At 62.2% G+C, this 56798-nt stretch carries 54 protein-coding genes, 4 tRNA genes, 1 pseudogene and 1 riboswitch (1 of these 60 cut by a window edge); of the genes and pseudogenes, 36 read left to right on the top strand and 23 right to left on the bottom strand.

Annotated elements, in window-relative coordinates; all coding sequences use genetic code 11:
* The 12 genes from mshD to ACYP01_RS02895 all read left to right on the top strand — a co-directional run.
* Positions 1-74 carry the final stretch of a mycothiol synthase gene (gene mshD, locus ACYP01_RS02950; RefSeq protein ID WP_459678620.1) on the top strand. Its footprint begins 826 nt before the window's first position, so 74 of the gene's 900 nt are visible here — the last part of the coding sequence; its start codon lies off the left edge, out of view; its stop codon occupies positions 72-74.
* A gap of 193 nt (positions 75-267) precedes the next feature.
* Positions 268-1386: a phosphate ABC transporter substrate-binding protein PstS gene (pstS, locus tag ACYP01_RS02945; RefSeq protein ID WP_003940482.1), complete on the top strand. Its 1119-nt coding sequence runs from the start codon at positions 268-270 to the stop codon at positions 1384-1386.
* A 62-nt stretch (positions 1387-1448) separates the two neighbouring features.
* Entirely contained in the window at positions 1449-2540 is a 1092-nt protein-coding gene (gene pstC, locus ACYP01_RS02940; RefSeq protein ID WP_007733846.1) for a phosphate ABC transporter permease subunit PstC, read from the top strand.
* A 3-nt stretch (positions 2541-2543) separates the two neighbouring features.
* Positions 2544-3452, top strand: coding sequence for a phosphate ABC transporter permease PstA (gene pstA / locus ACYP01_RS02935; RefSeq protein WP_003940100.1), 909 nt, complete (start codon positions 2544-2546; stop codon positions 3450-3452).
* Positions 3453-3510: 58 nt separating this feature from the next.
* Entirely contained in the window at positions 3511-4287 is a 777-nt protein-coding gene (gene pstB, locus ACYP01_RS02930; RefSeq protein ID WP_003939968.1) for a phosphate ABC transporter ATP-binding protein PstB, read from the top strand.
* 280 nt (positions 4288-4567) lie between these two features.
* Complete coding sequence (ureA, locus tag ACYP01_RS02925) at positions 4568-4870, top strand: urease subunit gamma (protein WP_003939800.1); 303 nt, start codon at positions 4568-4570, stop codon at positions 4868-4870.
* Positions 4867-5337, top strand: a complete 471-nt coding sequence (gene ureB / locus ACYP01_RS02920; protein ID WP_007733849.1) for an urease subunit beta — start codon at positions 4867-4869, stop codon at positions 5335-5337. The genes ureA and ureB overlap by 4 nt, the downstream gene beginning before the upstream one ends.
* Positions 5334-7043 carry an urease subunit alpha gene (locus ACYP01_RS02915; protein WP_030535249.1) on the top strand — a complete coding sequence of 570 codons (1710 nt, stop codon included), beginning with the start codon at positions 5334-5336 and terminating at the stop codon, positions 7041-7043. The genes ureB and ACYP01_RS02915 overlap by 4 nt, the downstream gene beginning before the upstream one ends.
* 4 nt (positions 7044-7047) lie before the next feature.
* A complete protein-coding gene (locus ACYP01_RS02910; protein ID WP_007733855.1) occupies positions 7048-7737 on the top strand; it encodes an urease accessory protein UreF in 690 nt (229 codons plus the stop codon).
* The gene (ureG, locus tag ACYP01_RS02905) at positions 7730-8473 is read left to right on the top strand and encodes an urease accessory protein UreG (RefSeq protein WP_459678618.1); all 744 of its coding nucleotides are present in this window, start codon (positions 7730-7732) and stop codon (positions 8471-8473) included. Before ACYP01_RS02910 ends, ureG begins: the two co-directional genes overlap by 8 nt.
* Positions 8473-9210: an urease accessory protein UreD gene (locus ACYP01_RS02900; protein WP_459678617.1), complete on the top strand. Its 738-nt coding sequence runs from the start codon at positions 8473-8475 to the stop codon at positions 9208-9210. The genes ureG and ACYP01_RS02900 overlap by 1 nt, the downstream gene beginning before the upstream one ends.
* A gap of 90 nt (positions 9211-9300) precedes the next feature.
* Entirely contained in the window at positions 9301-10047 is a 747-nt protein-coding gene (locus ACYP01_RS02895) for an SDR family oxidoreductase (protein ID WP_459678616.1), read from the top strand.
* Between the two features lie 58 nt (positions 10048-10105).
* On the opposite strand, the gene phoU is transcribed toward ACYP01_RS02895, so the two are convergent.
* From phoU to ACYP01_RS02870, 5 genes are all read right to left on the bottom strand, one after another.
* Complete coding sequence (phoU, locus tag ACYP01_RS02890; RefSeq protein ID WP_003940130.1) at positions 10106-10801, bottom strand: phosphate signaling complex protein PhoU; 696 nt, start codon at positions 10799-10801, stop codon at positions 10106-10108.
* A 72-nt stretch (positions 10802-10873) separates the two neighbouring features.
* On the bottom strand, positions 10874-12904 hold the full coding sequence (locus ACYP01_RS02885) for an LCP family protein (protein WP_459678615.1): 2031 nt from the start codon (positions 12902-12904) through the stop codon (positions 10874-10876).
* A 150-nt stretch (positions 12905-13054) separates the two neighbouring features.
* Positions 13055-14197 (bottom strand): tRNA dihydrouridine synthase DusB, encoded by a 1143-nt coding sequence (dusB, locus tag ACYP01_RS02880; RefSeq protein WP_003939756.1) that lies wholly within the window; start codon positions 14195-14197, stop codon positions 13055-13057.
* Positions 14198-14278: 81 nt separating this feature from the next.
* Positions 14279-15238 carry an acyl-ACP desaturase gene (locus ACYP01_RS02875; RefSeq protein ID WP_003940492.1) on the bottom strand — a complete coding sequence of 320 codons (960 nt, stop codon included), beginning with the start codon at positions 15236-15238 and terminating at the stop codon, positions 14279-14281.
* A 131-nt stretch (positions 15239-15369) separates the two neighbouring features.
* Positions 15370-16245 (bottom strand): LysR family transcriptional regulator, encoded by an 876-nt coding sequence (locus tag ACYP01_RS02870; RefSeq protein WP_081377546.1) that lies wholly within the window; start codon positions 16243-16245, stop codon positions 15370-15372.
* A 147-nt stretch (positions 16246-16392) separates the two neighbouring features.
* Between ACYP01_RS02870 and ACYP01_RS02865 the strand changes: the two genes are divergently transcribed.
* Positions 16393-17577: an MFS transporter gene (locus tag ACYP01_RS02865; RefSeq protein ID WP_459678790.1), complete on the top strand. Its 1185-nt coding sequence runs from the start codon at positions 16393-16395 to the stop codon at positions 17575-17577.
* Between the two features lie 57 nt (positions 17578-17634).
* Here the strand turns inward: ACYP01_RS02865 and ACYP01_RS02860 are convergent, their stop codons facing one another.
* Positions 17635-18225: a DUF937 domain-containing protein gene (locus ACYP01_RS02860; RefSeq protein WP_003940105.1), complete on the bottom strand. Its 591-nt coding sequence runs from the start codon at positions 18223-18225 to the stop codon at positions 17635-17637.
* Between the two features lie 99 nt (positions 18226-18324).
* Entirely contained in the window at positions 18325-18771 is a 447-nt protein-coding gene (locus ACYP01_RS02855) for a hypothetical protein (RefSeq protein WP_459678613.1), read from the bottom strand.
* A gap of 99 nt (positions 18772-18870) precedes the next feature.
* On the opposite strand from ACYP01_RS02855, the gene ACYP01_RS02850 reads away from it, so the two are divergent.
* The gene (locus ACYP01_RS02850) at positions 18871-19248 is read left to right on the top strand and encodes an MmcQ/YjbR family DNA-binding protein (protein WP_020908916.1); all 378 of its coding nucleotides are present in this window, start codon (positions 18871-18873) and stop codon (positions 19246-19248) included.
* A gap of 45 nt (positions 19249-19293) precedes the next feature.
* Entirely contained in the window at positions 19294-19878 is a 585-nt protein-coding gene (locus ACYP01_RS02845) for a hypothetical protein (protein WP_003940111.1), read from the top strand.
* A gap of 1 nt (position 19879) precedes the next feature.
* Here ACYP01_RS02845 and ACYP01_RS02840 read toward each other — a convergent pair whose 3' ends face one another.
* The 3 genes from ACYP01_RS02840 to ACYP01_RS02830 all read right to left on the bottom strand — a co-directional run bounded on the left by ACYP01_RS02840 (position 19880) and on the right by ACYP01_RS02830 (position 22755).
* Positions 19880-21079: a low temperature requirement protein A gene (locus ACYP01_RS02840; protein WP_459678611.1), complete on the bottom strand. Its 1200-nt coding sequence runs from the start codon at positions 21077-21079 to the stop codon at positions 19880-19882.
* Positions 21080-21163: 84 nt separating this feature from the next.
* The gene (locus ACYP01_RS02835; RefSeq protein ID WP_003940364.1) at positions 21164-22252 is read right to left on the bottom strand and encodes an NAD(P)-dependent alcohol dehydrogenase; all 1089 of its coding nucleotides are present in this window, start codon (positions 22250-22252) and stop codon (positions 21164-21166) included.
* A 29-nt stretch (positions 22253-22281) separates the two neighbouring features.
* Complete coding sequence (locus ACYP01_RS02830) at positions 22282-22755, bottom strand: DUF4334 domain-containing protein (RefSeq protein WP_378504492.1); 474 nt, start codon at positions 22753-22755, stop codon at positions 22282-22284.
* A gap of 121 nt (positions 22756-22876) precedes the next feature.
* Here ACYP01_RS02830 and ACYP01_RS02825 point away from each other — a divergent pair, with 121 nt between their 5' ends.
* Both ACYP01_RS02825 and ACYP01_RS02820 read left to right on the top strand, forming a co-directional pair.
* Complete coding sequence (locus ACYP01_RS02825; RefSeq protein WP_030535258.1) at positions 22877-23419, top strand: TetR/AcrR family transcriptional regulator; 543 nt, start codon at positions 22877-22879, stop codon at positions 23417-23419.
* 590 nt (positions 23420-24009) lie between these two features.
* Positions 24010-24861 carry an alpha/beta fold hydrolase gene (locus ACYP01_RS02820; RefSeq protein ID WP_459678610.1) on the top strand — a complete coding sequence of 284 codons (852 nt, stop codon included), beginning with the start codon at positions 24010-24012 and terminating at the stop codon, positions 24859-24861.
* Between the two features lie 303 nt (positions 24862-25164).
* Here ACYP01_RS02820 and ACYP01_RS02815 read toward each other — a convergent pair whose 3' ends face one another.
* From ACYP01_RS02815 to ACYP01_RS02790, 6 genes are all read right to left on the bottom strand, one after another.
* A complete protein-coding gene (locus ACYP01_RS02815; RefSeq protein WP_459678609.1) occupies positions 25165-25587 on the bottom strand; it encodes a hypothetical protein in 423 nt (140 codons plus the stop codon).
* Positions 25584-26015 carry a hypothetical protein gene (locus tag ACYP01_RS02810; protein WP_459678607.1) on the bottom strand — a complete coding sequence of 144 codons (432 nt, stop codon included), beginning with the start codon at positions 26013-26015 and terminating at the stop codon, positions 25584-25586. Before ACYP01_RS02810 ends, ACYP01_RS02815 begins: the two co-directional genes overlap by 4 nt.
* A 909-nt stretch (positions 26016-26924) precedes the next feature.
* Positions 26925-27314 (bottom strand): hypothetical protein, encoded by a 390-nt coding sequence (locus ACYP01_RS02805; RefSeq protein ID WP_459678606.1) that lies wholly within the window; start codon positions 27312-27314, stop codon positions 26925-26927.
* A gap of 105 nt (positions 27315-27419) precedes the next feature.
* A tRNA-Lys gene (locus tag ACYP01_RS02800) sits at positions 27420-27495 on the bottom strand.
* 12 nt (positions 27496-27507) lie between these two features.
* Positions 27508-28899: an MFS transporter gene (locus ACYP01_RS02795; RefSeq protein ID WP_459678604.1), complete on the bottom strand. Its 1392-nt coding sequence runs from the start codon at positions 28897-28899 to the stop codon at positions 27508-27510.
* The gene (locus ACYP01_RS02790) at positions 28896-29387 is read right to left on the bottom strand and encodes a MarR family winged helix-turn-helix transcriptional regulator (RefSeq protein ID WP_387387884.1); all 492 of its coding nucleotides are present in this window, start codon (positions 29385-29387) and stop codon (positions 28896-28898) included. The genes ACYP01_RS02795 and ACYP01_RS02790 overlap by 4 nt, the downstream gene beginning before the upstream one ends.
* Before the next feature lie 405 nt (positions 29388-29792).
* Between ACYP01_RS02790 and ACYP01_RS02785 the strand changes: the two genes are divergently transcribed.
* The 10 genes and pseudogenes from ACYP01_RS02785 (at position 29793) to ACYP01_RS02740 (ending at position 39420) form a co-directional block, all read left to right on the top strand.
* Positions 29793-30446, top strand: a complete 654-nt coding sequence (locus ACYP01_RS02785) for a TetR/AcrR family transcriptional regulator (protein ID WP_003940323.1) — start codon at positions 29793-29795, stop codon at positions 30444-30446.
* Between the two features lie 112 nt (positions 30447-30558).
* A tRNA-Glu gene (locus tag ACYP01_RS02780) sits at positions 30559-30631 on the top strand.
* A gap of 135 nt (positions 30632-30766) precedes the next feature.
* A tRNA-Asp gene (locus ACYP01_RS02775) sits at positions 30767-30840 on the top strand.
* 70 nt (positions 30841-30910) lie between these two features.
* Positions 30911-30987, top strand: a tRNA-Phe gene (locus tag ACYP01_RS02770).
* A 241-nt stretch (positions 30988-31228) separates the two neighbouring features.
* Positions 31229-32857 carry an ABC transporter substrate-binding protein gene (locus ACYP01_RS02765; RefSeq protein ID WP_459678603.1) on the top strand — a complete coding sequence of 543 codons (1629 nt, stop codon included), beginning with the start codon at positions 31229-31231 and terminating at the stop codon, positions 32855-32857.
* Positions 32858-33036: 179 nt separating this feature from the next.
* Positions 33037-33132: riboswitch (SAM riboswitch) on the top strand.
* A 4-nt stretch (positions 33133-33136) separates the two neighbouring features.
* Positions 33137-34216: an LLM class flavin-dependent oxidoreductase gene (locus ACYP01_RS02760; RefSeq protein ID WP_073512769.1), complete on the top strand. Its 1080-nt coding sequence runs from the start codon at positions 33137-33139 to the stop codon at positions 34214-34216.
* Positions 34217-34245: 29 nt separating this feature from the next.
* The gene (locus tag ACYP01_RS02755; protein ID WP_003939710.1) at positions 34246-35640 is read left to right on the top strand and encodes an NtaA/DmoA family FMN-dependent monooxygenase; all 1395 of its coding nucleotides are present in this window, start codon (positions 34246-34248) and stop codon (positions 35638-35640) included.
* A 117-nt stretch (positions 35641-35757) separates the two neighbouring features.
* Positions 35758-37072: pseudogene (locus ACYP01_RS02750) on the top strand (MFS transporter).
* Between the two features lie 224 nt (positions 37073-37296).
* Complete coding sequence (ftsW, locus tag ACYP01_RS02745) at positions 37297-38673, top strand: putative lipid II flippase FtsW (protein ID WP_064687643.1); 1377 nt, start codon at positions 37297-37299, stop codon at positions 38671-38673.
* Between the two features lie 114 nt (positions 38674-38787).
* On the top strand, positions 38788-39420 hold the full coding sequence (locus ACYP01_RS02740; protein ID WP_007733896.1) for a TetR family transcriptional regulator: 633 nt from the start codon (positions 38788-38790) through the stop codon (positions 39418-39420).
* A 3-nt stretch (positions 39421-39423) separates the two neighbouring features.
* On the opposite strand, the gene ACYP01_RS02735 is transcribed toward ACYP01_RS02740, so the two are convergent.
* Positions 39424-40182, bottom strand: a complete 759-nt coding sequence (locus tag ACYP01_RS02735) for an SDR family NAD(P)-dependent oxidoreductase (protein ID WP_042451355.1) — start codon at positions 40180-40182, stop codon at positions 39424-39426.
* A gap of 131 nt (positions 40183-40313) precedes the next feature.
* Between ACYP01_RS02735 and ACYP01_RS02730 the strand changes: the two genes are divergently transcribed.
* Positions 40314-41054 carry a VIT1/CCC1 transporter family protein gene (locus ACYP01_RS02730; RefSeq protein ID WP_007733901.1) on the top strand — a complete coding sequence of 247 codons (741 nt, stop codon included), beginning with the start codon at positions 40314-40316 and terminating at the stop codon, positions 41052-41054.
* Positions 41055-41108: 54 nt separating this feature from the next.
* Here ACYP01_RS02730 and ACYP01_RS02725 read toward each other — a convergent pair whose 3' ends face one another.
* From ACYP01_RS02725 to ACYP01_RS02715, 3 genes are all read right to left on the bottom strand, one after another.
* Positions 41109-41999, bottom strand: coding sequence for a universal stress protein (locus ACYP01_RS02725; protein ID WP_459678599.1), 891 nt, complete (start codon positions 41997-41999; stop codon positions 41109-41111).
* 49 nt (positions 42000-42048) lie between these two features.
* Positions 42049-43584: a CYTH and CHAD domain-containing protein gene (locus ACYP01_RS02720; RefSeq protein ID WP_030535267.1), complete on the bottom strand. Its 1536-nt coding sequence runs from the start codon at positions 43582-43584 to the stop codon at positions 42049-42051.
* Between the two features lie 75 nt (positions 43585-43659).
* A complete protein-coding gene (locus ACYP01_RS02715; RefSeq protein WP_080961213.1) occupies positions 43660-44583 on the bottom strand; it encodes a pseudouridine synthase in 924 nt (307 codons plus the stop codon).
* A gap of 140 nt (positions 44584-44723) precedes the next feature.
* Here ACYP01_RS02715 and ACYP01_RS02710 point away from each other — a divergent pair, with 140 nt between their 5' ends.
* The 8 genes from ACYP01_RS02710 (at position 44724) to ACYP01_RS02675 (ending at position 54309) form a co-directional block, all read left to right on the top strand.
* A complete protein-coding gene (locus ACYP01_RS02710; protein ID WP_459678595.1) occupies positions 44724-46751 on the top strand; it encodes a CocE/NonD family hydrolase in 2028 nt (675 codons plus the stop codon).
* Positions 46752-46813: 62 nt separating this feature from the next.
* Entirely contained in the window at positions 46814-48058 is a 1245-nt protein-coding gene (locus ACYP01_RS02705; RefSeq protein ID WP_459678592.1) for a DUF6986 family protein, read from the top strand.
* A gap of 3 nt (positions 48059-48061) precedes the next feature.
* On the top strand, positions 48062-49048 hold the full coding sequence (gene alc / locus ACYP01_RS02700) for an allantoicase (RefSeq protein ID WP_209447916.1): 987 nt from the start codon (positions 48062-48064) through the stop codon (positions 49046-49048).
* A gap of 16 nt (positions 49049-49064) precedes the next feature.
* A complete protein-coding gene (gene puuE, locus ACYP01_RS02695) occupies positions 49065-49994 on the top strand; it encodes an allantoinase PuuE (protein WP_003940421.1) in 930 nt (309 codons plus the stop codon).
* Between the two features lie 169 nt (positions 49995-50163).
* A complete protein-coding gene (locus ACYP01_RS02690) occupies positions 50164-51075 on the top strand; it encodes an SDR family NAD(P)-dependent oxidoreductase (protein ID WP_459678588.1) in 912 nt (303 codons plus the stop codon).
* A 1-nt stretch (position 51076) separates the two neighbouring features.
* Positions 51077-51997, top strand: coding sequence for a ferritin-like domain-containing protein (locus ACYP01_RS02685; RefSeq protein ID WP_459678585.1), 921 nt, complete (start codon positions 51077-51079; stop codon positions 51995-51997).
* On the top strand, positions 51994-53481 hold the full coding sequence (locus ACYP01_RS02680) for a flavin-containing monooxygenase (protein WP_007733920.1): 1488 nt from the start codon (positions 51994-51996) through the stop codon (positions 53479-53481). The genes ACYP01_RS02685 and ACYP01_RS02680 overlap by 4 nt, the downstream gene beginning before the upstream one ends.
* Positions 53482-53556: 75 nt before the next feature.
* Positions 53557-54309: a MerR family transcriptional regulator gene (locus tag ACYP01_RS02675; RefSeq protein ID WP_030535276.1), complete on the top strand. Its 753-nt coding sequence runs from the start codon at positions 53557-53559 to the stop codon at positions 54307-54309.
* A gap of 43 nt (positions 54310-54352) precedes the next feature.
* Here the strand turns inward: ACYP01_RS02675 and ACYP01_RS02670 are convergent, their stop codons facing one another.
* The 3 genes from ACYP01_RS02670 to ACYP01_RS02660 all read right to left on the bottom strand — a co-directional run.
* Positions 54353-55108 (bottom strand): class I SAM-dependent methyltransferase, encoded by a 756-nt coding sequence (locus ACYP01_RS02670; RefSeq protein WP_058037902.1) that lies wholly within the window; start codon positions 55106-55108, stop codon positions 54353-54355.
* An 82-nt stretch (positions 55109-55190) separates the two neighbouring features.
* Positions 55191-56441 carry an MCE family protein gene (locus tag ACYP01_RS02665; protein ID WP_459678582.1) on the bottom strand — a complete coding sequence of 417 codons (1251 nt, stop codon included), beginning with the start codon at positions 56439-56441 and terminating at the stop codon, positions 55191-55193.
* A gap of 88 nt (positions 56442-56529) precedes the next feature.
* The coding region (locus tag ACYP01_RS02660) for a hypothetical protein (protein WP_459678579.1) at positions 56530-56798 on the bottom strand (269 nt) is incomplete at its 5' end.

The following is a 56798-nucleotide window of genomic DNA, read 5'->3' as shown; positions in this document are numbered from 1 at the left end:
CCGCCCTCCACACGTACGAACGACTCGGCTTCGATCGCTTCCACGTGGACATGGCTTACGCCCGCGCGCTCTGACGTCACAGTCGGACACGCAGAAATGTCCAGTCTGTTCATTCTCCGTTAACCATGTGTGGTCCAGCCGGACACCGCGCCCGCCTACTTTTCTCTGTGGGCAGCGCCGTGTTGCCTGATGCAGATTTCAATCATTCTGCGTCTCATGTCGCCGCCCGATCGTGGGCGTGGCGGTAGCGATTTCCGGAGGATCTTGGTGAATCTCAAGCGCAGTGGTGCCCTGCTCGGTGTAGTGGCCGTGGGCGCCATGACCTTGGCCGCATGTGGCAGCGACAACAACTCGTCGTCGACGGGTGTGGACGCGTCCGCATCGAACGCAACGTGCGAAGGCAAGAGCAACCTCTCTGCCGCTGGTTCCTCGGCACAGAAGAACGCCATGGACCAGTTCGTCGCCACTTACATCTCCGTGTGCCAGGAAAAGGGCAAGACGGTCAACGTCGCGTACAACCCCAGCGGTTCGGGCGACGGTCGTACACAGTTCATCGCCGGCCAGATCGACTTCGCCGGCTCCGACTCGGCCATCAAGGACGAGCAGGCCGACAAGGCCAAGGAGCGTTGCGTCGGCGGCGAAGCCTGGAACCTTCCCCTCGTCTTCGGCCCGATCGCAGTTGCATACAACCTCGACGGCGTCGACAAGCTCGTTCTCAACGCAGAGGTTCTCGCGAAGATCTTCAACGGCGGCATCACCAAGTGGAACGATCCGGCAATCGCCGCGCTCAACTCCGGTGCATCGCTTCCCGACGAGAAGATCACCACCGTGATCCGCTCCGATTCCTCGGGTACCACCGACAACTTCCAGAAGTACCTCGACGCGGCATCGAACGGTGCTTGGACGTCGGGCGCAGGGTCCGACTTCACCGGTGGCGTCGGTGAGGGCGCCAAGGGTTCGGCGGGCGTTGCACAGGCAGTTGCCACGGCACCGGGTTCGATCACCTACGTCGAGAAGTCGTTCGCCGATCAGAACAAGCTCTCGGTTGCCGAAATCAACACCGGCTCCGAGGCAGTCGCACTGACCAACGACACGGCCGCGAAGTCGATCGCAGGCGCGAAGTTCAAGTCCGACGCAACCGGCGACCTGACGCTCGACCTCGCGTCGATCTTCAAGACCAACGAAGCCGGCGCCTACCCGCTGGTTCTCGCCACGTACTCGATCGTCTGCTCCAAGGGCTACGACGCGGACACCTCCGCAGCAGTGAAGTCGTTCCTGACGAGCGCGGCCAACGAGGGTCAGGCCAACCTGGCCGAGCAGGGTTACGTCCCGCTGCCGTCCAACGTCCAGGATCGCCTCAACGCGTCCATCACGGCAATCAGCTGACCTAGAGACTCGTGCGGACAAGCTCATGGATCTACATTCAGACGTGAAGGAAGTGAGCGCGCATGAGTGACGCGCCCATCACCTCGACATCTCGTTCTCCCGGCCCCGCAACCAGCGGGGCCGGGGTGGGCGGTCCGAACGGCACCACGGAGGACACGATTACTTCCACCAAGGCTCCAGAAACCGAGCATCCTCCGAAGGGTGACGGTCCGGGTAGCGGCAACAGCAAGACGGTGACCCGTCCGGGTGACCGCATCTTCAGCTCGCTCGCATCCGGTTCGGCAATCTTCATCACGGTTGTCATCGCGGCGATCGGCGCGTTCCTGATCTGGCGTGCTGTTCCTGCTTTGAGCCGGAACCAGGTCAACTTCCTGACCAGCCGTGAATGGGTCACGCAGAACATCAACGCGATGGCGTTCGGTGTCCTCGATCTTTTCCAGGTCACGGTGTTGGTCTCGCTGTTCGCCCTGGTGCTCGCGATGCCGATCGCACTGGGCATCGCGATCTTCCTGACTTCGTACTCACCCAAGTGGCTCACGCGGCCACTGTCGTACACGATCGACCTTCTGGCAGCTGTGCCGTCCATCGTCTACGGCCTGTGGGGACTTCTCGTCTTTGCTCCGGCGATCACCCCGGTCGCGGTGTGGCTCAACGACACTCTCGGCTGGTTCCCGCTCTTCGCCGACGGCAGCGGATCGATCACCGGCGGCGGCACCATCTTCACCGCAGGCATCGTCCTCGCCGTGATGATCCTTCCGGTCATCACCGCAGTGACCCGCGAGGTGTTCATCCAGACCCCGCGATCACAGATCGAAGCCGCACTCGCCCTCGGCGCCACGCGCTGGGAAGTTGTGCGCACCACGGTCATCCCGTTCGGTAAGTCCGGCTACATCAGCGGCTCGATGCTCGGTCTCGGACGCGCACTCGGTGAGACGATGGCGCTCTACCTGATCCTGCGCACCACCTCTCAGGCCTTCGGCTGGTCGCTGTTCGACGGCGGCTCGACCATCGCCTCCAAGATCGCCCTCGGCTACGCGGAGTTCAACAACGACATCCAGGCAGGCGCGTACATCGCGGCCGGACTGGTGCTGTTCGTACTGACCTTCGTCGTCAACGCGGCTGCCCGCGCAGTGATCGCCGGAAAGAAGGACTGACCCATGACCTCCACTCTGGACCGGCCGGTCAAGGCCCCCACTTTCCAAGGCGTCGGCGCCCGTCGTCGTGCCAAGGACGTCATCGCGACCATCCTGGTGAGCCTGGCAGTCGTCATCGCGCTCATCCCGTTGGTCTGGGTGCTCTTCACGGTCATCGCCAAGGGCCTGCCCGCTCTGACGTCGCCTACCTGGTTCACCAACTCGCTGAGCGGATTGACGGCGTCGGCCGACGGCGGCGGTATCTATCACGCATTGATCGGCACCCTGCTGCAAGGCATCGTGTGCGCGGTCTTCTCCATCCCGCTCGGTATCTTCGTCGCGATCTACCTGGTGGAGTACGCCGACCGGAAGTCGAAGCTGGGCAAGCTGACCACGTTCATGGTCGACATCCTCAGCGGTGTTCCGTCGATCGTGGCTGCGCTGTTCATCTACGCCCTGTGGATCGCGACCTTCGGCTTCCCCAAGTCCGCGTTTGCGGTGTCACTGGCTCTGGTCCTTCTGATGGTCCCGGTCGTCATCCGCTCCACCGAGGAAATGCTGCGCATCGTCCCGATGGATCTGCGAGAGGCGTCGTACGCGCTCGGTGTGCCGAAGTGGAAGACCATCTCGAAAATCGTTCTGCCGACGGCACTTCCCGGCATCATCACCGGCGTCATGCTGGCCCTGGCCCGCGTGCTCGGTGAGACCGCACCGCTGCTGATCCTCGTCGGCTACGCACCGTTCATCAACTTCGACCTGTTCAACGGCGAAATGGGCACACTGCCTTCCGTCATGGTCGCCGAGATGAACAACCCCACCGACGCCGGCACCAACCGCATCTGGGGCGCAGCACTGACCCTGATCCTGCTGATCGCGATCCTCAACATCGTCGCGAAGCTGATCGGTCACTTCTCACAGGTCAGAAGTAAGTGATGCGGCCTCGGAACATGTTCGTACTCAACAGCGTCAACAACTCAGTAGGGAGCCGGTAATGGCCAAGCGTCTGGATCTCAAGGACGTCAACATCTACTACGGCAAGTTCCACGCCGTCGCCGATGTGGGCCTGTCCGTCCCGCCCCGGAGCGTCACCGCCTTCATCGGCCCGTCCGGTTGCGGCAAGTCCACCGTTCTCCGTTCACTCAACCGCATGCACGAAGTGATTCCCGGTGCGCGCGTCGAGGGTTCGGTGCTGCTCGACGGCGAGGACATCTACGGCTCGAACGTCGATCCGGTCGGTGTTCGCAAGACCATCGGCATGGTGTTCCAGCGACCCAACCCCTTCCCGACCATGTCCATCAAGGACAACGTCGTCGCGGGCTTGAAGTTGCAGGGCGAGCGCAGCAAGAAGAAGCTCGACGAGGTGGCCGAGCGTTCGCTGCGCGGTGCCAACCTGTGGAACGAGGTCAAGGATCGCCTCGACAAGCCCGGTGGCGGCCTCTCAGGCGGTCAGCAGCAGCGTCTGTGCATCGCGCGTGCCATCGCGGTCTCGCCCGACGTCCTGCTCATGGACGAGCCGTGCTCCGCGCTCGACCCGATCTCGACTCTCGCGATCGAAGACCTGATCACCGAGCTGAAGAAGGACTTCACGATCGTCATCGTCACGCACAACATGCAGCAGGCTGCGCGTGTGAGTGACCAGACGGCATTCTTCAACCTCGAGGCAACCGGCAAGCCCGGTCAGCTCGTCGAGATCGACGACACCGAGAAGATCTTCTCGAACCCGACGCAGAAGGCCACCGAGGACTACATCTCCGGCCGCTTCGGATAGGTCCCGGGATCAACCCTGCATGATCATGTTTCACCCCCGTTTCCAACAGGAGACGGGGGTGAAACTTTTTGGTTGTGGTGATAGTTCCCACTCCGGTGCGCAGAGCTGAGCGTCGTTGGGCGCCCGAATAATTCGATGAGCAGCGCAAGTGCGCCGAGTGGGCGCTGAAGTAGCCGACGATGTGAATCTCGTGGATACTGACGACGCTTCGGACAATGCTAATCTCGGCCCGACAGCACGCTGTCGATCGATGTCGTTTCACAACCGGAAGGGCTTGTCAGTGCACCTCACCCCTTCAGATACCGAAAAGCTGCTCCTGAGCGTCGCGGGCATGGTCGCCCGTGACCGCCGCGAGCGCGGGGTACTGCTGAACTACCCCGAAGCGATGGCACTGATCTCGTGCTGGATTCTCGAGCGCGCGCGTGACGGAATGACGGTTGCGGAACTGATGAACGCCGGTCGGCAAGTGCTCACCCGCGACGACGTGATGGAAGGGGTACCCGAGATGATTGCAAACGTCCAGGTGGAGGCCACTTTCCCGGACGGTCGCAAGCTGGTCACCGTGACGGAGCCCATTCGATGATTCCCGGCGAGGTACGTGTGTCCACCGAACCGCTCGAGTTCGGCACGGACGCGGAGAAGATTACGATGGTCGTCGTCAACGACGGCGATCGCCCCATTCAGATCGGTTCACATCTCCACCTTCCCGCGGCCAACCCGGCGTTGACCTTCGATCGCGAAGCGGCAGACGGCTTCCGGCTCGACATCCCCTCGGGAACGTCGGTTCGGTTCGAACCCGGGGTCAGCAGAACGGTGACACTGATCGCGCTCGGCGGACTCAAAAGGGTTCCGGGCCTGCAGATCGTGCCGGACGAAGACCTACCGACCCATGCGCGCGAGCCCAAGACCGTCATGCCGTTCGGCACGCCCGGCGTCGAGGTCGAAGAACCTTTGCGAGCGTCCTCGGTGAACGTGCGTGTGAGTGATGTTCCAGTCGAGGCGGATTCACCGGACGACGCCGCGACGACAGTTGAGAGGACAGCCGAATGAGCAGGATCGATCGACGCGGCTACGCCTCCCTGTACGGCCCGACCGCAGGTGACCAGATCCGTTTGGCCGACACCGATCTGTGGATCGAGATCGAGCACGACTACACCGCGACCGGCGACGAGATGGTCTTCGGCGGCGGTAAGAGCATCCGCGAGTCGATGGGCCAGGGCCTGACCACTCGCGACCAGGGTGCTCTCGACGTCGTCATCACCAACACGGTGATTCTCGATCACTGGGGAATCGTCCGGGCAGACGTGGGAATTCGCGACGGACGCATCGTTGCGATCGGCAAGTCCGGTAACCCCGACATCATGGATGGCGTGCACCCCAAGTTGCTCATCGGGCCGAGCACCGACGTGATCGCCGGCGAGGGAAAGATCCTCACCGCGGGTGCTATCGACACTCACGTGCACTTCCTCAGTGAAATCGAGATGATGGAGGCGCTCGCGACCGGTACGACGACGGTGGCGGGCGGCGGAACGGGTCCCACCGAGGGAAGCAAGGCAACCACCGTCACACCCGGCGCCTGGTCGTTGACGATGATGCACCGCGCCCTCGACCACATCCCGCTCAACGTTCTTCTCCTCGGCAAGGGCAGCACCGTCAGCCATGAGGCCATGCGTCAGGAAGCTCTCGCCGGCGCAGGCGGATTCAAGGTCCACGAGGACTGGGGTTCCACTCCGGCTGCGATCGACGCAGCGCTGCGCGCAGCCGACGAGTTCGGCCTCCAGGTAGCGCTGCACGCCGACAGCCTCAACGAAACCGGTTACGTACAGCACACTTTGGATGCGATTGCCGGACGTGGGATCCACGTGTTCCATGCGGAAGGCGCCGGCGGCGGGCACGCACCGGACATCATCGTGACGGCAGGTGAGCCGAACGTTCTTCCGGCATCGACCAATCCGACGTTGCCGCATACCGTCAACACGGTTGCCGAGCACCTCGACATGCTCATCGTGTGTCATGCGCTCAATCCCCGGGTTCCGGAGGATCTTGCCTTTGCCGAGTCCCGGATCCGGCCGACAACGATTGCAGCAGAAGACTTTCTGCACGACATCGGAGCCATCTCGATCACCTCGTCCGACGCCCAGGCGATGGGCCGTATCGGTGAGGTGACCCTGCGGACATGGCAGGTGGCTCACGTCATGAAGGCCCAGTACGGCAAGCTGGGCACCAGCATGCCGGCCGACAACGAGCGTGCGCGGCGTTACGTCGCCAAGTACACGATCTGCCCCGCGGTGGCGCACGGTATCGATCACGAGATCGGCTCGGTCGAGGCCGGGAAGATGGCGGACCTGGTGCTGTGGGATCCCGCGTTCTTCGGAGTCCGTCCTTCTGCCGTGATCAAGGGCGGGGCGATAGTTGCTGCGCCGCTTGGTGATCCGAATGCTGCTATCCCGACCCCGCAGCCGGTGTTCGTTCGCCCGGCCATCGCGGCGACTCCGGGATCGGCCCCGCACCTGTCCACGACGTTCGTCTCTCCGATGGCCATCGAGGACGGTCTGGCCGATCGTCTAGGTCTCACCCGCACTCTTACCGGTGTTCGTCCGACGAGACACCTCACCAAGGCGGACATGCCGAACAACACGGCGCTGCCGTCCATCGACGTCGATCCGGAGACGTTTGCCATCAAGGTCAACGGCGACCTGATCGCGCCCAACCCCGTTGACGTAGTGCCGATGGCTCAGCGCTACATGCTGTTCTGAAACCATGTCGATCGAGACGGCGTCTGCCGAGATAGCATCGATGCTCTTGGCAGACGGGCGTCTGCCTACCGGCGGTCACGCGCACTCGTCGGGGTTGGAACCGGCACTGGCGGGCGGACTCCTGCAGAGTCAGGTCCCTGACTTCATTCGCGGTCGACTCGAAACAGTCGGACTTGTCGAGGCCGCTTCAACGGTGGTCACGCGCCGCTGGGCCGTAAGTGAGGGTAGTGCAGGCGAACTCGAGGACATCTCGAGGGAACTGCTCGCTCGGACTCCCAGCGCACCGCTGCGTGAGGCGTCGATTCAGCTCGGCCGTGGGCTGGCGAGACTGGCGTCGCGATTGTGGCCGCAGCACCCCGCGGTGCAGATGCTCATGGCGCTGCCTGGGCATCCGATGCGTCCGCTCGCGTTGGGCGTCTTCACGGCGGTCTCCGGGATGGACGACCTACAGGCAGCCAGATCTTGTTTGTACGACGACGCCCAAACGGTGGCGTCGGCGGCACTGAAGCTACTGCCGGTGGATCCGGCAGAACCGGTCGAATGGTTGCTCCGAGCAGCCCCGACCATCGAAACCGTCGCCGCGGCTGCCGTAGCCGTCGAGGGCGTCGCAGATATACCCGCAACAACAGGGCCGTTGGTCGAACAATGGTCACTCGAACACCACGCTCGATCCAGGAGGATTTTCCGTGCTTGACAACCTGAACAACACCACCACTGCTGCAAGAGGTTTGAGGCTCGGCGTTGCCGGCCCCGTCGGCACCGGCAAAAGCACCCTCATCGCCACCATCTGCCGCGAACTCGCGGCGGAGTACGAGATCGCGGTGGTCACCAACGACATCTACACCGACGAGGACGCGCGACTGTTGCGCGCGGCCAACGTTCTGCCGATCGAGCGCATCGTCGCAGTCGAGACCGGTGCGTGCCCGCACACGGCTATTCGTGACGACGTCACGCCGAACCTCATTGCGGTCGAAGACCTCGAGCGTCAGTTCCGTCCCCTCGACATGGTGATCGTGGAAAGCGGCGGTGACAACCTGACCGCCACGTTCAGCCCGGCACTGGTCGACGCCCAGATCTTCTGCATCGACGTCGCGGGCGGCGGAGACGTCGCACGCAAGGGCGGTCCCGGAATCGAGCGGGCAGATCTGTTGGTGGTCAACAAGATCGACCTGGCCCCGTACGTCGACGTCGACGCGGTCCAGATGGTTGCCGATGCCACGGCCGCGCGTGACGGACTTCCCGTTCTCGCGCTCAGCCAGAAGGATCACTCAACGATCGACCAGCTCAGTGCGTGGCTCCGCCAGGTCATCGCATCCCATCGCGCGGGTAGTCACACCCCGCAGGATCCGGGGCCGATGGCGCCGCACTTCCATGCCGATGAAGAAGACCACGGTCACGGTCACGGGCACAGCCACTCTCACGCTCACTGATGCGCACTGGAGCTACGCGGGTCGTTGTCGAGAGAGTGGGTGACACCGCTGTTGCGCGAGAGCTGATCTCGGGCGACTTCCTGGCCCCGCGGTTCGTCGACGCTCGCGGGCTCACCGTGCGAATTGCCCTGGTAGGGCACAGCGCAACGCTGTTGGCCGGCGACGACCTGCGTATCGAGTTCGTGGTCGCACCCGGTACGTGTCTCGAGGTGATCGAGCCGTCCGGGACCGTCGCGTACAACGCACGCGGTGGCCGGGCGTCGTGGTCGGCTTCGGCGAGCGTCGGCGCCGGTGCGGCGCTGATCTGGCGCGCGGCACCGTTTGTCGTCGCGGGCGGCGCGGATGTGACCAGGCGCGTGGATATTTCACTGGAATCCGATGCGGTTGCGCTGCTCGACGAGATGATCGTGTTCGGCCGGACCGGCGAAACCGGCGGTGCCCTTCGCTCGGATCAGCGCATTACCGTCGACGGTGACGCGCTGCTCGTGGAAACTCTCGACCTGCGTAGCGTGCCGGGCCGTTCGCTGCCGGGAATTCTCGGTGGCCATCGCGTGCTCGGTACGACCATGCTGTTGGGGATCAAGACTTCCGACGACGTCGAAGGGCACGTGACGCCGCTGGCGGGAGCAGGGATGCTGGCACGGGCCGTGGCCGATCACGCACACCAGGCGAGCGCAGCGTTGGATCCGATCTGGTCGCGGTGGCGTGGGCGGGTTTCGCAGAAGTACAGCGACTGATTCGCCCGACCGTCACACTTCGGGAGGCTGCGTCGTCCAGTATGTGACCAGGCCGAAGAGAGCCGGGCGCACGGGTTTGACGGAGGCATCATGCGAATTGTTGTTCTGGGCGGAACCGGCCAGATGGGAAAGCTGGTCGTCGAGCAGGCGAAAATCGGGGGCCATGACGTCGTCGCCGCCGCTCGATCGACGGGAGTCGACATCTCTACGGGTGCGGGGTTGGACGAAGCATTTGTCGGTGCCGACGTGGTCGTCGACGTGAGTGATCACGTCACCAACAGTGCCAGGAAGGCAATCGAGTTCTTCGAGACGGCAGCGAAGAACATCGCCGCGGCCGAAGCCAGGGCCGGCGTGAAGCATCACGTGCTGCTCTCGATCGTGAACTGCGACGATCCGCGATTGAAGTCCTTCGGTTACTACCAGGGGAAGGCTGCGCAGGGACGCGCGGTGGAAGCGTCGAGTATTCCTTTCACGATCCTGCGATCCACTCAGTGGTTCGAGTTCGGCGAGAAGACGATCGCGCTGTTCGGACTGGGGCCGATCGCTATGGTTCCTCGGATGCGGTCACAACCGGTGGCAGCGAAGACCGTTGCCGAGGCGCTCGTGACCTGCGCTCAGAACGGTCCGACCGGGAGGGCTCCGGACCTGGCCGGGCCCGAGGTCCTCGAGATCCCGGCCATGACGCGCGAGATCTTGAAATACCGTGGCCGACGTAAGTGGCTGATCCCGATCTCGATGCCGGGAGCGGGTAAGGCGATGAAGGGTGGGGCGCTGCTGCCCGCGCCGGGATCCACAACTGCAGGACCCACGTTGGAAACCTGGTTGCACGAGAACTGAATAGGAAAGGCGGCCGCGCAAGTGCGCGGCCGCCTTTTACTCACGTGGACGGTTGGGTTCAGAGATCCGGGTACGAGGTGAGGTTGTCGACCTTCTCGGTGGTTTCGGGCTCTTCGGGCAGCTTGCCGGTCACCAGGAAGATGACACGTCGGCCGACCTCGACGGCGTGGTCGGCGAATCGCTCGTAGAAGCGGCCGAGCAGCGTGACGTCGACTGCGGCGGCAACGCCGTGCTTCCACTCACGGTCCATGAGGACGGTGAAGAGGTGGCGGTGGAGGTCGTCCATCGCTTCGTCTTCTTCGCGCAGACGGGCAGCGCGCTCGGGGTCGCGGGTCTCGAGGACGACCTTGGCGGCCGCACCGATGGAGACAGCGATGCGTCCCATCTCGGCGAAGTAGCCGTTGACCTCTTCAGGAAGCACGTGGTTGGGATGTCGGCGGCGCGCGATCTTGGCGACGTGCAGGGCGAGTGCGCCCATGCGGTCGATGTCGGCGACGATCTGGATTCCGCTGACCACCGAGCGCAGATCTCCGGCAACGGGAGCCTGCAGGGCGAGCAACGCAAACGCGCGCTCCTCGCAGATGGTGCTGAGTTCGGTGATCTTGTCGTGTTCGCCGATTACTTGTTCTGCCAGGGACAGGTCTGCCTGGAGCAGGGACTGGGTGGCGCGCTCCATAGCGGCACCTGCCAGTCCTGCCATCTCGCCGAGCGTGTCTGCAAGCTCGGTCATCTGTTCGTTGTAAGCCACGCGCATGAGGTCAGAGCCTACGTGCCGTGAAAGACCAAGTCACAAGCACCAGGTGAACGCAAGGTGAATGAACGCGTGTCAGTCGCAGGTGGTGTCGCCGGCGTTGACGCTGGCGATGTCGGCGGGCAGAGCCGTCGAGGTGCTGGTGTCGACCGACGTCGGATTTGCCGCCAGGATGGTTCCCGGGTCCGCGGGGGCGACGACGGTGCCGGCGAAATTGCTTCCGACGACGACCTCGATCATGTCTCCCATGCTCGGAGCGAGAACCAGAACCGCGCCGGGAATCGACGACGCGACCGTCACCGCTTCAGACTCGTAACCTGCGGCGTAGCGCACGACGGTGGTCGACGCTTGAGCATTCGCCAGGCCGGTGGCTGCGCTGAAGTTACCGACCGTGGAGATCTGGAAACCGTAAGCCGCGAGGCTGTCGGCGATCGTCGCGGCCTGCCCGGCGATTCCCGAGGCGTTGGAGACGTCGACCGAGATGTTGTAGGCGCTCATTGCCTCGACGGAAGTGGCGGCCGGCGGCGTGCTGGACGTAGGAGCGGTTGTCGTGGAACTGGTCGACGACGGTGTGGTGTCCTCGCGCTCTTCGCCCGGAAGCGGATCGTCGTCGATGATCGCCTGGAAGAGGGACTTGATCTCGTCCGTGCGAGGAATCTCGTTGCCCCAGTCGTTGGTGCCGTCCGTGGGGACCGTCAAGAACGTGACCGCGCCTGCGTCGACGTTCTGGAGCGAGCGACCGAGGGTGACCAGTGACTTGGTGTCGATGTTTTCGACGAACGTGTCGCTGGTGAAGGCGTTGATGAATCCGTTGAGCTTGCTCGGATTCAGGAGGACCTGGTTGGACAGGGCCGAGCGGAGCAGCGCCGACAGGAACTTCTGCTGACGGGTGATGCGCCCGTAGTCGCCGTTGCCCTCGGCTTCGACGTGGCGAGCACGCACGTAGTTGAGGGCGGTACGGCCGTCGAGCATCTGCGTGCCGCCGGAGGCGAGGACGGTTCCGAGGATGCCGTCTTCGATCGGTCCGGGGGAGCAGACGTTCACACCGCCGACGGTGTCGACCATGCGCTCGAAACCGGCGAAGTCCATTCCGACGAAGTGCCCGATTTTCAGGCCGGACATCTTCTGGATGACCTTGACCAGGCATTTGGGGCCACCGAGTGCGTATGTCGCATTGAGTTTGTCGCCGCTCGCTGCCGGGAAGGTTTCGCTGGTGTACTTGCCGGCGTCGTTGTCCCATCCCTGACAGATCGGACGTTCGACGTCGAGGTCACGCGGGAAGGAGACGGCGACGACGCGGCTTCGGTCGGCGGGAATGTTCACCAGCATGACCGTGTCGGCTCGGGCGCCTTCGGCGTCTTCGACGGTTCCGGCGCCGATCTCACCGCTCGCACCGGCGCGGGTATCGGTGCCGATGATCAGGTACGTCTCGTCGCCGAGTTGACCACCGGCGTCGATGATGTCGTCGGACTCGGTGTCGAGTGCCGCAATCTGATCGAAACCGCCTTCGACCGAGCGCAGATAACCCCACACGACGCCGGTCAATGCGAGAGACATGACGGCCAGGAACGCTACTGCCGATCGGCCGATCACTTTTGCGCGATGGCGGCGGCGAATCTTGCTTTGCGCCAGACGAGTGGCGCCGGTGTCACCGACTACCCGCGGCACTGCGGAGGTGACGGGATGTTCTTCGGTGATCCAGTCCGCAGCGGCGGGCGGAACGGTCGGACGGGCGGGAATCGGCCGGGCGGGGGGCGGCGACGACGCTGCTGAAGATTGAGTCTTGGGTGGTACGGATTTGTTCGGCGCCGGCTTGGGCGGCGTAGCCGGGGCTGGTGGCGGCTTCTTGTCGCCTACCCGACGGACCAACTCGGCGACCGAAACAGAGTCGTCGGTCGGAGGCGAGTCCCGTCGCCCGGTACGTCCACTGCTGCGACGCTCCGGGGGACTGGGTGGTTGCGGTGTTGGTCGCTGGGGTGTGGCAGGGCGCTGGGGCGTTGCCGGTTGGTCCGGTCGGGCGTTGCGGAAGCGCTTGTCTGCGAGCGGACGTTCCCAGGGGGCGCGGCTCTCGGGCGGAGGTGGGCCCGAATCGTGATCATCACCCACCGATGCAACCTGTCCCGTCGTCGACTGTCAGTAACTCGTCATTCAGATGCCGGCGTCAACCGGTTGTCGACGAAGCTGGAGCCATATTACTGGTGAATCCTGAGTGCTTCACTCAGAAAGTGATGTGAGTAATCCGACGGCGTGTTTTCGCTAGCCACCAGAGTGCATCATGTCAGCTCCCACCGGCACAAGGTCGTCTTCGGGATCGTCGAGCCAACCTTCCGGGAGTGCTACCTGACCGGGTGAGCCTTGGCGTCCGCGCGGGCCTTCGGCGTCCTTGGGGAACGGGACGTCGTGGTCGAGTTGTCCGAGCAGGTCGTCCAGTTCGGACAACGTGCTGACCAGAGCCATCGAGACCCGCAGATCCGATCCGACCGGGAACCCACGCATGTACCAGGAGACGTGCTTGCGAAGTTCGCGCAGACCCTTCATTTCACCGTGATGTGCGGCGAGCAGTTGGGCGTGACGGGCGATGATCTTGGTGACTTCGCCGAGCGTCGGCGGCGTGGCGATCTGTTGTCCGTTGAGAGCTGCGCTGAGTTCCGCGAACAGCCATGGCCGTCCGAGGCAGCCGCGTCCGACGACGACGCCGTCGCAGCCGGTCTCGTTCATCATGCGGGCAGCATCCGAGGCGTCGAAGATGTCGCCGTTGCCGAGGATCGGCACGTCGGTGACGTGTTCCTTGAGGCGCGTGATCTCGTTCCAGTCAGCAGTGCCGGAGTAGCGCTGCGACGCGGTACGTGCGTGAAGTGCGACGGCAGCGGCGCCTTCAGCTGCGGCGATCCGGCCGGCGTCGAGGTGCGTGTGATGTTCGGGGTCGATGCCGACGCGCATCTTGACGGTGACCGGAATGTCGGTGCCTTCGGTGGCGCGCACGGCTGCCGCGACGATCTGACCGAACAGTCGACGCTTGTACGGTAGCGCCGATCCACCGCCCTTGCGGGTCACCTTGGGTACCGGGCAGCCGAAGTTCATGTCGATGTGATCGGCCATGTTCTCGTCGACGATCATCTTGGCCGCGGCGTAAGTCGTATCCGGGTCGACGGTGTACAGCTGCAGCGACCTGGGCGTTTCGGTCGGACCGAACGTGGTCATGTGCATCGTGGCGGGTTGGCGTTCGACGAGCGCGCGGGCGGTGACCATCTCGCAGACGTAGAGCCCGGACGTGCTGCCTGCACGTTCGAGTTCGAGTTCACGGCACAGCGTGCGGAAGGCGACGTTGGTGACGCCCGCCATGGGTGCGAGGACCACGGGGCTGTGCAGCTCGAGTGAACCGATACGAAGGGATGACATGTCTACCTCTGAACAAATACTTGTGACAATTGGAAGTGCCCGGTACCGAATCCGGTACCGGGCACAGAATAGCTGGTGAAACTAAGAAGCCTGCTGTTCGCGCTTGGCGGCTTCGCGTGCGAGCATGCGATCGCGCTGTTCCTCGAACTTCGTCGCGTTGGCGGCGAGTGTCTCGAGGAAGGCCGCCAACTCTTCGCGCGTGTTCTCGCCTTCGGCGCTGAAATCGTTGCGCTCGAAGATGTTCCACTTGCGCAGGACTGGCCAGACGACCTCGTCGAGGTGTTGGCGAAGGTCGTAGATGCCGTGCTTGGCCATGAGGGCGCCGTTGCGGCGGAAGTTCGGCATGCCGGCGCCGGGCATCTGGAAGTTCTGGACGATGTTCGCCACGGCCTTGAGCGCCTGATCGGGAGCAAGATCGAGCGCGGCGGCGCAGATGTTGCGGTAGAAGATCATGTGCAGGTTCTCGTCGGCGGCGATGCGCTGAAGCATCTTGTCGGCAATCGGCTCGTCGCAGGCCTTGCCGGTGTTGCGGTGGCTGACGCGCGTCGCGAGTTCCTGGAAGGTCACGTAGGCGACCGAGTGCAGCAGGCCGGCGTCGCCCTCGTCGATGGGTGCGCTGTAACCGTTTGTCATGTGTTCCATGCGGAAGCGCTCGAGCTCGACGGGGTCGACTGCGCGCGTGACGACGAGGTAGTCACGCATCACGATGCCGTGGCGGTTCTCCTCGGCGGTCCACCGGCCGACCCACGTTCCCCAGGCACCGTCCTGCGAAAAGTTCTCGGCGATCTCACGGTGGTACGACGGCAGGTTGTCCTCGGTGAGCAGGTTGGTGATCATCGCGGCGCGAGCTACCTCGCCGAGTTGTGACTGTTCGAGACTCCAGTCTTCGCCACCCATGGCTGCGAAGTTACGGCCCTCGTCCCACGGAACGTAGTCGTGTGGATGCCATTCCTTGGCCATGGAGATGTGGCGGTTGACGTTCTCCTCGGCAACCGGCTGCAGCTCTTGTAGCAGCTCCAGCTGCGTCAGAATCCTCGTCATTTCTTGCCTCCATGTTGAGTGAATGCGCGACTTCGCCCCAGCCTACGGCACCGTAGGTTTGAAAAGAATGGCATGAAAATTGCTCCCCTCGAGGGATGTTACCGATCCGTAGTTATCCGGGGGCACTTTCACTACCAAGTCGTTCTTTCGACGTAGTCGCGGAACGTCCGGGCGGGATCGGACAGCTCGCGGCTCTTCGACCAGATCAGCCCTATTTTTCGCTGTGCTCCTTCGATCGGTACGTAGACGACTCCTTCGGCCCAGATCGGTGGATCCTGAACCGGCATGACCGAGACACCGAAGGACGCGGAGACCAGTCCGCCGACCGTTGCCAGCTCGCTGCTCTCGAAGACGAAATTCGGAGTGAATCCTGCGGCCGCGCACAGTTCATCGAGAATTCTTCGCATCCCGAAGTTCGGATGCATACCGATGAACGGTTCGTCGGCCGCGTCCGCAAGCTCGACCGAATGCAACTTCGCAAAGCGATGATCAGCCGGAACAGCCAATGCCAGTGACTGCTGGGCGATCTGCATCCACGCCACCTGCGGATCGCGCGGCTGAGGCGAGACGACGGCCAGGTCGGACGTGCCGGCGGCGATTCTGTCGACCAGGAACTGCGCGCTGTCCTGATGCAGTTCGAATCGCACTCCGGGATGCTCGACGCGGTATCCGCGCAGCATGTGCGGCACCAACCAGGTGCCGAACGAGTGGAGGAAGTCGAGCCGGACCGTGCCGCTCTCTGGGCTCGCCAGCGACTGGATTTCGGTCTGCGCGGCGTCGAGGGCACGCAGTGCGATGCGAGCATGTCGATAGAGGATCTCGCCGTACCGGTTCAGTTCGAGTCGGCGTCCCTGACGGTCGAAGAGTGTCACGCCGATCTGCCGTTCGAGGCGTGCGAGTTTGCGCGAAAGGGTCGGTTGCGACAGGTGAGTCAGATCCGCGGTAGCGGTCACCTGTTGGGTTTCGGCGAGCACGACAAACCATTCGAGGTCTTCGGTCAGCATCACGAACCCAATCTATATACCTTCAGAGCATATAGAACACCAAGTTTATGCATTTTCTTTTGCCGAGTCTGGGCGGGAGGATTCTTGCCGGAGGTAAGTGATGCCTGGAGGTACGTGGTGACTGTCGAGAATGTGATCGAATCCGAAGTGATGCCGCTTCGCCGCGGAACATCGGGATATCGAACCGTGACCGTTGCGTTGTTCGCGGCCGGGCTGTCGACGTTCATCTCGATGTACGCGGCACAGGCGTTGCTGCCTGCGTTCGCCGAAGACTTCCACGTCTCGCCTGCGGTGTCTGCGCTGTCCGTCTCGACGACGACGGGCATGTTGGCGTTGGCAATCATTCCGGCCAGTGCGCTCTCCGAGCGGTTCGGTCGCACGCGGGTGATGATCGCGTCGGCGTCGGCGTCCTGTGTGATCGGTTTACTTCTGCCGCTGAGTCCGACGATCGAGGTTCTGCTGGTCGGACGCGCAGCACAAGGATTGGCTCTGGCCGGTGTCCCGGCGGTGGCGATGGCCTATCTGGCCGAGGAGGTCGATCGGAAGGACCTCGGTGCAGCGATGGGAAGGTACGTCGCCGGCACGACGATCGGTGGGCTGATCGGACGGCTCGTGCCGTCGGCCGTCGTCGATTTCAGTACGTGGCGTTGGGCGCTGTTGACTGCGTCCGCGCTGTCGGCATTGTTCGCGCTCAACATGATCCGGCGGCTTCCCGCGTCGAAGTTCTTTCGCCCGCAACCGATATCGGCGCGCACGATCGCGTCGAATCTACGACGCCACCTTGCGAACCCGTCGCTGCGAACACTCTTCGCTTTGGGATTCATCCTGATGGGCGGCTTCGTGTCGATTTACAACTTCCTCGGGTTTCGGCTCACGGCAGCACCTTTCGGCCTTCCTGAAGCGCTTGTGGGCCTGGTGTTCCTTTTCTACCTTGCCGGAACTTTCACCTCGGCGGTAGCCGGCGGGGCCTCTGACCGACTGGGTAGGCGCAGCGTGCTGCTCGGGTCGGTTGTCGTCATCGGTATCGGCCTGGCACTGACCGTTCCGGACAATCTGGCGTTGACGCTCGTGGGGATGCTGCTCTTCACCGGAGGATTCTTCGCCGCACATTCGGTGGCCAGCGGTTGGGTGGGGCTGATCGCTACCGATCACCGGGCCGAGGCGTCGGCGTTGTATCTGTTTGCCTACTACGCGGGTTCGTCCGTGGCGGGCGCCCTCGCGGGTCTTGCATACTCGGGTGGCGGTTGGGGTGGGGTCAGTGCTTTTGTGGGCGCGCTGCTGTTGGTTGCGTTTGCCTTGTCACTGAGGATGTTTCGATCTTCGACGGTTGACTGAACCGAGCACTGCGGCGATCCCGAACGGGATCGCCGCAGCGCGAATCTGTCGAGCGTATTACTTCTTGCCGCCGCCGAGGAGGCCGCCGAGCAGGTCTCCGAGGCCGCCGCCCCCGGATCCGCCCAAGATTCCGCCGAGTGCTCCGCCGATGCCGCCGCCGGAATTGCCGCCGCCGCCGAGAATTCCGCCGAGGAGATCCCCGAGTCCGCCGCCACCGGAGGCCTGGGTCTGCGCGCCGGCTCCGCCACCGGTGAACTGCTTGGCGAGGTAAGCCAGGACGATGGGAGCGAGGATCGGCAGCAACTGCTTCACCAGATCGTTTCCACCGCCGCCACCGACACCGCCGAGTGCGCTGGCGACCTGATCGGTGTTGCCGCCGAAGATGTTCGAGACGATCTTCTGACCGTCAGCGGTGTCGACTTTGCTGATGTCGACGCCGTCGTCGAGAAGGCTGGTGTCGGCGTGAGACTGCAACGCGCTTTCCAGCGAGGCTGCGCCGGCGGGATCCTGCGCGTTGGCGCCGAGGCCACCGACGAGGGTCGGAAGTGCAGTCTTGACCGCCGATTCGGCAGTTGCCTGGTCGACGCCGAGTTGCTGCGCGATCTGGTCGATGGGGATCTGGGATAGAAGGTCGTCAAGCGATGCCATTGATGCCCTACCTCTTCTGGGGTACTACTCGTCAGTACCCGGCTGTTGCAGACACTAGTGAATGTCGGCGTCGACGGTAACCCTCCGGTTGCCGAGCGGTCAGGCTCGGGTCTTCTCGCGGGGGACCAGACACGCTAGGAGAGCGAGAATCAGTCCGCCGGCCGTCAAGATGAATCCTGTCTGATTTGTCAGGATCGTGGAGTAGTTTTCCCTGATGACATTGTCGAACTGATCGTTCACGCGGTAGTAGAACGTGCCAAGAGTCCCCAATCCCACGATAATTCCGATCCACGCTGCGATACGAGAACCGAACAAAGCGGCGATCAGAATCGATACGGCGGCGGCGAGCAGAAGTATCGCCATCGACCGGTAGAAGGTCACGGACTGATCGCCGAGTTGCTCGATTGCCCACCCGGCCGGAAAGCCGTCCCGCAGGTCCTCGAGGCGAACGTTGTCGGGTTTGACCCCGGCCAGTACGTACATGAACGAGCCGACGGCAACGGCGATTCCACAAATGAGCAGAACGAGATGAACTAACGTGCGCATGCCAGTCTCCCTGTGTTCGGAGTTCGGTGACGCGGTCGTCGCCGAGCCTAGCTGTGTCGCGGGTGTCAAGCTCGGTATCGAGCGTGCAGAATCGTCTCCATGCCCGACAACATGCGTCGACTCGAAGAGATCTCGCTGTCGCTGCCGGAAGCAGAGCGCGTCGACATCGAAGCGTGGGACGGCCACCCGACGTTCCGGGTCCGCGGCAAGAACTTCGTGTTCTGCAACCTCGAAGCCACCTCCTTGACCGTCAAGCTGAGCAAGGAGGAAGCCGAAGCGGTGGTGGCCACCGAACCAGGCGCAAGTGCTGCGGGCTATGGACTCGGTCGACACGGGTGGGTTGCACTCGACATCGGCACCGACGTTTCCGAGGAGAAATGGTCGCAACTGGAGGAGTGGATCTACACCTCGTTCACCCTCGTTGCGCCGAAGCGGCTTGCCCGGATCGTTCTCGATGCGGATGAGGAACGCCCGTAACGGATAGATTCGTCAGTACAGACGCCGACTAGACGAGGAATTGTCATGACGACACCGGAAACTTCACCGGCCACCGCAAAACCGGGCATGCCGCCGTGGGCGAAGAAGGCCATCGGGATCGCAGTGATGGCGGTGGTCCTGGTCATCGCTTACTTCATCCTTGCCGCCTTCCTTCCGCGTTGGTGGGCGCAGCGCATTGCGTCGTTGGCGAACGGCAGTTTCAGCGCCGGAATCGCGTGGGGGCTGCTGTTCGGTCTCGTGTGCACCCTGGTCCCGCTCATCTTCTTCCGGGCGGTCTGGCAGGTGCGCAAGCGCAAGCATGCTCGAATCATGCAGATCACGGCTCTCGCGTTGGGTGTGATCTTCGCGCTGCCGAATCTGCTCTCTCTGACAGTTGTTCTCGGCAACAACAACGCTGCGCATGCGGGCGAGCGGATCCTCGACGTCGACGGCCCCGGATTCCGCGGAGCATCCGTTGTCGGTGCCGTCCTGGGCGTTGCGTTGTTCCTTGGACTTGTCGCGCTCGGCTACATGTACAAAAAGCGTGGCAAGGATCTCGACAAGATGCGCGGTGAGCTCAAGCAGCACGAGCCGCAGAGCAAGGGCGAGGCTCCGGCTCCGGAAATCTGAGTCAGCTCTTCGACCGAGTACTCAGGCCGACACCGACTCCGACGGTTCCCGCCGCCACCAGTCCGGCGAGCGGGACAGCCCAGTGTCCGGCAAATGTGCAGGCGAGAACCAGGATTGCGCTCACTGGTAGAACAGCCTGCTCGATCCTGTCGCGCTTGAAATGTCGTGAGTGCATGAGCCACACGAAGATCAGGAACATCGCGGCGGGGATCGTGACCGCGGCAGATGCTGCGAACGTCGAAATGTGCGCCTCGCCAACTGCTTCCTCGACGGCTACTTCGATGCCGGCGCCGATGGCCGCAGCGGATCCGAATACGAAGTAGTGCCCGTATCCCCACAACAGGACGGCGCGATTGCCCTGGTCTGCGAGGTACTCGTGGATCGGGACGGCGAAGTAGATCCACAACGCGGAGAACACGATCAGAACTCCGCCGACAGCAATCGGAATCAGTAGGTCGGCGGCGTCGAAATCCCGGATGCCGGATTGGACCGCGATGGTGGCGGCAGCAATGGTTTCGCCGAGCATGATGATGGTGAAGAGGCCGTAGCGTTCGGCGATGTGATGCGGGTGCCACGGCGTCTGGTGGTTGCGTTCGGCGATCGCCGGCACCGCGAGTTCGGCGATCATGAGAAAGAAGAAGCCGGGTATCCACGCCGACGCCGGCATCAGGAGCAGCACGATCCAGCCGGCCTGGACGATCACGAGCCCGGCGGCATATTGCAGAGCAGTCGTTCGCGCTGCACCGGATTCACCGCTGGCGGCTCGAAGCCATTGGCAGGTGAGCGCAATTCGCATGATGAGGTAGCCGACGATGGCCGTCGTACGGTCGGTTCCGTCGAATGCGTCGGGGATTCCGGCGGCGAAGACGAGCACGCCACAAATCTGTACGAAGGTCGCGACCCGGTAGGGGACGTCGTCCGTGTCGTAGGCAGACGCGAACCAGGTGAAGTTCACCCACGCCCACCACAGCGCGAAGAAGACGAACATATAGCCGGCGATGCCGTCGGCGTAGTGGCCCTCGGCGACAGCATGCACCAGTTGAACTCCGGCCTGTGCGGCTGCAACCACGAAACACAGGTCGAAGAACAGTTCGAGTGGCGTCGATGCTCGATGGTCCTCGTCGCGGCTGCGTGCGCGCATCCGGATGATCGGCATTACGGCCCGGCCGTGGCCCGCGCCTGTACTGGTGTGTTCTGTCATCGTCCCCACCTTGCTCCGACGTCTAGTGCAGGAGCGCAGTCTAGGGCGAATTCCGTCGGGTCGACGAATGAGACATTTCGCCCCTCACCACACGAGAACGGGTTTGATGACGCGCCCCGACGCTTGATCTTCGACGGCTTTGTTGATGTCGGCGAATGCGTAGCGCGTCACCAAGCGGTCGATCGGAAACCGGCCACCAGTGAAGAGTTCGACGAGTTCGGGGATGAACGTCGAGACTTCCGACTCTCCTTCGATGCATCCTCGAATTGTCTTTCCGCTCAGCATGATGTCGGCCATGTTCACCTCGACCGTGGATGCTCCGAGTCCGACTACCGCCAGTGTTCCCCGTGCTCGAAGTGATGTGACGGCTTGATTGATCACGGAGCCGATTCCGGTGGTGTCGAGGGAATGCGTCGAACCTCCGTCGGTGGCGGCGTGGACCGCGTCGATCACATCTTCATTCGAGGGATCGACAGTGACGGCGCCGAATTCCTCGGCGAGTGCGCGCCGCTGCGCAACGGGGTCCACGGCGACCAGGGTGGAAACGCCGGCAGCCCTCGCCGCCAGCAGCGCTGCGAGTCCGACGCTGCCTGCCCCGAAAACGACAAACGTCGAGTCGGGCTCGGGGCGAAGCAGATTCAGTACCGCGCCGGCGCCGGTTTGAAACCCGCAGCCGAGCGGAGCTGCGACGGTCAGGTCCACCGCAGGATCGACGACGACGGTGTTGTCGGCAGAGGCGATGACGTATTCCGCGAAGCTGGACTGGCCGAAGAAGGCGGACCGTAGCGGGGTTCCGTCTCGCCGGATCGGCGTCGAGCCGTCGGTGCGTGCGCCAGAGCTGTTGAGCCCGTGTGAGCTTTCGCAGTACGCCCGATGGCCGCTGAGACACTGCCTGCACACACCGCAACTGCGGTAGCTCAGCAACACGTGATCACCGGGCGCAATGCTGTCGATCGACGAGCCGACGGCCTCGACCACCCCCGCCCCTTCGTGCCCGAACACGCAGGGGCCGAGTCTTTCCGGTAGCGCCGACTTCGTGAACAGATCTGTGTGGCACAGGCCGGTCGCGACGATGCGAACCAGGATCTCGTCTGCGCGGGGGTCGTCGATCTCGACGGTGTCGAGCGTGAAGGGGGAGTGCGGGCCGTGTGAGAGCGCCGCTGTCATCTGCATGGAGGATCTCGAATTCTGTTCGGCGCGAATCACGCTCGCTCGAGCAGGAAGTAGTAGTGCTGCCCGCCGTCGAGGACCAACGCCGACTTTCCGTTCATGATGCCCATGAGCGTCGAATCGTCGACTTTCTTGAAGTGGTCGAAAATCGGCGCGCCGTCGTAGACCATGGTCGCGGTCACTTCACCACGAAACTCGATGTTCCACAGACTTGCCTCGCCATTGCCGCTCTTGACGTCGGAATAGAGATTTCCGTCTTCGTCTCGGCAGATCAACGGCTTGGCATCCTCGACGGAATTGAAAGTCTTGCCGTACCAGCGGCTCGCGGACAGCTTTTCGTGCAGACGATGACCGGTGGCGAAGTCGTCACCTTTCCACTCACCGAGGATTTCTTCAGCGGCGACGGTTTCCAGCGCGGCCCACACTTCGTCGAGTTCTGCTGGTGATACACCATTTTCCGCTGCACGGAGCCGGGCGAAAGCAGTTCGGGCTTCGTCGAGATTCATGTCTCTCCTCGAGTCGACGGTAAGTGGCACGACTTGTTCGCGAACCAAATTGTTCGTCAACTCTGCACGCTACGCCGAACCGGATGGTTCGGCAACGGTCGATTCGTTCTAGGCTGTGAACATGCGCTCAGCAGGGGAAGCTACGAGGGACCGCATTCTGGCGGCCGCAAAGGACGAATTTGCCACGTACGGGCTGGCCGGCGCGCGGATCAATCGGATCGCCGCGCAAGCGCGTGCCAGCAAAGACCGTCTCTATGCGTACTTCGCAAGCAAGGAAGAGTTGTTCGCTGCCGTGACCGAACAGTGGACGTCCGAAACAACAGCGGAGACAGCACTTCGAGGTGACGACTTGCCGGGCTATGCAGGTCGCCTCTTCGACAACTACGTTGCCCATCCCGAGAACGCCCGATTGCAGCAATGGGCGGATCTCGAAGCGCCGGACGTCATGAGTGAGGACGACATACGAAGCAAGACCTTCCGGCCTAAAGTTGCGGAGATCCGCAAGGGGCAGCTCGAGGGACACATCGACCCCGCGTGGAATCCCACGGAGTTGATCCTGCTGATCACGGATATCGCCCGGATGCTCGCGCTCAAGTCGTCTCGTTCCATCCCTCGACGTCGGGAGGCGGCAGTCGAGGCGGTTCGGCGTTTGATTGTGGCGTAGCGAGTCCAAACGCGAACGTCCACGCCCGTCGCTGTGTGGTTGCCCGGATTTACGGATTTCTCAGTATCGGTGCGTACGTTGGGCGTCGGCTCGTTGACGCCCTCGGGATGTTGACGTGCCGCCAAAACTTTTGTCGTCGACTGTTCAGATGCTGGTGAGCAAAAGGATCGCGGCCGGCCACCCTGACTGAATATCGTCGACGCCGAGCGTGTTCCTTCGGTGCGCGCACCTGTTCAGCATCTGGAGTGGACCCGTGTCGAAGTGGCCGTGCATATGAAGATCTCGAAGAAGGTAGCGCTGGTCGTTGTGGCTGCTTGCGCCCTGACGTTGGGATCGGCGCAAGTCGGAACCGCCCGCGCGGATGCGCCGGTCAAGGTCAGCGTGGCCGGTCATGCGGTGAGCGCCGGGCACTTCGAGCAGGTGCGGCGCCCAAACCGGTGTGTGAAGGCCGGGACGGGGAAGTCGAAACCGAGCGAGCAGAAGTCTACGAATCGCAGTGGGCGTCGAGGCAGCGGGGGATGCTTCTGACAGTGATTGCGAAGTTCCGCAATCAGCCGTCGCAAATCTGTAACACGTTCTAATCTTGCGGTATGGACGTGACTTACGAAGGGACCAAACGCGAAGTCGCTACCGACAGGGGGACTTTGCGCTATCACGAGGCGGGCGATGGTCCGCCGTTGATCCTGTTGCACGGCTCCGGGATCGGTGTGAGTGGTTGGCGGAATTACCGGGGGAACCTCGAGGTATTCGCGAAGCATTTCCACTGCTACATCCTCGAGTTCCCGGGTTTCGGCGTGAGCGATCCCGTCGACGGCCATCCGGTGATCACGGCAGCGTCGTCGGTGATCCGATTCATGGACGCGCTGGGAATCGAATCGGCTGCGATGATCGGCAATTCGATGGGTGGGGTAGTCGGCGTCAACGTCGCGATGAGGTTCCCGGAACGTGTCTGCAGGCTGGTCACCATCGGTGGCGTCGGCCCGAACATCTTCAGTCAGAATCCAAGTGAAGGTACCCGTCTCCTGCAGGACTTCGCCGACGCTCCCAACCGTGAGAAGTTGGTTCGATGGCTCGAATGCATGGTGTACGACAAGACCGTCGTCACCGAGGAGCGGATCGAGGAACGATGGGAAACGGCCAACGATCCGGCCTCGCACCAGGCATTGACCGCGATGTACGGATCCAAAGCCTTTGCCGCTCAGCAGCAGATGATGTCCAACTCGGATGTGCCGCCGTACTGGTCGATGATGCACAAGGTGCAATGCCCGACCTTGCTGACATGGGGACTCGATGATCGGCAGTGTCCACCGGACATGCCGATGATTCCGATGCGACTGATTCCGAACGCCGAACTGCATGTATTTCCGAACTGCGGGCACTGGGTGATGATCGAAGCCAAGGAGGCATTCGAGCGCGTGACCCTCGAGTTCCTGCTTCGATGACCTGCTGATGCATTCATGTGGCCCGAATTGATGTGGCACGAATGCACAAGACCCGGCGCCTCCGAATGAGGTGCCGGGTCTGCATTTGTGCCCCCAGTAGGACTCGAACCTACGACCTGCGGATTAAAAGTCAGAACCCAGACGTGACACCTGGTGATACCCAATGACGAACGGACGTCGTTTCGGCAGGTGAACGCCGATCCGAGGTCCGTCTCGTGATGCCTGGTTAAGTGGTCACACGCGTCCTCTGTGACCACTCTGAAGCCACCGTGCGTGTATTTACTTGCGGAAATCCAAGTGGCATCAGCGGACCGCAAACACGCTCGCGGAGAAGGCGAAGACTATGCCGAGCAGAAGTGACGAGAGGCCGGCCCACACGAGCCACTTCTTCGGCTCCTTAGTCGCGTTGGCGTGCCCGATGATCTGGTCCAAGACCAGCCAAGCACCCTCTGCCTGCGCGCCGGCATTGAGTGCAGAGAGCGTGGTGGCTGCAACCTCGGGGTGAAGGTCACCGCTCTCAACTTTTTCTGCGACGAACGGTTCCATGTCCTCTGGGATATCTGCTTTAACCTTCGAGAGCACGGCTAGGTTTCTCTGCAACAGTCGATCGTTCTTGGTGGTTCGCATGAGATCTCGGACGACAAGAACGACACCGACGAGTTGGAAAAGTGCAGCGAGGCTGTACTGCCAGAAAAGCCCGGCGTTCGAGCGGAGGAATTCGATCATGACGGGAAATTCCATTCCCATCCTGCGTCGCTGGATCCCATGTAGGGCCGGTATTGAAGTACTCCGGTGGGTGACTTCGAGTCGAATACGATCGTGAACTTGTACTTGGATGCAGGGACGAGGTCTTGGGGCACATCCTGGGGTAGGCAATAGATGCTCGCATCAGAAGTCGGGTTCGTCTGGGTATAGCCATCTGCCTCGACGATCGTCCAGTCGTTCTGAGGTGCGAAGCTGGCGCGGAAGTCAGCCGAATAGATGTCGGTGGTTTCGACTTCTAACGATGCCGAGATCAGGTGACCGTTGACTGCTGGAATTGAAAATGACTGCGTGCACTGGGGATCTACGGTGATGTCAGTGACCTTCCAAATGACGGCCGGTTCGTTGGAGCTCACGTCACCAATGGCGGATTCAGCGCCGACTGCGGTCATGTAGTTCCCTCGTGGGGACATCTGAGAAGTTGTCGGCGCCGAGGATGTCGTGGTTGTTTCTGTGCTTGACGATTCCTGCTGCGTGGAGGTTGAGGTGTCTGCTGCACTGTGCGATTCGGCATCGTTTGCGCAGCCAGCGAGTATTGGGGGCGCCAAGGCGAGCGCAATGAGTGTCCGTTTCATGTCTGATACATATCAGACTGGTCGGACTGGATTGGACTGCGCTCGGATTCGAGGAACTCGTGGACATCGTCGACGAGCCATCGAAGATCGCAAGAACCGTCGCGGGGTCCGGGCTTGTGGGGTCTTGAGCCGGCTCAGCCCCAACTGTCGAACATCGTCTGGCTATTTGGTCGGAGGTCTGTCGGCGAGCTAACCAACTTCTAAGGGCCGCATTTTTTGCTGGTGAAGGCACCATCGGATGCCTCGATAGTGACCGTGATTGATTGAGAAATGCTCACCATGTTGTTGTCGATGATGTTTCCTTGTGCATTAGTCCGTTCCCCGTAGCAATAAGATACAGCCTGGTGCTGAAGGTGCCGGGTGTTACGAGCATAAGGACTCCCCGCGTTTTCTATTGGGTCGGTTCTGGCGGTGAGTTGAGACGTGCGTCCCCGCTCATCCAAGGCCTGTGTGTCACGTTAGTGGTCGGTTCCGAAATTCCGAGATCCCGGCGTATAGCTGACGCGAAGAGTCCTTCGGAAGCCGTGACCCCCTCACAGTGGGTACTGATCCCATTCAAGGAACTCTGTAGGAGCGCAGCAGGATCGGTGCTTCCATCCTCAGCAGTCCACCCCGAGTACTGGTTGGCGATCATTGATTCAAGTGCGTGAATTGCACTCAAGACAAATCGGTGGCTGCCGATCAGGCCGAGGGTTGCATCGTTTGCCCCGGGTCCGGCCGAGAACGTCAATGTGGAACACGCGTTGCGTAGCTTCTCGGATTGCTTCTGGTAGTCGAAACGGTCTGGAGATTTAGAAGCTCTTCTTTGCGCCGCATGGCGCGGCGGTATGCCAGTACCAATTCGTCTGCGACGGATCGGGCATCTTGTGAGCATTCGAGAATCGAAGCTGCAGCCTTCGCGACGGCGTCCATTCTCCAGCGCTCGTGTTCGCGCTTGTCGGCCCGCTCGATTGCTAGGCGATTTGTCCGGTTGGCTTTGATTCCGATAGTCAGCGCTACAAGGGCCACTGCGAGTGAACCGAGAAAAGGAATCCACAGTGACCACCAGGACGACGAGTTGACTATCCGCACAGGGAAGTAATCCACGGAGGTGACCTTGCCATGGGTCACTGACATGCTCGGCCAACCCGCTCGTCACGCTAATCTCATGCTCTTTTCCGACTAGCAAACGAAGAAAAGTCCGAGGTGAGCGGTTGTAACCGCGTCGACCTCGGACTCCTTTGGTGCCCCCAGTAGGACTCGAACCTACGACCTGCGGATTAAAAGTCCGTAGCTCTACCAACTGAGCTATAGGGGCGCGGCGCAGAGTCTAACGGGACCGCAGAGTCCGTGAAAACACCACCCCCACCAGAAGGGCAATTCCGATGACGGCGATGGTCCCGCCAGTGCGATGCAGACCCGCGTCGTCGATGGTTCCGCGCATGGTCAACTCGATGACGACGGCAGCAAGGTTGGCGCCGATGTACTGGATTGTTCGGTACAGACCGATCGCCGTCCCGACGTCGGCGGAGGTGGTCACCGAGTTGATCAGGTTCTGGTTTCCCATGTTGTTGAAGCCGTTGGGAATGCCCAGGATCGCCGCAATCAGCAGGAGTGCCACTAGGGGAGTCGAGCTCGATTCGACAAAGGCGATCAGAACGCCGCCGACGGCCAAGGCCGCGGTGCCGATCAGCAGGGTGATCCGTGCGCCGAATTTCCCGTACACCCTGGACGCGGACATGGTCGCGAAGATCCCGACCGCAGCGACGGGCAGCATGAAGAGTCCGGCGCTGATCGGTGACATTCCGCGGGCTACCTGTAGCCACTGGGGGAGCCCGAAGAAGATGCAGTAGAACGCCGTGTACGTCAGAAGCGTCCGGCCGAGAGTCATGCTCAGTGCGCGGTTTCGAGCGACGGCACGGACGTCGATGAACGCCGAGGCCGTTCGACGTTCCCACCAGACGAACAGGAACGCGAAGAGGGCCGTCGATGGCACGAGGTACCACTTCGCGTGCTCGGCGAGAGAGAGGAGAAAGAGCATCGTCGATGTCGTCAGAGCGAGAAACAGGGTGATGCCGAGTGGGTCGAGAGATTTGAACAACGTAGCGGCGCCGGCCCGGTCGGGCAGGGCGGAGTCGCTCGGGGCGGCGAAGAAGACCCATACGGCAGTGACGACGACAAGTGGGAGGTTCACCCACATGATCGATTGCCAACCGAGTGTGCCGACCAACAACCCGCCGAGAGTGGGCCCCAGCGCGACGACCGATTGAGCGCAAATGGTGAGTGTTGCTATAGCTGAACGGGTTTGAGTCCGGTGGCGGTCAGCGTATTCGCGGATGACGGTCATCGCGTTCGGATACTGTGTCGCCGTGCCGATTCCGAGCAGGATTCGTGCGGCGATCAGCCAGCCCAGCGACGGGGCGAGCGAGCCGAGGATCGATCCGGCAGCGATCAGGCCCAATCCGGCGAGGTAGACGCGTTTGGCGCCGAGGATCGATCCGAGTCGACCAGCCGCCGGTGCCGTGACCGCAGTCGCGATGTAGAGGGCCGAGATGACCCACGCTGTGCCTGAACTGGAACCGAAGTATGTGGCGATCGGGACGATTGCCACCGCAATCATCGACGAGTTCAGCGCTTGAAGAACGGTTCCGGAGCCGAGAGCAAGACTCAGTTTCAGGGGAACGGAAGTTTGGGGGGTCGGCGTTTCGACGACGGTGGTCACGAGTTCATCAGTGACTCCTCTGATATCGATGTCGATGCTGGGGACTCGCCCTGGCCGAGTCTGCGCAGGATTCGGCCGGCGATCAGAAGCAAGTCACGCTCGGCTTCGGTGCACTCGGCGTCGATGACCTCGGCCAGCCACTCTGTTCGTTTCGTTCGGTCTTCGTGAAGGGTCGATGTGCCGAGTGCGGTCATCGTGACCAAGACCGCGCGGCCGTCCGATGGATCCGCCCTTCGCGTCACCATGCCCTGTTCTTCGAGCGCGGCCACGGTCTTTGCGATTGATTGCGGCGTGACGCGCTCGAATTTTGCCAACTCTTTGGCGGTCAACGGACCTTGTCGGTCGAGGTGGCCGAGGGCCTGGATCTGGCTCGGCGTGAGCTTGTGGTCGTTGCGTTTGGTGCGTAGACGTCGGACGAAGGCACCCAGATCGTCCCAAAGTACGTCGATCTCGTCTCGAGCCTTGCTGCGACCCTCTCCAGCGTTCATTTAGACAGTCTAACTGTGTTGTTTCGATGCTGCCAGTACGGTTTCGACGGAAAAGGGGGAATAAACAATTGCACTAGTTGTTTAAAACCTTGGGACTGCTGTCCATCGGGCGGCGAAGCAGTTCCGTCTGCGAGGTCGAATTATCAGAATCTCGGGCACGAAAAAGCTCGGATGCGCACCCCCTGCGGCGCACCCGAGCGGCCAAAACCATACCACTTGGTGTCTTTTGGGCATAAAGTCGGTTCTTGTCCCCTGAACAGCCGATTGCGTCTAGTACTTTTGGCGGGTATCGCTCTAGTCCTTACGTAGGGTGTGTTGGAGGGGATATTGTGAGGTTTCGGGGGATGACAGGCGCCGATCACGGCGATTCTGCGTACCAACTCTGCGAGAGGCACAACACCGTAAATGGCACGTCAACAAGAGCGTGCGCGGCGTACCCGCGCCGCCCTGGTCGAAGCGGCTGCAGTCGAATTCGCCAAGCGCGGCTATGCAGCTGCGTCGGTGAACACGATCCTCGAGGGCTCCCGCGCCACCAAAGGCGCCATGTATTTCCATTTCCAGTCCAAGGAAGAGTTGGCGCGAGCGGTTCTGACCTCGGCTATCGAAACCTTCACTGGAATTACTGATCGTTGGGCCAAGAGAACAGACCTCGATCCATTCGTCGCTTTGCACGGTCTCGTGCTCGACATTGCCGAGGTCTTCCGTGCCGAGGTAATCGTGCAGGCGGAATTCCGGCTGATCATCGAGCCCGAGTTCTACAAGGATGTGCAGTCCGGTGGTGGGCAGGTCTGGGGAAAGACCGCCTATGAGTTGGCATTGCGTGCCAAGGACGACGGTTTGCTCCGAGAAGACGCCGACCCGGACAAATTCACGCGTGTACTTGCAGCGAGCCTTGCCGGTCAGCGGTACATGGCAGACCTGATTGCCTCAAGTGGAGATCTGGGCGAGTGGTTCGAGGAGTCTCTCGAAGTAGTCCTCGAAGCCATGGCTACGCCGCAGTGGTTGGAGACGTTCCATCGTGACGGGTGGCCCCAAGTCGAGTTCCCTGACACTGAATAGTGCACTTTTCTGCCCGTGAACAGGCGATTTGTGATTTCCGAATGCCGTGCCATAAGCTATCCAAGCTCCCAACGGAACGCCGTTGGGGTACTAGTTCGGAGAGATCCGGCGGGCCCCCTTCGTCTAGCGGCCTAGGACGCCGCCCTTTCAAGGCGGTAGCGCGGGTTCGAATCCCGTAGGGGGTACGTTTTGCGAAAGCGAAACGATGCAGTATGGTTTGACCCGCACGACACGCTTTGAGATGCACAAATGCCAGGCCAGGACAGTGGTTTGGGAGCGGCTCGAAGATGTAGTACGGTTTCACAGCAAGGAAAAAGCAAGGCCCTGTGGCGCAGTTGGTTAGCGCGCCGCCCTGTCACGGCGGAGGTCGCGGGTTCGAGTCCCGTCAGGGTCGCAAAGCTTTGTTCTCAATCAATCGGTTGAGAACAAAGCAATGCGATAGGCATTCGGTTCGGGTGCCGTCCGGCCAGGTAGCTCAGTTGGTACGAGCGTCCGCCTGAAAAGCGGAAGGTCGCCGGTTCGATCCCGGCCCTGGCCACCATAATTCTTATCGACAAGCTCCAATCTCATGTTCTTCGAACATAAGGTTGGAGCTTTTTCGTATTCGGATGTCAGTCGCCGTCAACCACTCGGCTCGATCATCTGAGTTATACGCATCCTTTGTCTCCGTGAATGATTCCGGTGACCGGGAACGTGCTGCGCGTCACTCCGTCAAGAACCTCACTATTAGCCGGTTGCGGCCGATCCCTGGCCGCGTCTACTGGAAGTGAGGTGGAATCTCCGTGTCGCACTCGAGATCTTGGCCTATCGGGAAAGTCAGCCGGGTCGCCGTGGCGCTGATCGGTGCCGGTGTCCTGTTGGTGGGCTGCGCGAGCAGCAATGACGACAGCGGTACCGATACGACGACCGCGTCGGGAGACATAGTGATCGGCATGGTCAACGAGCAGCCCGATCCGGGAACTGCGGTGGCCGGCGGGACCATGACGTACGGCGTACAGGTGCTCGTTCCCTCACTCGACCCGACGAAGACGGCCGCTCGCGGCGGTTCCGGCGGTGAGGCCTTCGCTGCTGTGTACGACGTCCTGATGAGTTACGACACTGCGAGCGGCGAGTTCGAGCCCAAGTTGGCTGAATCGCTCGAGACAGCTGACGACGGAGCCACCTGGACGCTGAAACTTCGCGACGGTGTGAAGTTCAGTGACGGCACCACCCTCGACGCCAACGCCGTGATCGCGAGCATCGATCGGTACAACGCGGGCAAGGGCAATGGCGCCGAACTGTGGCTGGCTTCGGTGGAATCGGCGCAGGCAAGCGGTCCGACGACAGTGGAATTCAAGCTGAAGACGCCGTGGATGCGTTTTCCGTCGATGCTCGCTCTCGGGCACGGGATGATCGTCGCCCCGAGTTCGCAGCAAGGCGACAAGTTCACCGCCGTCGGAGCCGGACCTTTCACCGAAGATGTCTTCACACCGAGCGTCGAGCGAATCTTCAAAGCCAACCCGTCCTACTACGGCGGCGCTCCCAAGCTGGACAAGTTGCGGATGGTTGCGCTCAACGGCCCGCAGGCCAATCTCGAATCATTGAACAGCGGTCAGCTCGATGTCGCCTACATTCGCGGCCTCACGTCGGCGATCAATTCTGCCAAGTCCGCTGGTTACCCCGGCTACATCGACGTGCTCAATGCCGGCAGTGCCGAGATCGTCAACAACCGTGAAGGCCGACCGGGCTCGGATGTTCGCGTTCGCCAGGCCATCGGCTACGCGCTGGACACCACGTTGATCGATCAGCGAGTGGAAAACGGTGAGGGACTGCCGGGCTCGGAGTTGTTCGGTCCGACGTCGCAATGGCATGTAGACACACCGGGTATTGCCTACGACCCCGAAAAGTCGAAGGAACTTCTGAATCAGGCAAAGGCAGACGGGTACGACGGCAGCCTCGACTACGTCGTTCTCAGTGAGCCGAAGGACCACGCGATCGGCCTCGCCGTGCAGTCACTGTTGCAGGCCGTCGGGTTCGAGGTGAACTTGATCTTGGCCAACAACGCCGGCGACATCGTGCAGAACGTCTACGTCAAGCACGATTTCGACCTCGCGCACGCGGGCATCGGAATGTACGAGTCGATTCTCGATCTCGGATTGTTCTCCACGACCAACAGCACCTCGATGGCGAATACTGCTGGATATGCGAACCCGGCGATGGATCAGCTGATCGCAGATCTACAACAGGCCAAGGACAATTCGTCGACCCTGGCGATCATCGGCAAAATTCAGACGCTGTGGAACGAGACGGTTCCATCGGCGCCGATCGGCGGGCTCACGTCGTTCTGGGCTTGGCAGAAGAACGTGCACGGTGTGGTTCCGACTGCAACCGGCATCATGCTGTTCGATCAGGCATGGATGGGCGCGAAGTAGCGTTCCAGCGCACACCGAGAGCTCCGTCCGACGCGAGTCGGGCGGGGCTCTTTCGTGTCTACGTCGGCTAGCGTTGCGCAACCCTTTCGATCAGGATGATTGTATTGAAATATGTTGTAGGTCAATATGATTCGACAAGCGTGATTTGACTTGCCCAGCGTGGCCCGCATAGATTGCATCCACCATCCAGAGTGGCTGAGAGACCTGGCTCGATGATGCCGCAGCAACCCGCTACCTAACCGCAGTGTGGGTGCTACCGCCAGGACCGATGGAGGACACATGACTGTATTTGCCGTGGGTATCGAACTGGACGGCGAGGGCACTCACCCCGCTGCCTGGCGCCGAAGCTCACACCGCCCGGACCAGCTGCTCACGGGCAAAGCGGTGCGCGATCGCGTCGCGGCTGCCGAGAATGCCGGCTTCACGTTCGCGACGTTCGACGATTCCATCCTCCCCCCGAGTGGTGACGTCGTCGGCCGCATCGATGCCGTCTCGAGGGCGTCGTACGTGGCGGCGACAACCAGCACGATCGGGCTGGTCCCCGTCGTCGGGACCACGTACGCCGAACCGTTTCATACGTCCTCGCAATTGGCGACGTTGGACTACTCCTCGCGTGGGCGTGGCGGCTGGCTTGCTGTTCCGGTCGAAGACGATGCCGCGGCGAGGGCGTGGGGGAGGGCTCCGGTAACAACGGAGTCGGCGCGTCAGCAAGAGCAGCGGGATTCGGTCACCGTTGTGACCGATCTCTGGGACTCGTGGGAGGACGACGCCGTCGTTCGTGACTATCTCAGTGGGCGTTTCCTCGAGCGTGATCGTCTGCATTACGTCAATTTCGAGGGCGACACGTTCTCGGTGAAGGGGCCGGCAATCGTTCCGCGGCCGCCTCAAGGCCAGTTGGTGGTGTTCGGCCGCTACGGCGAAATCGATCCACGCCAGCCGGATGTTGTTCTCGTTTCCGGTGATTCGGTGGAGACCATTGCACAGTCGGCTGCCAAGGCGCGCGATGAGGGCGCGTCATTGGTGTTCGCCGAGGTCGATGTGGCATTCGATACGCCGAATCTGTCTGCGGCGCAGCGGAGGACCGAGCTGAACTCGTACGGGAATGCCGTCGTCACCGGCCGACTGCTCCTGGCTGCAGATCCGGGGGAAGCGGCCGTGGTTCTGAAGGAATTGGCCGGACACCTCGACGGTGTTCATTTCCATGCTCTCGTGATCGACGAGGACCTTCCGGTGCTGGCCAAATTCGTGCTTCCGACGCTGTCCAAGGCCGGGTTGACGCGACGCCCGGTTCCGGGATCGACCCTGAGGGGCAACCTCGGTCTGCAGCGACCCGCAAATCGATTCGCCCACTCCTCCTGACTTGACTTCGCGCTAAGGATATTTCGGCCATGACTGCATCACGCTCCGCCGTACCTCGACCCGACGCTCACGTTCACTTCGGCGTCTTCTTCCAGGGGGTCAACCACACCACCATCTGGTCCGATTCCGCGAGCGGATCCCAGATCGACTTCGAGACGTTTCGGCGGTTGGTACTCACCGCCGAGCGAGGTCTGTTCGACGCCTTCTTCCTCGGTGAAGGCCTGCGGCTTCGGGAACAGAACGGCAAGATTCTCGATCTGGATATCGCCGGCCGCCCCGACGCCATTGCGCAGTTGGCCGCCCTCGCCGGTATCACCGACAAGATCGGGTTGGTCGCGACACAGAACACCACGTACAACGAACCGGCCGACCTTGCGCGTCGACTCTCCGGCCTCGACCTACTTTCCGACGGACGGGCCGGCTGGAATGCGGTGACCACCGACAACGCGTGGACGGGAGAGAACTTCCGTCGCGGTGGTTTCCTCGACCACTCCCTGCGCTACGAGCGTGCCGGGCAGTTCATCGAAACCGCGCGGGCACTGTGGGATTCGTGGGCCGACGACGCGATCTCGGATTCTCGCACGTCCGAGAACTGGTCTACTCCGGGCGCCGTCGGCGACGTGCGCAGGCAGACTTCACAGTTCGACATCTCCGTGACGCCGACGCTTCCCCGAAGCCGCCAGGGGCATCCGGTCATCTTCCAAGCGGGTGATTCCCCGAGTGGACGCGATTTCGCGGCGACGCACGCCGACGTCATCTTCTCGCGACACGGGACTCATTTCGACGGCGCGCTCGACTTCGCCGACGACATTCGGGCTCGGTTGCGTAAAGCCGGGCGACCGGAGGACGACGTCAAGATCTTGCCCAGCACGCAGATCGTGTTGGCGGAGAACGAGTCCGAAGTCGAGGAGAAGGCAAGGTGGGTCCTCGAAGGCCAGTTCACCGGTCAGACTGCCCTCTCTCTCGTCGGACTGGTGTGGGGTAAGGACCTTTCCGATCGAGACCCCGACGGTCCACTCCCCGAGGAAGATCCGGTTGCCCGCCCGGTTTCGGAGACGCGCGGTTCCGCGCGGGACGGCAACGACCCCATTGCGATCGCACGTGAATGGCGTGCTCTTGCCGAGGCAAAGAATCTGTCCCTACGTCAGGTCGCTATCGAGACCTCGCAGCGTTCGGGTTTTGCGGGCACTCCGGGGCAGGTCGCAGATCAGTTGGTCCATTGGGTGCGCAACGGAGCTTCGGACGGCTTCAACATCTCGCCGTACCTGGTGCCGACCGGGCTCGACGAGATCGTCGACTGGTTGATCCCGGAACTGCAGGAGCGTGGGGCGTACCGCACCGAGTACTCCACGTCGACGCTGCGAGAGCACTTGGGGTTGCGACCGCCGCTCACGCGTCGGGCCACGTCTGAAGCTGCGGGGTAACGGGTCCTGTCCCACACGGTCACAGCGGCGGCCGAATCCACCAAGCTCGATTCGGCCGTCCGCTGGGAGATCATCGTCTGCGTAGCCGCGGGCTTCACCACTCTTCTCGATTCGGCGGTGCTCGGAATCGGGGTTCCGTCGATCCGGGCGTCGCTGGGCGCGTCGACCTCGGAGGTGCAGTGGATCCTTGCGAGCTATTCGCTGACTTTCGGCTTGGCCCTGGTGCCGGCGGGCCGACTCGGTGACGTCGTCGGGCGTCGACGCTTGTTCTTGGCGGGCCTGAGCATTTTCGCGGTGATGGGAATCCTCGGAGCGTGTGCGTCGGATCCGTCGATGATCGTGTTGGCCCGGCTGGGGCAAGGGATCGGCGCAGGCACCATCAGTTCGCAGGTGCTCGGCATCATCACCGACCGGGTGTCCGGAAAGGCTCGGGCGAAGGCGTTGGGCGCGTACAGCACCGCGGGTGGTCTGGCCGGCGTTTCCGGACCGATCCTCGGTGGCGTTCTGCTGAAGTATTCCGACGCCGACTTCGGATGGCGGTTGCTTCTCGTTCTCAACGTGCCGTTTGCTCTGATCACACTGATTCTGGCGTTTCGCTTTCTGCGCCGTGATCGAACTACCCGATCGGGCGCATCGATCGATCCGGTTGGGCTGTGTCTGCTTGCGACTACGACCGGGCTCCTGTTGTGGCCCATCGTGACCCGGACCAGTGTCACTGTGGCTGCGGCTTTCCTGATCGGTGCGTTCGGCGCTGCCGTTGCCTTCTGGTTCTGGGAACGTCGGTACGCCGCACGCGGTGGGACGCCGGTACTGCTTCCGTCATTGATCGCCTCTCGGGGATTTCGGCTCGGTACAACGGTTGCACTCTTCTGGTTTCGGATCCATCCTCGCCGTCAACGCGGTGCTCAGCCTCTATCTGATCGAAGGTTTGGGCTTCGTCCCGCTGAGTGCGGCGTTGATCATGACCGGTAGCTCACTCGCGATGGCCCTGACTTCGGCTTTCGGATGGCGGCTGGTTGCCAGGTTCGGCCGAAGTGCAGTGGTTTTTGCCATAGTCGGCGAGATCCTTGTCATCCTCGGGTACATCGCAGCGGTCAATCTGATTCCGCGGGAACATCTGATCCCGGTGCTGGTAGTCCTGGCGGTGTTGTCGGGAGTTGCCAGCGGCTTGGTCGACGCGCCCAATCGGGTGCTGACTCTCGAATATGCACCGGCGGGTGCGAACGGAGTTGCGGCGGGTTTCCTTCAGCTGTCGCAGCGACTGTCCGCGACCATCTCGCTGGCCGCGGTATCGGGGTTGTATCTCGGTGTGCTCGGATGCTCGCCCGACGGATATGGACGTGCGTTCGGGATCGCGCTTGCCGTCTGCGTGGTCATGTTGACGCTCTCGCTGGCGGGGGCGGTGGCAGACCTCCGTCGGCGAAGGACGTGACCTGGCGTTTCGTAGGCCTAGAGGGCCCTCGGGAGACCGAGCCCGTGTGACTCGTGGGACTTGTGTTACCCATGAGTTAGGAGTCGTGGGACGATACTTGTGTGGTGACCGGTCGCAGTGAAGACAAGCCCAACGGTCGCGGGAGTGGAGAGCCAGTTAACTCACCCCGTGGATCGTCGGACAAACGTGACCGCACATCGACACCCTTCCGCGCTCGAACGGCGATGTGGACCAATCGGCCTCTGTTCGATTTCCATATGATCGTCGGTCTGGTCGTGCTGATCGTCGCGTTCGGACTGCTGATGGTGCTGTCGTCTTCGGGCGTCGAATCCTATGTGTTGTCCGGGACGTCCTATGCCAGATTCTGGCCCCAGTGCATGTTCGCGGCGATCGGCTTGGTGATGTTCGTGGCAGTCGTGCGGTTGCCGACCGAAACGATGCGTAGAGCCTCCCCGTGGCTGCTGATCCTGTGTCTTGTTCTGCTTGTCCTGGTGCTGATTCCAGGTATCGGCTCGGAACAAATGGGTGCTCGCAGCTGGTTCGTGATCGCGGGCATTTCCTTCCAGCCGTCGGAGCTGGCCAAACTTGCTCTGGCGATCTGGTCCGCAGCGACGGTTGCGTCGTTCATGAAGGCGCGGATGGACGTCAACCGCGCGCTGCCGGTGATCGGCGGTACGACGTTGCTGGTTCTGGTTCTGGTGGTGTTGGAGAAGGACCTCGGAACCACCATCACCATCGGCATCATCTTCATGTCGGTGCTGTGGTTCGGGCTGTTCCGGATGAAGACATTCATCAGCCTCACACTCGGTTCCGCAGTCGCATTTCTCGTGCTCGGGCTTACTGCTGGTTACCGCTCGGATCGCATCAAGGCTTTCCTCAATCCTGATCTCGACCCGCAGGGTTTGAACTTCCAGAGCACTCAGGCCAAGTACGCACTGGCGAACGGAGGCATCTTCGGGCGCGGTCTAGGACAGTCCGACGCCAAATGGAGCTATCTCCCGCAGGCGCACAACGACTTCATTTTTGCCGTGATCGGTGAAGAGTTGGGTCTGGTCGGCGCGCTGATCGTCGTCGCTCTCTTTGCCGCGGTTCTGATCGTCGGGCTGCGGATCGCGAAACGGTCCACTGATCCGTTCCTCAAAGTCATGACAGCGACGGCAACGACGTTGATCGTCGTGCAGGCGTTCATCAACATCGCCTACGTCGTCGGCCTGATTCCGGTGACCGGTCTGCAACTACCGCTCATCTCGGCGGGCGGAACGTCGATGATCACCACCCTGCTGATGTTCGGGCTCATCGCGCACGCAGCCTTCCGTGAGCCCGAGGCTGTCGCCTCGGCCGAGAGCAGCGGTCGCGGTTGGATACCGCTGGTCTTCGGCAAGCCTCGGTTCGGCATTGCCAAGAAGCCACAGACCGATCGACGGAGGCCGCCAGCTCGCCGCGCCCAGCCTGCTCCAACTGGGCAACGCCGACCGGAACGACGGGCACCACAACCCGACAGACGCCGGACTCCAGCTCCGGGCCGACGCGCACCCTCTCGCGACTGGTCGGAAGATCCACGTAGACGCGGCCGATCCGATCGGCCGCGGCGCGCTTCCTGATCTGGGCCAGTTCCACTGGCGGGCAGTTCGGAAGCGGGCAGTCATGCACCCGACAATTGCGTTGGGCGGCTACATTGGGAGTCGGCAAAACGACGTCTAATAAGGGTTGTGGACATGGCAGGTGGCGACAAGGCAGACCAGTCGGTGGTCGAACGTAGCTCGGTGACCGGACGTCGTACGACGCCGTCGCAGCGAGCGCGTTTTCGCCGGATTGTCGACGCCGCAATGGAATCCGCCTCCGAAGGCGGCTACGACGCGGTGCAGATGCGATCGGTGGCTGATCGCGCCGGCGTCGCGATCGGCACTGTTTACCGGTATTTCCCGTCCAAGAACCACATGCTTGTCGTCGCATTGTTGTGGATGTTCGAGGGTTTGCGTGACAGATTCCAAGACTTTGTAATCCCGGGCGAGACTCCGTCGGACCGGATTCTGTTTGTGCTGCGCAAGAATACGGAGGTCCTCGAGACCGATCACCTCCGTTACGAAGCGTTGGTTCGGGCGTACATGTTCGCGGACGCGTCGGCGACTCCGGAACTCAACGCGCTCGGTGGGGTCGTGACCGAGATGTTCGCGAAGGCGATCGGTGTCGAGGAAGTCTCGCAGCAGCAGTTGGACGCGGTGAAGGTGATCGACGACGTCTGGATGTCGAGTCTCGTCTCGTGGGTTGCGGGCCGGATGACGACGGACGAGGTGATGGCGCACCTGGAACTTGCCGTGCGACTGGTCTTTCGCAAGTTGGGCGGATAGCGCTCAGACGGTGTAGCCACCGTCGACGTTGAGCTTCTGGCCGCTGATGAATCCGGCCGCGTCGCTTGCGAGGAAACATACTGCTTCGGCGATGTCGGCAGCTGATCCGAAGCGCTTCAACGGGATTCGGCTCATTGTCACGTCGAGCGCGCCCTGGTCGAGTTCGGCGGAGCTGATCAGGCGCTCCGCCATTCCGTCCGTCAACATGCCTGGTCCGACAGCGTTGAACCGGACGCCGTAGCGTCCTTCCTCTGCGGCGAATCCGCGAACAAGTTGTTCGACAGCCCCTTTGGTGCCTGCGGAGAGTCCGTCGCGCACGGGAAAACGATCCGTTGCCGCGGTTGTCACCGCCACCACCGAACCCGAGGATGCACGCAGCGCAGGCAGGGCGGTGTGGACGAGGGTGAAGAACGCCGCGGCCTCCTGGTTGAGTTGTTCGGTGAAGAACGCCGGCGTCACACGTGAGAGGTGCGTCATCGGGACGTGCGGTCCCGCAGCGTGGACGAGGGTCGTCAATGCGCCCAGATCACTGACCGCATCGTTGACGGCGGCGCTGATCGACAACTCGTCGGTCAAGTCGAGCGAGTACGAGTGGGCGCGCACACCATGCGCTCGAATCTGCTCGCTCAGTTGCTCGGCAGCGCCCTTGTTGTTTCGGTAGGTGAAGGCGACGTCGTGTCCGCGTTCGGCGAGGGTCAGGGCGATCGCCGACCCGATTCCACCGGTTCCGCCGCTGACAAAAGCGGTGCGTACTGCGCTCACATTGCCTCCAGGTGTCTGCCGATTCCAAACCTAACAAATGCTTGGTTGGGGTGCCAATCGGAATATATCAGTGCGCGAAGGGCAGGCTCAGATTGCTATCGCAACCGGACTGATCGTCCTAATCTGTTGCCATGTCCGGAGACAGTGTGCAGTTGACCGACGGGGCGCCCGGTGGGGAATCGGAACCTCATGCACCGAGTTTGAACAATCGCCTGAACTGGCTGCGTGCAGGTGTTCTGGGTGCAAACGACGGAATCGTCTCGACCGCAGGTCTCGTGGTCGGTGTTGCGGCAGCCACGACCGAGCGCTCCGCGATCTTCACAGCAGGTTTTGCTGGACTGGTTGCCGGCGCTGTGTCCATGGCGTTGGGCGAGTACGTCTCGGTCAGCGCTCAGCGGGATACCGAACGCGCACTCCTGCAGAAGGAGAAGAAGGAACTCCTCGAGACCCCGGAGGCTGAACTTCAGGAACTGACCGAGATCTACGAGAACAAGGGATTGAGTCCGGAGACGGCCCGCCGCGTCGCCGAAGAATTAACCGAGCACGACGCCTTCGCGGCGCACGTAGAAGTCGAATTGGGTATCGATCCAGACGATCTCACCAATCCGTGGCACGCGGCGATTTCGTCGGCAATCTCGTTCACGATCGGCGCGGCGATCCCGTTGGTCGCAATTCTGGTGCCGCCGACAGGCATCCGCGTCCCTATCGCATTTTTCGCGGTGCTGATCGCACTTGCGCTGACCGGGACGATCAGCGCGACGCTCGGCGGAGCTCGCAAGACCAGAGCGGTGCTACGCGTGGTGATCGGCGGCGCGCTGGCGATGGCCGTGACGTACGGAGTAGGTCAGTTGGTGGGCACGGGTCTCGCCTGACCCCTGCTGTGCGCCTTTATTAACCGCGGGGGGTTAATAAAGGCGCACAGCAATTCAGGCGCGACAGATCATGACCGGCCCTGGCGCATGGTGCAGCAGATTCTGGCTGGTGGAGCCCATCACGGCGCCCGCCATCGCACTGCGGCCGTGACTTCCGACAACTATCAACTGTGCGTCGTCGGCGTATTTGAGCATGACGGGAGCAGCGGCACCGGGTTCACTGATGCGGGTGACCGGCACGTCCGGGTACTGGTCGGCCATACCGGCTAGATTTTCCGCCAGTAGCGCCGATTCCTCCTGCTCGACAGCCTCCCAGTCGATCAGGATTCCCGCTCCGCCTTCGCGGAAGGTGGACGAGCCCTGCCAGGTGTGGACCGCGATGAGCGGCGCGTCGAACTGATCGGCATAACGAAACGCGTACTCGACGGCCTTCTTGCTCAACGCGCTTCCGTCCACTCCGACGATGACGGGACGCTGATCCGGACCGGGATTCTCCGCCGAACCACGCCACACGGTGACCGGACAGGTTGCATGATTGGCCACCTTCAGTGCGGTCGATCCGAGCAGCCGTGAGCGCAGTGCACCCGATCCGGTCGACCCCATCACGATCAGGCGTGCGGTACCCGAGGATTCGAGGATATGCGTCGACGCCGGCCCTGGCGCGATCTCGGATTCGATGGTCAGTTCGGGGAATTCGGCCGAAATCACCGCGGCGGCGGCATCGACGATCGCCTCGCCGTCTTCGCGGATCTGGCTGAGGAACTGTGACTGCAACATCACTGCAGCGGGATTGTAGATCGGGCCCTCTTGCGGCAGGGCGTGCGCCAGAATCAGCCGTGAGTTCACCGCGTTCGCGACGGAGGCCGCCCACCGGGCCGCCGCCGTCGAGGCCTCGGATCCGTCGATACCGGCGACGACATCCTGGTGTCCTGCAAGTGTGTTCATGTCTACTCCCTCTGAAATGATCGAGATCGGTCGACTGGTTACAGCGACGTCACCAGAGTGACGATGCTGACTTCACGGCTTCCTTCCACGTCTTGCGTAGCAGGGTCGATTGCCCGTCGGCTATTTCCAGTTCTCGTCGGTAGGCCATGCCCAATCCGAAACTGGTGAGCGAGGTATGCTCCTGCTCGGCTGCCATTGCAAGTAGATGATGTTGGGCGACAACGGAATCCTGGTGCTCGCCGAGAACATCCTGGAAGTGGCTGAAATGCTTCAGTGCACGCTTCGCTCGGCTCTTCGACACGGGTTCCATGACCTCGATCGCGTACTTCATCCGCTTGGCTCCCTTGCGGGCGCGGTGCATTCGCTCGTCACGCTCGGTGCGGCTATCGGCATCGAAGACGTGATCGACCCGCTTACCGACCTTGTGTGCCAGGTGCCGCAGGGTATGGGCCAACTCTCGTGCCGATGCCTTCTTTCCGACGCGGTGGGTGGCGGTGTCGAATTCGAGGTCGCCGACGTACTCGTCGAGGCGATCGAGCAGCGTGGTGTATCGCTCGGAATCGAGCGCCTCGAGGGCTGTTTCCTGGGCGGTTTCACCACGTGCAGAGAAGAACTCGTCGATTCGAGCTCGCACAGCTTCTCGCTCGGGCATCTCGTCGATTTCGCCGAGGCGTTCCACAAGACGCTCCCACTGGACCTCGACGTCGCGGGCGTCACCGAACTTTCCACCGATCCACCGCAGATCCGTGATGAGATCGTCGGTCTTGGGGGAGTGGCCGGCGTACGACTGCAGAGCGCTGCGGATGCGACGTGCCGCAACCCGGAAGTCGTGAACGGCTTCGTCGTCGGCCCGACGCGTGCCGAGATCCGCGGCGACCAGTGCGCGCAATTGTTCGATGAGGTAATTACGCAACAAGATCCGCGGATTCGACGCCTTGCCCGAGGTGACCTCGTGACCGGCGTACGGTGTGACCGACGTGCCCAGTGCTCGTTTGAGTTTGGACGGACTCGCAGAGCGCTCCAGCCCGGCGTCCAGTAGAACCGACTCGATTGCATCGGCCAGCTCTTGCCCGCCTGCGCCTTGTTCGACCTCGACTTCCTGCCACGTCGACTCTCCGGAACCGTCTGCCTTGCAGGCGATGACGGTGTCGGAGACCACTTCGGCAAGCAGCACACCGTTTTCGCCGTTGAGCCTGGTGCGCTCCCGATCGGTGATGATCAGGGCGACCGGCACCAGATCGTGACCGCGAATGATCGCCCGGATCAGACTCGACAGCGGCGAGGGCACATCGGTGCTCTCGTCCGGGGGAAGTTGGATTTCGGTTCGAGCGTCCTGGCCTGCGGGAAGTTTCATGTGCCACCCCGCGTCGTCGCCACCCTCACGCTTGCGCAGCGTGATCTTCTCGGCCAGCAACCGGTAGTCGGCGGTGTCGAAGTAGGTGGCAGAGAGCTGTATCGAGTCGTGGACCGGTTCGCCGACAACACCGGGAAGTCCGCCCAAGGCGGGAACTTCCTGCTCGGCCGGCGCCTCGTACTTGCGCTCGATCTCCCGTACGGCTTCGGGTACGACGGCGGTCTTGCTCATCTGGTCTCCTCTTGCGGTGCGGTCTGCGCTTCCATCCTCCCGGTATCGGAGGCGCAGTGGAAGGGTCCGGGGTCCCTACGGCGAGTCGCCACGGCCTGATTCGTCCGGCCAGGACAGGGTCCGCCGACTTTCGAACCGTTGCAGCCGGCCGGTCTTCGGATCCTCGAACTCGAGAACCTTCGACAGCAGGCGCAGCGGGTTCGAATAATCTTCTGCGGCAACGTCGTAGAAGTCGGGATAGAAGTTGTCGCCGTGGATCGGGAGCCCGAGCGAGGTCATGTGCAGCCGAAGTTGATGGGTCTTGCCGGTATGGGGAGTCAACCGGTACCGCGCGAAGCCGTCTCGCGTTTCGATCAGTTCGATCCGCGACTCGCTGTTGGGTTCGCCCTCGATCTCCGCGGCCTTGAGCACGCCGCGTTCTTTCACGATGCGACTACGCACGACCACGGGGGTGCTCACCTGAGCGTCGTGACGCGCGATGGCCTCGTACTCCTTGGCGACGCGGCGCTCGGCGAACATGGTCTGGTAGTCGCGCCGGGCCGCCTGATGCACGGTGAACAGCAGCAGTCCCGCCGTGACGCGGTCGAGGCGATGCGCTGGACTCAGCTCCGGTAGTTCGAGGTCCCGACGCAAGCGGACCAACGCCGATTCGGCGATGTATCGCCCGCGCGGGGTGCTCGCCAGGAAATGCGGTTTGTCCACGACCAAGATGTTCTCGTCCCGGTAGAGGATGTCGATCTCGAACGGCACCCGCGTTTCGACGGGAGGGTCGCGGTACAGGTAGACGAACCGCCGGGGAGCAAAAGCGCTCGTCTCGGTGATTCCGACACCCTTCTCGTCGACGACCTCCCCGGCTGCGACTTTCTCCCGCAATCGGACGGCGTCCTGGGGAAACCGTTCGAGCAGATAGTCGAGCGTCGTCGCCCACATGCCGTCGTCTGGCTGACGGATGCGACTCGGGTTCAGGCCGTCGCGGACGGGAAGCGGTGATCGTGACACATCTTCAAAGCTAGCCGTCCGGTCGGCATTCAGACCTATTGACGACATATGGGACGGAAGTTACTATCCGGTAAGTTCGTGACACCGGTCACTGTCGTGGGGGCAGGGCTGGGTCATCACAACAGAAAATTGGAGTTTTCGTGAGGACACGACTTCTACGTCGAAGGTCGACAACGATTGCGGTGGGGCTGTGCGTCGTGGGATTGGCGGTGCCGAGCGCCGTCGCTTCTGCGGATCCGACGGGAGGGTCGGACGGGCAGGCCTGGCTCGCGGCAACGGAGGCGACGCCGCAGTATCCGGGGGTCTCGATCGAGTGGGACGTGCCCATCACGATGAGTGACGGCACAGTTCTGCAAGCGAATGTGTACCGACCGGCGGATGCATCCGGGCGGGCCGTGGAATCGAAGACGCCATCGGTCCTCAACATCACGCCGTACACGAAACTGCTGGACACACTGGTGGATTCAGCTCTGTCGATCCCGCAGGTCGGTGAGACGCTGATGGACGTTGCGAACTCGCTCGACCTCGCGGCGCCGTTCGACGGCGTGTCGGAGTTGACGGGCGTCATCGCCGGCGGAGGCGCCAGGGTTCTCGGCGTCAACCGTGATCTGGTCCAGAACGGATACACGCAGGTAGTGGTCGACGCACGTGGAACCGGCTTCTCCCAAGGTAATTGGGACGTGCTCGGTAAGCGCGAGCAACAGGATTCGGTCGAGGTCATCGACTGGATGAGCAAGCAGGGGTGGTCCGACGGGAAAGTAGGGATGGCGGGCATCTCGTACTCCGCGATCAACTCGGTGCAGGCGGCGAGCAACAATCCACCTGCACTGAAGGCGATCTTCCCGGTCGAACCTGGCAACGATCTGCTGCGCGACATCGTCGGAACCGGTGGCGGCCTCGGAGTCGGGTTCATGCCGTTGTGGTTGACCGCGGTCAACGGGCTCAAACTCATCCCGAACGTTCAGGACATCCTGCAAGGAAACTTCGATCCCCTGTGGTTGGCGAGCCGCCTCGAGGATCCGGGAACGCTGATTCCCGAACTGGTGCAAGCGATGACGGCTCAGAGAATCGAGGACGTGTCACCGTCGACTCTGCAAGTCGCGCAAGACGGGCAGTTCTATCAGGACCGAGCCGCTGACGTCGGCAACATCGCCGTTCCGACGATGGTCTACGGCGGTTGGCACGACATCTTCGCCAACAGTGAGCCGCGGATCTACAACGGAATCGATCTGCCGCCCGGGCAGAAGCAGTTGATCATGGGGAACGGCTATCACGTCACTCCCGGTGGAGGATTCGGCAAGGACGGTGCGCCGCCGCGCCTCGACGTGCTCGAACGTGCGTGGTTCGACAAGTGGCTCAAGGGCATCGACAACGGAATCGATCGTTACGGTCCGGTGACGATGTTCCAGCAAGGCGGCGGATGGATCACGGACGATCAGTTCCCGCGAGCCGGTGCGAGCTACGAACGTATGTATCTGAACTCTGCGCCCAGCGGTACTGCCGCCCACGCAGCGTACGACGGTTCGCTGACGAATGACCCGCCCAGTGCCGCAGCGCGATTGACAGTCGCACCAGGACTGCGAGGCTTCTGCTCCGGTGACGGAACTCAGGGAACTGCCGGGATCTCCGTGGTGCTCGGTGCGACGTGTTCCAAGGATTCCCGATTCCAGGAAGCGGAGGGCCTGACGTTCACCGGTGAGGCAGTGACGGAGCCGACCTCACTCTCGGGCCCGATCAACGTCCATCTCGAGACAGTCCTGGACGCGACGGACGGATTCTGGGCAGCGACGGTCAACGACGTAGCACCGGACGGAACATCGACACCGATCACGAACGGCGCTTTGACTGCGTCGCTGCGGGCAGTCGACGATTCGAAGAGCACTCGCTCGGCCAACGGTGACTACAGTGAACCGCACCACTATCTGACGATCGACACGCGTCAGCCGGTGGTTCCCGGTGAGGTCACCACCGTCGACATCAACATGCTCCCGACGGACGCAGTGCTGCAACCGGGGCACCGGCTCCGCGTCGACGTCTACGCTGCCAGCGTGCCGCGATACCTGGCGCTCGGCCCGATGCTCGCCGACAGCCAACTCAAACCGCAGCACATCGAGTTGGCTGCAGATCGGCCGAGCTTCGTCAACGTTCCGTTCGTCGGGGGCCGCTGACTCGGATTGGGTCGGCGGCGTGAGAACCTGCGGGCTCGCGGACGTTCTGAGAAGATCGTCCGATGACAGAATCCCGACTCTCCGCCGCCGTCCACGATCGTCTGGACGGACTTCTGGATCCGGTGGACGAGCGGCTCGCGGCGCAGTACCCGGGAAACCGTGACGAGATCCAACCCGTGCACACGATTTACGTCAGTGCCGCGGATGCAACCGTCGACACCCCTCGACTCTGGGGTGAGCAGGCGATCGCGCTTCTCGATTCCCATGCTCATGTGTTCGCCGATCTCGACACGGAGAATGCGCTCGCTGATGTGCGAGTTCAACTCGGCCGCAAGCCGGTCCAAGACTTTCGGATCGATTTCGAGGACGGGTACGGACGCCGCAGCGACGAAGAAGAAGACGATGCAGCGACGTCGGCCGGACAGACGCTTGCCGCGCTCAGCGCTGATCCTGCCGGGCCGAACTGGAGTGGCATCAGGTTCAAGGGGTTGCCGGCCGGTGAGCGTCGGCGCTCGATCAGGACGCTCGAGCTTGTGCTCGACGCGGCCGGCGGAGTGCCGGACGGATTTGTCTTCACCGTTCCCAAACTGCGCGCGGTGGAGCAGGTCACGGCGACGGTGTTGCTCTGCGAAGAGCTGGAGAAGGCGCACGGACTCGAGCTCGGTTCGCTTCGGTTCGAGTTGCAGATCGAGAGCCCGCAGGCGGTCATCGCGGCCGACGGAACGGTGGCAGTTGCTCAGGCCATCCATCGCGGTGCCGGTCGTCTGACCGGTTTGCATTACGGCACTTACGATTACAGTGCAGCTTGCGGAATTGCATCGCGTCATCAGTCGCTCGAACATCCGGTGGCAGACCACGCAAAGGCTGTCATGTTGGCTGCTGCCGCGCAGACCGGCGTCTGGGTGTGCGACGGGTCGACTCAGGTCGCGCCTGTCGGGAGCGCCACGGCGATCCGCGACGCGATCACTCGGCACCATCGCCTCGTCACGCGGTCCCTGGAACGCGGTTACTACCAGGGGTGGGACATGCACCCTGGGCATCTGGTCACCCGCTGGCTCGCCACGTTCGGCTTCTATCGCAACGCGCTCGGCGCCGCTGCCCCGCGCATCCAGTCGTACTTGGGGCGCCAAGGTGGCGAAGTGATGGACGAACCTGCAACCGCCCAGGCGCTCGCAGCGGTGGTACTGCGCGGGCTCGACGCGGGGGCTTATCCGGAATCCGAAGTTCTCCGACTCGCCCCGAGCGCCGACACCAACGCACTCCGTCACCTCGTAGGACGCACCACACCGATCACAGGAGAACACTGACCGATGAGCACCACCGAATTCACCTTGCTGCCCGATCTCGCACTGCGCACCCTCGGCGGAGCCGTCATCTGGGCGAACGACGAGGCGTTTGCCGAGCGTGAGGCCCTGATCCGCCCAGGCAAGGCCGGGTACCAGCCGGCGACGTTCGGTCACAAGGGGCAGGTGTACGACGGTTGGGAGACGCGTCGCCGCCGGGTGGCAGGCCATGACGAGGCGATCGTTCGACTCGGTGTTCCCGGAGTGGTGCGAGGCGTCGTGGTCGACACCGCGTGGTTCAAGGGCAATTACCCGCCCGAGATCTCGGTGGAAGCAATCTCGGTCGACGGGTATCCGGATCCCGCCGACCTGGCCGGATCCGGCGAGTGGACAACCATCGTCGAGCGCTCGACCGTGCACGGTGACTCGGAGAATCCGTTCTCGGTGGCGTCGGAGGAGCGGTGGACGCACGTCAAGCTGACCATTTACCCGGACGGCGGCGTGGCAAGATTCCGTGTTCACGGCGAAGCGCGGCCGGACCCGCGTTTCCTCGATGCCGGGCCGTTGGACCTCGCAGCACTCGAAAACGGTGGCCGCGTGACCGATTGCTCCAACATGTTCTACAGCTCACCGCAGAACATCCTGTTTCCCGGACGCGCTGCTTCGATGGGTGACGGGTGGGAGACCGCCAGGCGCCGCGACAACGGAAACGACTGGGTGCAAGTACAACTCGCAGGTGAAGGCGTACTGAGTTTCGTCGAGATCGACACCTCGTACTTCCTCGGAAACAGTCCAGGTGAGGGTGCTCTGACCGGGCGGACGTCGGAGGGGGAGTGGATCGAACTGTTGCCGCGCACGACGCTGCGTCCGGATACGCGCCATCGCTTTCCGATCGATTCCGAAGTCCCGGTCACCGATGTTCGTCTGGACATCTTCCCGGACGGTGGCCTGGCGCGGCTGAGAGTCTTCGGCGTACTCACCGACGCTGCTCGCGCTGTGATCTCCGGGCGCTGACGGTAAAGTTGTTGGCATGAGCGACTATCCGCGCGACGACTATCCCCGGGACATGGTGGGGTACGGCCCTCATCCGCCGCATCCGCACTGGCCCGGCGACGCGCGGATAGCGGTTCAGTTCGTGCTCAACTACGAAGAGGGAGCCGAGAACAACGTCCTGGACGGGGACGCGGCTTCGGAAACATTTCTGTCGGAAATGACTCCGGCAGAGGCATTTCCGAATCGACACATGAGCATGGAATCGCTGTACGAGTACGGCTCACGGGCCGGGTTGTGGCGTGTACTGCGAACCTTCGAGCGGCGAAACCTGCCTCTCACAGTCTTTGCGGTGGCGCGGGCGATGCAGCGGAACCCCGAAGCAGTCAGTGCTTTTCAGGAGTTGGGCCACGAGATCGCGTGCCACGGATTACGTTGGAAGTCTTACCAATCCGTGGACATCGAGCGCGAACGCGCAGACATGGCCGAGGCAGTGCAGATTCTGCGAGATCTGACGGGTTCGGCGCCCCTCGGTTGGTACACCGGGCGCGATTCACCGAACACCCGCGAATTGGTGGTCGAGCACGGCGGCTTCGTCTACGACTCCGATTCATACGCCGACGATCTGCCGTACTGGGTCGACGTTCCGCGTGGCGCAGAATCGGTGAAGCACCTGGTCGTTCCGTACACCCTTGACACCAACGACATGCGTTTCGCCTCTCCCGCAGGATTTCCCAGCGGTGATCAGTTCTTTGCGCACCTACGCGATGCCTTCGACGTGCTGTATGCGGAGGGGACGGCCGGATCGCCCAAGATGCTCTCGATCGGGTTGCACTGCCGCATAGTCGGCCGCCCTGCCCGTGCGGCCGCTCTCGAGCGATTTCTGGACCACGTGCAGTCACACGAGAAGGTCTGGATCGCGCGGCGCATCGACATCGCCGAGCATTGGAAGACCGCGCACCCCGTTTAGGTCACGGTCGGTCGACAAAAGACTTCGTTCGAGCAGTCCGGGTACTGGTTCGACTGCCGCGTATTCCGCCATCGAATTCTAGGCCATTGACAACTGGCACGGTTGTGGATGACTCTTTGGAGATGGAGAAACACACAGCAGTCGAAGCGTCTTCAAGGTGAGCCGACCGGTGCCGACCAGGAAAACGACCAAGAACCGCGGATCGAAGGTGTCCCACAATGCCCGCGCAGTGGTGACCGGCGCCGGCAGCGGAATCGGCCGTGCCTTTTCGTTGGAGTTGGCGCGCAGAGGCGGTGAGGTGATCTGCGCGGATATCTCGCTGGAACGGGCCAAGGAAACAGTGGCACTCATCGATGAGATCGGTGGTACCGCGCACGCCGTCAAATGCGATGTGTCAATTCGTGAGCAGGTTCAGGACCTGGCGTTGTTCGCGGAACTCGAACTTGCGGGTCCGCTTTCGTTGGTGATCAACAATGCCGGGGTGGGTATCGGTGGAAAACCGGTGGGCGAGATCGGTTTCGACGATTGGGAGTGGGCACTCGGGATCAATCTGTGGGGTGTCGTCCACGGCTGTGAGATATTTGCTCCACAACTGCGTGCGAGCGGCGCCGGGGGATTCATCAACGTGGCCTCGGCTGCTGGGTTTGCGGCTGCGCCGCTGATGGCGCCCTACAACGTCGGTAAAGCCGCCGTGATGTCGCTCTCGGAGACCTTGTCCGCTGAACTTGCCGGTACGGGAGTGCGGGTGACGGTGCTGTGTCCGACCTTCGTCAAGACAAATGTTGCTCTCGACGGCCGAATCACCGCGGAAGCAACACAATTGGCGCAAGCGTTGATGCGGCGAACCGGCTTTTCGCCGGAGTGCATCGCCGTCACCACTCTCGACGCCTACGACAAGGGTCGACTCTACGTGGTGCCGCAGTTCGATGCGAAGGTGATCTGGCGACTCAAACGGTATCTACCCGTTGCATACACGTGGGGCTGTGGAGTTCTCAATCGCTTTGCACCGAAACAGAAGTCGGGATCATCTGGAACTTCGGCGGCGCCGGAGACGAACTCGCCGAGCACGAAAGGAGCGTGACATGTCCTTCGATTTCGACGGCATGCTGCACAAGATCAAGGACCGCCAATGGGCTCTGGTGGACATCGACTGGGATGCTCCGGGCGCCGAGACGATCAGTCCAGAGCTTCATGCGAAGCTGAAACCGTTCATGTCGGACCTGATGTGGATCGAGAACGTCGGTGCCCGTGGCTTCGCTGCGATGGCTCTCAAGGCGCCGACTGAAACTCTCCGAGACATCTATCGGCATTTCCACGCCGAGGAACAGAAGCACGCCAACGCCGAACTCGCGCTGATGCGTCGTTGGGGAATGCTGGACGGCGACGAGATGCCCGAGCCCAACATCAACGTCAAGCTCGTCATCGACTGGCTGGACAAGCATTCCGACGGTTTGTCGCTCTCGATTCTCGGGACCGTCATACCGATGCTCGAGGTGGCGCTCGACGGAGCCCTGGTCAAGTTCATCATGGACGAGATCGAGGATCCGGTCTGTCAGGCTGTGTTCAAGAAGATCAATGCAGACGAGTCCAGGCATCTGGCGGTCGATTTTGCGGTGATCGAGATGCTCGGGAACTCGACGACGCGCAAGCTCGTTGTCGAAACCGTCGGCGCCTGGTTGAATCCGGCGTTGATCATCGGGACACTTCGCTACGTCCCGCTGCTGAACAAGATGCGCGACAACATCGTCGACATGGGAGTGAACGAGGAACGGCTCTACACCGCGATGAAGCGATTCAGGAACGTAGGCGAACGGAGTCCGGCCGCGCTCCGCGTCCCGATGTATCGGGTGGTGAAGTGGCACGGCAACATGGTCATCAATCGCAACCATCCCTACCATCTGCTTGCCGATCGGATGGTCAAGGTCACTGGCCGACTTTCCGGCAGCAGGCTCAATTCCGAGCCGACCTGGGCCAAGGAACTTACGTACGAGCCACTCGCATGAGTACTGCCGAGCCACTGTCAGTGGCGATCATCGGTGGAGGTTTCGCAGGAATCGGAGCGGCGATTCGGTTGAAGCAGAACGGTATCGAGGACTTCGTCGTTCTCGAACGCGGCACGGAGGTCGGCGGGACGTGGCGCGACAACACGTATCCGGGAGCTGCGTGCGACATTCCGTCCCGTCTGTACTCGTACAGTTTCGCCCCGAACCCGGACTGGTCGCACACCTACTCGGCCAGCGCGGAGATCCTCGGCTACATCCGAACGATGGTGAAAGAGTTCGGCCTCGAGCCGAAGATTCGGTTTCGGTGCAACGTCACGGGCGTCGAGTGGGACGAGCAGACAGGTGTCTGGGCGATCGCGCTCGAGGGCCGTGAAGCGGTCATTGCCCGGACCGTCGTCATGGCGTCCGGTCCGCTGGCGAACGTCAGCTTTCCCGCTGTTCCGGGTTTGGAGAGCTACGAAGGACACAAGATTCACAGTGCTCGCTGGGACCATGACTACGACTTCACCGACAAGCGGGTCGCAGTGATCGGAACTGGGGCCAGTGGCGTCCAGATCGTCCCTGAACTCGTGAAAACTGCACGATCAGTGAAGGTTTTCCAACGAACACCGGGATGGGCATTGCCGCGAGCAAACCTACGCACCCGATCTCGCACGAAGGATCTGTACCGTCGTCATCCGGTCGTCCAGACTCTGGCGCGTCGGGCTTGGTACTGGGGACACGAATCGGTAGCTCTCGGGGTGGTGTGGGAATCCCCGTTGACGAGGGTGGTGGAAACAGTCGGGCGTCTTCATCTGCGCATGCAGGTGAAGGACCCGTGGTTGCGGCGACAACTCACTCCCGACTTTCGGGCAGGGTGCAAGCGGTTGCTGATGACCAGCGAGTATTACCCGGCTCTCCAGCAAGACAATTGCACACTCGTGACCTGGCCGATCGCGAGATTGGCGCCACATGGCATTCGCACGGTCGAAGGGATCGAGCATCAATTCGACTGCATCGTCTTCGCCACCGGCTTCGACGTTTGCAAGACCGGAACACCGGTCCCGATCATCGGCCGGGACGGACGTGTGCTCGCTCAGGAGTGGAAATCCGGGGCGCGTGCGTACAAGAGCATTGCGGTATCCGGTTATCCCAACCTGTATTTCACCTTCGGACCCAACTCGGGTCCGGGGCACAGCTCCGCCCTTGTGTACATGGAAGCGCAACTCGACTATCTCGCCCAAGCGATCAAGATCGTTCTCGAGCGCGACCTCAAGGCACTCGATGTTCGTCAAGATGTCGAAGATGCGTACAACGTCGAGTTGCAGCGTCGGCTGTCGAAGACCACGTGGAACTCGGGATGTTCGAGTTGGTATCTCACCGACGAAGGATTCAATGCCACTATGTTTCCCGGTTTCGCGACCCAGTACGTGAACCAATTGAAATCGGTGGATCTTCGGGACTACACGAGCACGGTGCGTGAGAAAGACACCGCGCAGACCTGATCCCGGGTTCTGATCGGCCTGGTGTTGCCACTAAGTTGGAATCGTGACGACCGACGCGGCAGAGGAGACGAGGCGGTGACCGAGTACCGCATCGACGATCTAGCGCGCGCTGCGGGCACCACCTCGCGGAATGTACGGGCATATCAGGAACGTGGATTGCTTCCTCCGCCGGAGAAACGTGGGCGGGTAGGCATCTACGGCGACGCGCACCTCGAACGCCTCAAGCTGATCGACACGCTTCTTCAACGAGGTTTCACCACTGCGCATATCGACGACTTCATCACCGGGTGGGAAAGCGGGAAAGACCTGACAGAGGTGCTGGGTCTGCAGCACGCGGTCACCGAACCATGGTCCCGCAGCGACACCGTGAGTATCGAGATGGCCGTCGTACGCGAGTTTCTCGGGGGAGATGCAGATGGTCAACTGGATCGTCTCGTAGATCTCGGACTGGTACAGATCGAAGGAGAGAACTGCGTTTTCACCGATCCTGCTTTGCTCAGCGGATTTTCGAGTCTCCTCGACTACGGTTTCACTCTCGATCAACTGGTCGATGTGCACGAAAAGCTTCACAACGCTGTGGACGGGATCGCCAAAGACCTGATTCAGGCGGCGAAGGATCGCATCGTCGATCAGCACGGGGTCGGTTGGCTCCCGGAGGGCGACGAGGTTGCCGGAACAGCCGAGATGCTCCAGACGATGCGTGAACTCGGTGTGGCGTCGGTACATTCGGCACTGGCCCGGGCACTCGACGCGAACCTTCAGCGTGAACTCGGCGACTATCTTGCCGCTGCGATCGGCTCGCGGAGCGACGCCGACGAGTCCGACTAGCAGCATCGATCACGTTCGGGATGTGCGGCCCGTCGCGGTGCGCTCAGCTCTTGCGTGCCTCGATCAGGAATCGACTCGAGTGCGCGACAAAAGATCCGTCGCGACGGATCTGCTGATCGAGTTCGCGGAGCCGGTCCCGATACTGCGCGACGGTGAATCCCGGAACCATCCAGATCACCTTGCGTAAGAAGTAGACAACGGCGCCGATGTCGAAGAATTCCATGCGCAGACGCTCGAAGCGAAGGTCGACGAGGGTGAGCCCGGCCGCAATCGCGTCGGCAGTTTCGTCCTCGTGGTGCCGTCCGCGACGAGCCTGCGGCTGAGGACCGAGAAAGTACTCGACCAGTTCGAACACGCTGGCGTGACCCACATGTTGAGCGAAGTACGTTCCTCCCGGTTCGAGTACCCGCGCGATTTCGGTCCACCACACCGTCGCTGGGTGTCGGCTGGTCACGAGGTCGAAAGCCGAATCGGCGAACGGTAGCGGCGGCTCGTCCTGATCCGCGACCACCACCACACCTCGGGGACGCAGAAGGGCGGTGGCCTTGGCGATGTTCGGTGGCCAGGATTCGGTTGCAGCCATCACCGGCGGGAGTGACGGTGCAGCGGCGAGGACTTCGCCGCCGCCGGTCTGGATGTCCAATGCGGCGCCGGCGCGGCCGAGACGTTCACCCATCAGCCTCTGGTACCCCCACGACGGACGCTGCTCCGTGGCGCGTCCGTCGAGCCACGAGAAATCCCACCCGTCGACGGAGGCGGATTCCGCTTCGGCGACAAGTTCGTCGAAACCTCGTGACATGCTCTGTGACTCGCCTTCAGGCGTTCCTTCCGACATCACATCATCATCGTCGCGGAGGGTCGACGGTGCCAGTTGTTTACGGCTACTTCGGGGTGGCGCCGAGCATCGGTGCGAGTTGAGTGGCAATCGGGTTCAGGTTGAGCTTGTCCGGGTCCACCTTGGGCTTGCCGTCCCACGGTTGCGAGGTGTTCGGGTCGGCGAACGCGATGCGGTTGGCGCTACGAACTCCCGTTTCGCTGCCCTGAGGTGCCTGGCAGTTGGCGGCAGTGTTCAACGGGAAGTTCTGCGTCGTGTCGTCGAAGTTCGGGTCCTTGCGCTTCATCTCGTCGAGGATCGCCATGGTCCCTTCGTAACCGACGGTGCACGAGAGCGGGTTGTTGGTCTCGAGTACCAAGCCCAGATGTACTGTGCCGTCTCCCGGTGCAACGGTGGGCGCCGCCCCGGCGAGCGCAGGCAGGAAGAGCAGGAAGGGCTGCAGCGAGGGCAGTGTCGGTGCGGCTGCCGCTGCAACGGCGGAGAGGTTGGAGAGGTTGGTCGTGAGCGCGGGGCCGGCTTCGGTGACGAGAGAGCCGACTTGTTCGCTGGCCGGTATGCCGTTGTCGATCACGCGTCGGATGTCGGGGTCGCTGGTGCGCAATTGCGCCGTCAGTGCGTCGAGGTCGGTGCTGAACTGCTTGATCGCCGACGATTGATCGGACTGGGTCGTGAGTACCGTCTGGCTGTCGCGGATCAGTCCGAGGGTCTGGGGAAGGGTGTCGAGGCCCGACTGGGAAATCCCCGACAGCGAGTCGGCAAGTACCTGCAGATCTTCGCCCTTGCCGTTGAATGCCGCGCCGAGTTCCTTCGCGACGGTGTGGAGTGCGTCGACCGGAACGGAGTGCACCAGACCGTTGGCGCTGGTCAAGACGTTCTCGATGGGGATCGGCGTGGTGGTCTCGCCCACGGCGATCACCGAGCCGTCTTCGAGGAACGGGCCCTGGTCGGTATCGGGCTGAAGGTCGACGTACTGCTCACCGATGGCTGAGCGATTGGCCACCACGGCTCGCGCGGATGCGGGAATCTGTGGAGCACTGCTGTCGATCAACAGGTCGACTTCGATTCCGTCGGACGTGAGCGACATGTCACCGACGCGTCCGACGGGTACACCGCGATAGGTCACTTCGGCGTTGGTGAAGATGCCACCGGACGTCGCCAGTTCGGTTTTGACCGTGTATTGGCCGAATCCCAGAAGATTGTCCAGCCGTACGTATTTCGCTCCGACATAGATCAAGCCCAGGAGTGCAACCACGACGAGGGCGACCAGCTGCCATTTGGCGAGCTTCGACATCACCATGAGGTGACGACCCTGAACTGATGCGGTGTGTTCATGGTTCGACTCCCGAATGACAAGCCGGGTACGGCTGGTGTTGAGCGAATTGTGTTCACCCACGGACGTTCTGAGGTGAACCGAAAACTTCCGGCAATTCGTTGTTGGCGATAACTATAAACAAGTCGTCACAGATAGAAAGTCGGCGTTGAGATTTCCGCAGGTCGTCGAAACGTAAGTGTCGCAGCTCACTTCGAATGCTTCGATGTGATGCAGACGGCTTTCGGTCCGGATCGGGCTTGACTTGGCCAAACATATCCATAAAAGTAGATGCGTTCCGGTTGTCGTGCAGAGGGGTGTGGTCCATGGATGCTTTGGCGATCT

It is taken from the genome of Rhodococcus sp. no. 34 (assembly GCF_054589475.1).
The sequence above is the reverse complement of the archived record's forward strand: the minus strand, read 5'-3'. Positions and strand labels throughout refer to the sequence as shown.

What these genes read in the sequence shown, in the direction of transcription:
- pstB (WP_003939968.1), top strand. Translation starts at nt 3,511, where the DNA reads ATGGCCAAGCGTCTGGATCTCAAGGACGTCAACATCTACTACGGCAAG.
- phoU (WP_003940130.1), bottom strand. Translation starts at nt 10,801, where the DNA reads ATGCGCGTGGCTTACAACGAACAGATGACCGAGCTTGCAGACACGCTC.
- ACYP01_RS02815 (WP_459678609.1), bottom strand. Translation starts at nt 25,587, where the DNA reads ATGATCGAATTCCTCCGCTCGAACGCCGGGCTTTTCTGGCAGTACAGC.
- ACYP01_RS02895 (WP_459678616.1), top strand. Translation starts at nt 9,301, where the DNA reads ATGCGAATTGTTGTTCTGGGCGGAACCGGCCAGATGGGAAAGCTGGTC.
- ACYP01_RS02805 (WP_459678606.1), bottom strand. Translation starts at nt 27,314, where the DNA reads ATGTCAGTGACCCATGGCAAGGTCACCTCCGTGGATTACTTCCCTGTG.
- ACYP01_RS02875 (WP_003940492.1), bottom strand. Translation starts at nt 15,238, where the DNA reads ATGACGAGGATTCTGACGCAGCTGGAGCTGCTACAAGAGCTGCAGCCG.
- ACYP01_RS02720 (WP_030535267.1), bottom strand. Translation starts at nt 43,584, where the DNA reads ATGAGCAAGACCGCCGTCGTACCCGAAGCCGTACGGGAGATCGAGCGC.
- ACYP01_RS02900 (WP_459678617.1), top strand. Translation starts at nt 8,473, where the DNA reads ATGCGCACTGGAGCTACGCGGGTCGTTGTCGAGAGAGTGGGTGACACC.
- ACYP01_RS02730 (WP_007733901.1), top strand. Translation starts at nt 40,314, where the DNA reads ATGTCCGGAGACAGTGTGCAGTTGACCGACGGGGCGCCCGGTGGGGAA.
- puuE (WP_003940421.1), top strand. Translation starts at nt 49,065, where the DNA reads ATGAGCGACTATCCGCGCGACGACTATCCCCGGGACATGGTGGGGTAC.
- alc (WP_209447916.1), top strand. Translation starts at nt 48,062, where the DNA reads ATGAGCACCACCGAATTCACCTTGCTGCCCGATCTCGCACTGCGCACC.
- ACYP01_RS02910 (WP_007733855.1), top strand. Translation starts at nt 7,048, where the DNA reads ATGTCGATCGAGACGGCGTCTGCCGAGATAGCATCGATGCTCTTGGCA.
- ACYP01_RS02740 (WP_007733896.1), top strand. Translation starts at nt 38,788, where the DNA reads ATGGCAGGTGGCGACAAGGCAGACCAGTCGGTGGTCGAACGTAGCTCG.
- ureB (WP_007733849.1), top strand. Translation starts at nt 4,867, where the DNA reads ATGATTCCCGGCGAGGTACGTGTGTCCACCGAACCGCTCGAGTTCGGC.
- ACYP01_RS02830 (WP_378504492.1), bottom strand. Translation starts at nt 22,755, where the DNA reads ATGAATCTCGACGAAGCCCGAACTGCTTTCGCCCGGCTCCGTGCAGCG.
- ACYP01_RS02820 (WP_459678610.1), top strand. Translation starts at nt 24,010, where the DNA reads ATGGACGTGACTTACGAAGGGACCAAACGCGAAGTCGCTACCGACAGG.
- ACYP01_RS02665 (WP_459678582.1), bottom strand. Translation starts at nt 56,441, where the DNA reads ATGGTGATGTCGAAGCTCGCCAAATGGCAGCTGGTCGCCCTCGTCGTG.
- ACYP01_RS02790 (WP_387387884.1), bottom strand. Translation starts at nt 29,387, where the DNA reads ATGAACGCTGGAGAGGGTCGCAGCAAGGCTCGAGACGAGATCGACGTA.
- ACYP01_RS02845 (WP_003940111.1), top strand. Translation starts at nt 19,294, where the DNA reads ATGACGACACCGGAAACTTCACCGGCCACCGCAAAACCGGGCATGCCG.
- ACYP01_RS02725 (WP_459678599.1), bottom strand. Translation starts at nt 41,999, where the DNA reads ATGAACACACTTGCAGGACACCAGGATGTCGTCGCCGGTATCGACGGA.
- ACYP01_RS02835 (WP_003940364.1), bottom strand. Translation starts at nt 22,252, where the DNA reads ATGCAGATGACAGCGGCGCTCTCACACGGCCCGCACTCCCCCTTCACG.
- ACYP01_RS02850 (WP_020908916.1), top strand. Translation starts at nt 18,871, where the DNA reads ATGCCCGACAACATGCGTCGACTCGAAGAGATCTCGCTGTCGCTGCCG.
- ACYP01_RS02755 (WP_003939710.1), top strand. Translation starts at nt 34,246, where the DNA reads ATGACTGCATCACGCTCCGCCGTACCTCGACCCGACGCTCACGTTCAC.
- ftsW (WP_064687643.1), top strand. Translation starts at nt 37,297, where the DNA reads ATGTGGACCAATCGGCCTCTGTTCGATTTCCATATGATCGTCGGTCTG.
- ACYP01_RS02760 (WP_073512769.1), top strand. Translation starts at nt 33,137, where the DNA reads ATGACTGTATTTGCCGTGGGTATCGAACTGGACGGCGAGGGCACTCAC.
- ACYP01_RS02705 (WP_459678592.1), top strand. Translation starts at nt 46,814, where the DNA reads ATGACAGAATCCCGACTCTCCGCCGCCGTCCACGATCGTCTGGACGGA.
- ACYP01_RS02915 (WP_030535249.1), top strand. Translation starts at nt 5,334, where the DNA reads ATGAGCAGGATCGATCGACGCGGCTACGCCTCCCTGTACGGCCCGACC.
- ACYP01_RS02825 (WP_030535258.1), top strand. Translation starts at nt 22,877, where the DNA reads ATGCGCTCAGCAGGGGAAGCTACGAGGGACCGCATTCTGGCGGCCGCA.
- ACYP01_RS02865 (WP_459678790.1), top strand. Translation starts at nt 16,393, where the DNA reads ATGCCGCTTCGCCGCGGAACATCGGGATATCGAACCGTGACCGTTGCG.
- ACYP01_RS02860 (WP_003940105.1), bottom strand. Translation starts at nt 18,225, where the DNA reads ATGGCATCGCTTGACGACCTTCTATCCCAGATCCCCATCGACCAGATC.
- dusB (WP_003939756.1), bottom strand. Translation starts at nt 14,197, where the DNA reads ATGTCATCCCTTCGTATCGGTTCACTCGAGCTGCACAGCCCCGTGGTC.
- ACYP01_RS02855 (WP_459678613.1), bottom strand. Translation starts at nt 18,771, where the DNA reads ATGCGCACGTTAGTTCATCTCGTTCTGCTCATTTGTGGAATCGCCGTT.
- ACYP01_RS02785 (WP_003940323.1), top strand. Translation starts at nt 29,793, where the DNA reads ATGGCACGTCAACAAGAGCGTGCGCGGCGTACCCGCGCCGCCCTGGTC.
- ACYP01_RS02670 (WP_058037902.1), bottom strand. Translation starts at nt 55,108, where the DNA reads ATGTCACGAGGTTTCGACGAACTTGTCGCCGAAGCGGAATCCGCCTCC.
- ACYP01_RS02810 (WP_459678607.1), bottom strand. Translation starts at nt 26,015, where the DNA reads ATGACCGCAGTCGGCGCTGAATCCGCCATTGGTGACGTGAGCTCCAAC.
- pstC (WP_007733846.1), top strand. Translation starts at nt 1,449, where the DNA reads ATGAGTGACGCGCCCATCACCTCGACATCTCGTTCTCCCGGCCCCGCA.
- ACYP01_RS02840 (WP_459678611.1), bottom strand. Translation starts at nt 21,079, where the DNA reads ATGACAGAACACACCAGTACAGGCGCGGGCCACGGCCGGGCCGTAATG.
- ACYP01_RS02685 (WP_459678585.1), top strand. Translation starts at nt 51,077, where the DNA reads ATGTCCTTCGATTTCGACGGCATGCTGCACAAGATCAAGGACCGCCAA.
- ACYP01_RS02680 (WP_007733920.1), top strand. Translation starts at nt 51,994, where the DNA reads ATGAGTACTGCCGAGCCACTGTCAGTGGCGATCATCGGTGGAGGTTTC.
- pstA (WP_003940100.1), top strand. Translation starts at nt 2,544, where the DNA reads ATGACCTCCACTCTGGACCGGCCGGTCAAGGCCCCCACTTTCCAAGGC.